The 57,671-nt window shown below is 53.3% G+C and carries 49 protein-coding genes and 1 riboswitch (2 of these 50 running past the window's edge); of the genes, 14 read left to right on the top strand and 35 right to left on the bottom strand.

All coding sequences use genetic code 11. From position 1 onward, the window contains the following. The 5 genes from lolD to ACZ5BW_RS01570 all read right to left on the bottom strand — a co-directional run. Nucleotides 1-225: the 5' end (the start) of a lipoprotein-releasing ABC transporter ATP-binding protein LolD gene (lolD, locus tag ACZ5BW_RS01590; protein WP_464541873.1), read on the bottom strand. Its footprint begins 453 nt before the window's first position; only the first 225 of its 678 coding nucleotides appear in the window; the start codon lies at nt 223-225; its stop codon lies beyond the left edge, outside the window. Next, nucleotides 218-1,462: a lipoprotein-releasing ABC transporter permease subunit gene (locus ACZ5BW_RS01585; RefSeq protein ID WP_464541871.1), complete on the bottom strand. Its 1,245-nt coding sequence runs from the start codon at nt 1,460-1,462 to the stop codon at nt 218-220. The genes lolD and ACZ5BW_RS01585 overlap by 8 nt, the downstream gene beginning before the upstream one ends. Nucleotides 1,463-1,627: 165 nt before the next feature. Then, nucleotides 1,628-3,619: a TonB-dependent receptor gene (locus ACZ5BW_RS01580; RefSeq protein WP_464541869.1), complete on the bottom strand. Its 1,992-nt coding sequence runs from the start codon at nt 3,617-3,619 to the stop codon at nt 1,628-1,630. 322 nt (nt 3,620-3,941) lie between these two features. Beyond that, the gene (locus tag ACZ5BW_RS01575) at nt 3,942-4,295 is read right to left on the bottom strand and encodes a hypothetical protein (RefSeq protein WP_464541867.1); all 354 of its coding nucleotides are present in this window, start codon (nt 4,293-4,295) and stop codon (nt 3,942-3,944) included. 78 nt (nt 4,296-4,373) lie between these two features. Continuing rightward, entirely contained in the window at nt 4,374-4,763 is a 390-nt protein-coding gene (locus tag ACZ5BW_RS01570; RefSeq protein ID WP_464541865.1) for a Fur family transcriptional regulator, read from the bottom strand. Nucleotides 4,764-4,938: 175 nt separating this feature from the next. On the opposite strand from ACZ5BW_RS01570, the gene ACZ5BW_RS01565 reads away from it, so the two are divergent. Both ACZ5BW_RS01565 and ACZ5BW_RS01560 read left to right on the top strand, forming a co-directional pair. After that, nucleotides 4,939-6,318 (top strand): hypothetical protein, encoded by a 1,380-nt coding sequence (locus ACZ5BW_RS01565; RefSeq protein ID WP_464541863.1) that lies wholly within the window; start codon nt 4,939-4,941, stop codon nt 6,316-6,318. 13 nt (nt 6,319-6,331) lie between these two features. Continuing rightward, on the top strand, nt 6,332-8,518 hold the full coding sequence (locus tag ACZ5BW_RS01560; protein ID WP_464541861.1) for a VanZ family protein: 2,187 nt from the start codon (nt 6,332-6,334) through the stop codon (nt 8,516-8,518). Nucleotides 8,519-8,585: 67 nt separating this feature from the next. Here the strand turns inward: ACZ5BW_RS01560 and ACZ5BW_RS01555 are convergent, their stop codons facing one another. From ACZ5BW_RS01555 to queG, 16 genes are all read right to left on the bottom strand, one after another. Continuing rightward, nucleotides 8,586-10,454, bottom strand: a complete 1,869-nt coding sequence (locus tag ACZ5BW_RS01555; protein ID WP_464541859.1) for an HAD-IIIC family phosphatase — start codon at nt 10,452-10,454, stop codon at nt 8,586-8,588. Nucleotides 10,455-10,499: 45 nt separating this feature from the next. Next, entirely contained in the window at nt 10,500-11,192 is a 693-nt protein-coding gene (locus tag ACZ5BW_RS01550; RefSeq protein ID WP_464541857.1) for a TylF/MycF/NovP-related O-methyltransferase, read from the bottom strand. A gap of 14 nt (nt 11,193-11,206) precedes the next feature. Beyond that, entirely contained in the window at nt 11,207-12,148 is a 942-nt protein-coding gene (locus ACZ5BW_RS01545) for a GNAT family N-acetyltransferase (protein WP_464541855.1), read from the bottom strand. Beyond that, nucleotides 12,145-13,107, bottom strand: coding sequence for a polysaccharide deacetylase family protein (locus ACZ5BW_RS01540; protein ID WP_464541853.1), 963 nt, complete (start codon nt 13,105-13,107; stop codon nt 12,145-12,147). Before ACZ5BW_RS01540 ends, ACZ5BW_RS01545 begins: the two co-directional genes overlap by 4 nt. Before the next feature lie 150 nt (nt 13,108-13,257). After that, nucleotides 13,258-15,201: an XrtA/PEP-CTERM system amidotransferase gene (locus tag ACZ5BW_RS01535; RefSeq protein WP_464541851.1), complete on the bottom strand. Its 1,944-nt coding sequence runs from the start codon at nt 15,199-15,201 to the stop codon at nt 13,258-13,260. Between the two features lie 20 nt (nt 15,202-15,221). Further along, entirely contained in the window at nt 15,222-16,427 is a 1,206-nt protein-coding gene (locus ACZ5BW_RS01530; RefSeq protein WP_464541849.1) for a TIGR03088 family PEP-CTERM/XrtA system glycosyltransferase, read from the bottom strand. Further along, nucleotides 16,411-18,030 (bottom strand): exosortase A, encoded by a 1,620-nt coding sequence (gene xrtA / locus ACZ5BW_RS01525; RefSeq protein WP_464541847.1) that lies wholly within the window; start codon nt 18,028-18,030, stop codon nt 16,411-16,413. The genes ACZ5BW_RS01530 and xrtA overlap by 17 nt, the downstream gene beginning before the upstream one ends. Before the next feature lie 54 nt (nt 18,031-18,084). Next, nucleotides 18,085-19,290, bottom strand: a complete 1,206-nt coding sequence (locus tag ACZ5BW_RS01520) for a TIGR03087 family PEP-CTERM/XrtA system glycosyltransferase (protein WP_464541845.1) — start codon at nt 19,288-19,290, stop codon at nt 18,085-18,087. A gap of 4 nt (nt 19,291-19,294) precedes the next feature. Next, nucleotides 19,295-20,380 carry a FemAB family XrtA/PEP-CTERM system-associated protein gene (locus tag ACZ5BW_RS01515; RefSeq protein ID WP_464541843.1) on the bottom strand — a complete coding sequence of 362 codons (1,086 nt, stop codon included), beginning with the start codon at nt 20,378-20,380 and terminating at the stop codon, nt 19,295-19,297. Further along, complete coding sequence (locus tag ACZ5BW_RS01510) at nt 20,377-21,195, bottom strand: XrtA system polysaccharide deacetylase (RefSeq protein WP_464541841.1); 819 nt, start codon at nt 21,193-21,195, stop codon at nt 20,377-20,379. Before ACZ5BW_RS01510 ends, ACZ5BW_RS01515 begins: the two co-directional genes overlap by 4 nt. Before the next feature lie 175 nt (nt 21,196-21,370). After that, nucleotides 21,371-22,375, bottom strand: a complete 1,005-nt coding sequence (locus tag ACZ5BW_RS01505) for an XrtA/PEP-CTERM system-associated ATPase (protein WP_464541839.1) — start codon at nt 22,373-22,375, stop codon at nt 21,371-21,373. Nucleotides 22,376-22,388: 13 nt separating this feature from the next. Continuing rightward, nucleotides 22,389-23,816, bottom strand: a complete 1,428-nt coding sequence (locus tag ACZ5BW_RS01500) for a TIGR03016 family PEP-CTERM system-associated outer membrane protein (protein WP_464541837.1) — start codon at nt 23,814-23,816, stop codon at nt 22,389-22,391. 124 nt (nt 23,817-23,940) lie between these two features. After that, nucleotides 23,941-24,834, bottom strand: a complete 894-nt coding sequence (locus tag ACZ5BW_RS01495) for an XrtA-associated tyrosine autokinase (protein WP_464541835.1) — start codon at nt 24,832-24,834, stop codon at nt 23,941-23,943. 306 nt (nt 24,835-25,140) lie between these two features. Next, a complete protein-coding gene (locus ACZ5BW_RS01490; protein WP_464541833.1) occupies nt 25,141-26,673 on the bottom strand; it encodes an XrtA system polysaccharide chain length determinant in 1,533 nt (510 codons plus the stop codon). 335 nt (nt 26,674-27,008) lie between these two features. Then, nucleotides 27,009-27,635, bottom strand: coding sequence for an XrtA/PEP-CTERM system exopolysaccharide export protein (locus ACZ5BW_RS01485; protein ID WP_464541831.1), 627 nt, complete (start codon nt 27,633-27,635; stop codon nt 27,009-27,011). Between the two features lie 353 nt (nt 27,636-27,988). Then, the gene (queG, locus tag ACZ5BW_RS01480) at nt 27,989-29,143 is read right to left on the bottom strand and encodes a tRNA epoxyqueuosine(34) reductase QueG (protein WP_464543745.1); all 1,155 of its coding nucleotides are present in this window, start codon (nt 29,141-29,143) and stop codon (nt 27,989-27,991) included. 60 nt (nt 29,144-29,203) lie between these two features. Here queG and tsaE point away from each other — a divergent pair, with 60 nt between their 5' ends. Together tsaE and ACZ5BW_RS01470 are read left to right on the top strand one after the other, a co-directional pair. Continuing rightward, entirely contained in the window at nt 29,204-29,692 is a 489-nt protein-coding gene (tsaE, locus tag ACZ5BW_RS01475; protein WP_464541829.1) for a tRNA (adenosine(37)-N6)-threonylcarbamoyltransferase complex ATPase subunit type 1 TsaE, read from the top strand. 77 nt (nt 29,693-29,769) lie between these two features. After that, entirely contained in the window at nt 29,770-31,059 is a 1,290-nt protein-coding gene (locus ACZ5BW_RS01470) for an N-acetylmuramoyl-L-alanine amidase (protein ID WP_464541827.1), read from the top strand. Nucleotides 31,060-31,242: 183 nt separating this feature from the next. On the opposite strand, the gene ACZ5BW_RS01465 is transcribed toward ACZ5BW_RS01470, so the two are convergent. Both ACZ5BW_RS01465 and ACZ5BW_RS01460 read right to left on the bottom strand, forming a co-directional pair. Next, a complete protein-coding gene (locus tag ACZ5BW_RS01465) occupies nt 31,243-31,782 on the bottom strand; it encodes an NUDIX hydrolase (RefSeq protein ID WP_464541825.1) in 540 nt (179 codons plus the stop codon). 128 nt (nt 31,783-31,910) lie between these two features. Beyond that, complete coding sequence (locus ACZ5BW_RS01460) at nt 31,911-33,056, bottom strand: GNAT family N-acetyltransferase (protein ID WP_464541823.1); 1,146 nt, start codon at nt 33,054-33,056, stop codon at nt 31,911-31,913. A 101-nt stretch (nt 33,057-33,157) separates the two neighbouring features. On the opposite strand from ACZ5BW_RS01460, the gene ACZ5BW_RS01455 reads away from it, so the two are divergent. The 4 genes from ACZ5BW_RS01455 to ACZ5BW_RS01440 all read left to right on the top strand — a co-directional run bounded on the left by ACZ5BW_RS01455 (nt 33,158) and on the right by ACZ5BW_RS01440 (nt 38,503). Continuing rightward, nucleotides 33,158-34,774, top strand: a complete 1,617-nt coding sequence (locus ACZ5BW_RS01455) for an NAD+ synthase (RefSeq protein WP_464541821.1) — start codon at nt 33,158-33,160, stop codon at nt 34,772-34,774. A 137-nt stretch (nt 34,775-34,911) separates the two neighbouring features. Next, nucleotides 34,912-35,250: a P-II family nitrogen regulator gene (locus tag ACZ5BW_RS01450; RefSeq protein WP_011381824.1), complete on the top strand. Its 339-nt coding sequence runs from the start codon at nt 34,912-34,914 to the stop codon at nt 35,248-35,250. A gap of 305 nt (nt 35,251-35,555) precedes the next feature. Further along, nucleotides 35,556-37,049, top strand: coding sequence for a M48 family metallopeptidase (locus tag ACZ5BW_RS01445; RefSeq protein ID WP_464541818.1), 1,494 nt, complete (start codon nt 35,556-35,558; stop codon nt 37,047-37,049). A 212-nt stretch (nt 37,050-37,261) separates the two neighbouring features. After that, nucleotides 37,262-38,503 carry a pyridoxal-phosphate-dependent aminotransferase family protein gene (locus ACZ5BW_RS01440; protein WP_464541816.1) on the top strand — a complete coding sequence of 414 codons (1,242 nt, stop codon included), beginning with the start codon at nt 37,262-37,264 and terminating at the stop codon, nt 38,501-38,503. 211 nt (nt 38,504-38,714) lie between these two features. On the opposite strand, the gene metF is transcribed toward ACZ5BW_RS01440, so the two are convergent. The 3 genes from metF to metK form a co-directional block, all read right to left on the bottom strand. After that, the gene (gene metF, locus ACZ5BW_RS01435) at nt 38,715-39,560 is read right to left on the bottom strand and encodes a methylenetetrahydrofolate reductase [NAD(P)H] (protein ID WP_464541814.1); all 846 of its coding nucleotides are present in this window, start codon (nt 39,558-39,560) and stop codon (nt 38,715-38,717) included. Between the two features lie 89 nt (nt 39,561-39,649). Next, on the bottom strand, nt 39,650-41,095 hold the full coding sequence (ahcY, locus tag ACZ5BW_RS01430) for an adenosylhomocysteinase (RefSeq protein ID WP_464541812.1): 1,446 nt from the start codon (nt 41,093-41,095) through the stop codon (nt 39,650-39,652). A 16-nt stretch (nt 41,096-41,111) separates the two neighbouring features. Further along, nucleotides 41,112-41,189: riboswitch (S-adenosyl-L-homocysteine riboswitch) on the bottom strand. A gap of 20 nt (nt 41,190-41,209) precedes the next feature. Beyond that, a complete protein-coding gene (metK, locus tag ACZ5BW_RS01425; RefSeq protein ID WP_464541810.1) occupies nt 41,210-42,409 on the bottom strand; it encodes a methionine adenosyltransferase in 1,200 nt (399 codons plus the stop codon). 149 nt (nt 42,410-42,558) lie between these two features. Between metK and dapF the strand changes: the two genes are divergently transcribed. The 5 genes from dapF (at nt 42,559) to hslU (ending at nt 47,122) form a co-directional block, all read left to right on the top strand. Further along, nucleotides 42,559-43,392, top strand: a complete 834-nt coding sequence (dapF, locus tag ACZ5BW_RS01420) for a diaminopimelate epimerase (protein ID WP_464541808.1) — start codon at nt 42,559-42,561, stop codon at nt 43,390-43,392. Nucleotides 43,393-43,406: 14 nt separating this feature from the next. Then, nucleotides 43,407-44,066 carry a DUF484 family protein gene (locus ACZ5BW_RS01415; RefSeq protein ID WP_133669491.1) on the top strand — a complete coding sequence of 220 codons (660 nt, stop codon included), beginning with the start codon at nt 43,407-43,409 and terminating at the stop codon, nt 44,064-44,066. Between the two features lie 57 nt (nt 44,067-44,123). Next, nucleotides 44,124-45,026 (top strand): tyrosine recombinase XerC, encoded by a 903-nt coding sequence (xerC, locus tag ACZ5BW_RS01410; protein ID WP_464541805.1) that lies wholly within the window; start codon nt 44,124-44,126, stop codon nt 45,024-45,026. A gap of 100 nt (nt 45,027-45,126) precedes the next feature. Next, a complete protein-coding gene (hslV, locus tag ACZ5BW_RS01405; RefSeq protein ID WP_464541803.1) occupies nt 45,127-45,663 on the top strand; it encodes an ATP-dependent protease subunit HslV in 537 nt (178 codons plus the stop codon). Between the two features lie 127 nt (nt 45,664-45,790). Further along, complete coding sequence (gene hslU / locus ACZ5BW_RS01400; RefSeq protein ID WP_464541801.1) at nt 45,791-47,122, top strand: ATP-dependent protease ATPase subunit HslU; 1,332 nt, start codon at nt 45,791-45,793, stop codon at nt 47,120-47,122. 106 nt (nt 47,123-47,228) lie between these two features. Here the strand turns inward: hslU and ACZ5BW_RS01395 are convergent, their stop codons facing one another. The 5 genes from ACZ5BW_RS01395 to ACZ5BW_RS01375 all read right to left on the bottom strand — a co-directional run bounded on the left by ACZ5BW_RS01395 (nt 47,229) and on the right by ACZ5BW_RS01375 (nt 51,206). After that, the gene (locus ACZ5BW_RS01395; protein ID WP_464541799.1) at nt 47,229-48,413 is read right to left on the bottom strand and encodes a BaiN/RdsA family NAD(P)/FAD-dependent oxidoreductase; all 1,185 of its coding nucleotides are present in this window, start codon (nt 48,411-48,413) and stop codon (nt 47,229-47,231) included. Nucleotides 48,414-48,447: 34 nt separating this feature from the next. Then, a complete protein-coding gene (locus ACZ5BW_RS01390) occupies nt 48,448-49,089 on the bottom strand; it encodes a class I SAM-dependent methyltransferase (protein ID WP_464541796.1) in 642 nt (213 codons plus the stop codon). Nucleotides 49,090-49,189: 100 nt separating this feature from the next. Beyond that, nucleotides 49,190-49,948 carry an HvfC family RiPP maturation protein gene (locus ACZ5BW_RS01385; protein ID WP_464541794.1) on the bottom strand — a complete coding sequence of 253 codons (759 nt, stop codon included), beginning with the start codon at nt 49,946-49,948 and terminating at the stop codon, nt 49,190-49,192. After that, nucleotides 49,929-50,783, bottom strand: coding sequence for an HvfB family MNIO-type RiPP peptide maturase (locus ACZ5BW_RS01380; protein ID WP_464541792.1), 855 nt, complete (start codon nt 50,781-50,783; stop codon nt 49,929-49,931). Before ACZ5BW_RS01380 ends, ACZ5BW_RS01385 begins: the two co-directional genes overlap by 20 nt. A gap of 6 nt (nt 50,784-50,789) precedes the next feature. Then, on the bottom strand, nt 50,790-51,206 hold the full coding sequence (locus tag ACZ5BW_RS01375) for an EF-hand domain-containing protein (RefSeq protein ID WP_464541790.1): 417 nt from the start codon (nt 51,204-51,206) through the stop codon (nt 50,790-50,792). Between the two features lie 448 nt (nt 51,207-51,654). Between ACZ5BW_RS01375 and dksA the strand changes: the two genes are divergently transcribed. Continuing rightward, nucleotides 51,655-52,077 (top strand): RNA polymerase-binding protein DksA, encoded by a 423-nt coding sequence (gene dksA / locus ACZ5BW_RS01370; protein WP_074975841.1) that lies wholly within the window; start codon nt 51,655-51,657, stop codon nt 52,075-52,077. A 240-nt stretch (nt 52,078-52,317) separates the two neighbouring features. Here dksA and pnp read toward each other — a convergent pair whose 3' ends face one another. From pnp to shc, 4 genes are all read right to left on the bottom strand, one after another. Beyond that, nucleotides 52,318-54,423, bottom strand: coding sequence for a polyribonucleotide nucleotidyltransferase (gene pnp, locus ACZ5BW_RS01365; RefSeq protein ID WP_464541788.1), 2,106 nt, complete (start codon nt 54,421-54,423; stop codon nt 52,318-52,320). Nucleotides 54,424-54,567: 144 nt separating this feature from the next. Next, a complete protein-coding gene (gene rpsO / locus ACZ5BW_RS01360; RefSeq protein WP_074975172.1) occupies nt 54,568-54,837 on the bottom strand; it encodes a 30S ribosomal protein S15 in 270 nt (89 codons plus the stop codon). Between the two features lie 167 nt (nt 54,838-55,004). Beyond that, nucleotides 55,005-55,751 (bottom strand): phosphorylase family protein, encoded by a 747-nt coding sequence (locus ACZ5BW_RS01355; protein ID WP_464541785.1) that lies wholly within the window; start codon nt 55,749-55,751, stop codon nt 55,005-55,007. Next, nucleotides 55,748-57,671, bottom strand: partial view of a squalene--hopene cyclase gene (gene shc, locus ACZ5BW_RS01350; RefSeq protein ID WP_464541783.1) — the 3' portion only. Its footprint extends 38 nt past the window's final position; 1,924 of the gene's 1,962 nt are visible here — the last part of the coding sequence; its start codon lies beyond the right edge, outside the window — the gene reads right to left on this strand; the stop codon is at nt 55,748-55,750. Before shc ends, ACZ5BW_RS01355 begins: the two co-directional genes overlap by 4 nt.

Genomic DNA, 57,671 nt, shown 5'->3' with positions numbered 1-57,671 from the left:
GTCAGCAATTTCCTGTCCCATGATGCGGATTTCGCCCCCGGTAGGAACATCGAGGCCCCCGAGCAGGTGCAGTAACGTGCTCTTTCCCGAGCCTGATGCGCCGACGATAGCGACGGTATCTCCCTTCCCTACCTTCAGGTCTATCCCCATCAGGACCGGCACTTCAATCTGGCCTTGATAATAGCTCTTTCGCAAGCTGCGGCAGGAAATGATATTGTCACTCATACCGCAGCGCCTCGGCCGGATTGATCCTCGAGCCGCGATAGCTCGGATAGAGCGTCGCCAGCAGTGTCAGCACGAAGGAAACGACAGCGACGGCGATCACGTCATCGAGCTGCAGATCGGAGGGAATTTCGCTGATATAGTAGACTTCCCTGGACAGGAACTGCACGCTGAACAAGCGCTCTATCATTGCAATGACCGCCTCCACATTGTAGGCAAGCAACACGCCGCCGATCACGCCCAATGTGGTACCGACCACTCCGATCCAGGTTCCCTGCACGATAAAGATTTTCATGATGCTGCGTGGACTCGCACCCAGCGTGCGCAATATCGCAATATCCGATTGCTTGTCCGTCACGGCCATCACCAGTGTGGAGACGATATTAAACGCGGCGACTGCAATGATCAGCGCGAGAATGAGCGAGAGCATGCGTTTCTCGATTTGTATGGCGCGAAAATAATTGGCGTGCTGACGCGTCCAGTCGCTGATATAAACGTCGCTGGAAATCAGCGGCACGAGCTCTTGCGCGACTTGCGGCGCCTTGAAAAGATCATGCAACTTGAGGCGAACGCCTGACACCTGATTTTCCATGCGATACAGCTTTTGTGCATCTGCCAGATGGATGAGCACCAGCCCGGAGTCGTATTCGAAATGTCCCGCCTCGAATACACCGGTAATGGTGAACTGTTTGAGGCGCGGTATGATGCCTGCGGGTGTCACCTGTCCCTGTGGCGAGATTAAAACGATCCTGTCACCCGTGAAAACCCCCAGCGCGCGCGCCAGCTCGCGGCCGATGACCATGCCGAACTCTCCCGGCGCGAGGTTTTCCAGTCTGCCGTCTATCATCATCCGTCCGAGATCCGCCACATGATCTTCCATGCCAGGCAGGATGCCTCGCACCGCAACGCCGCTCACGGACTGATCGAACGAAATCATTCCCTGTGCGCCGATGTAGGGTGCAGCAGCCTCCACCTCGGGATGCTTCAGTGCTTCTTCCGCAACTTTCCGCCAGTCCGTGAGCCTGCCGTCCACCCCGCTCACCTGGATATGCGCCGCGACACCGAGGATGCGGGAGCGGACTTCTTTCTGAAATCCGTTCATAACTGACATAACGGTAATGAGCGCTGTCATCCCGAGCGTAATGCCGAGCAACGAAATGAGGGAAATGAATGAGATGAAGTGATTGCGGCGCTTGGCGCGGGTGTAACGCAAACCGATGAAGAGTTCGTACGAAGACACGGATCGATATAGTCGAATAGGACGTAACCCCGAAGTTTGACATATTCTGGGCTAGGTTAACAGGAGAGCTTGAGTGTTGCGGTCAGAGACGCATCCGAGCGCCCCTACATTGCCACAGCACCAGTGCCCTGAAGGCTGATCACCCGGTCGAATTTGCTCTGCCTGCTAAAATTCCCCTCTCAGGCCAGCGACGAGCGCTCTGCCCGGCAACGGCGCGAAGTTCTTCAGGAAAGAGGTATGAACACGCATTTCTTCATCGAGCAGGTTTCTGCCCTGGAGGAAGATTCGAATGCCGTTGGAGCGCGTCTTCTTGATGCGGTAACTTACCTCCATGTTCACCATCGTATACCCGGGGGTGCTTGTCTCCAGTTCCGCCACATCGTTCTGGCGCATCACGCGGGTCGCACTTATATTCGACGTCCAGGGGCCGGTTCTATGATTGAATTCCAGACCGAAGCGTAACGGCGTGATGCGCGGCACATTGCCTCCGTTATTGAGTTTTCCCCGTACGTAATCCGCGAACAGGCGCAGATTGATTTCGTCCGGCTTCAACGTGAGAACGGTTTCTGCTTCGGCACCGTAAAATCTGGCTCCGCCCTGTGCAAAGTTCTGTACCAGAAACTCGCCCGCCAGGTCGAGCGTTCCTTCCGGGTCCACACGGTCAGGTACGCCATCTCCATTCGTATCCGCACTTCGGACGAAAATATAATTGCCGATCCAGTTATGGAATATATTGATCTTCCACGTCACCATACCGCTGGTCTTGCGCAACGCCAGATCAACATTGTTTGTGGTCTCGCTTCTCAATCCATTATTTCCGTTCTGGAAGGTGGCGGTTCCACGGTGCGCGCCATGGATATACAGTTCCTCTGTCGCGGGCGCGCGCTGACCACGAACTCCGGTCAATGACAATCCGTAGCCATCCAGGAATTTCCATAAAATCCCGGCGGAGACATTGTAGAGACCAAAGGAACGTGACGGATGACTGTCTTTGGGATTCTGGGCGGCGTACTCGCCGCGACCGCCGAGTTCCAGACGCCATCGATTCCAATTGCGTTCTTCCACCAGGAACACGCCTATCGAGTGTGAGTTGGTAACGGGTACCACGGTCTCTTCGCCCAAGGCGGAAAAATGTCGATCACGAAACTGCACGCCGAATACGCCTTTCCAGTTTGCCACAGCAGAATGCGAGAGCTCGGCGCGGCTCTCCAGCCCCCGGTTCTTGAAATGGGTCGCAACTTCGCCGGTGCTTTCGATTTCATTGTGCTTGTAGTCATTGTAACCCATGCGCACCTTGAGCTTCTCGAAACCGGCCATGGGTTTGTCCAGCTCACCCGCCAAATCATAGCGCGTCTGTTTGAGATCGATCTTCGAGCCTTCCGGGCTGGGTATGCCGTATTCGTTGTCCATTCGGGAGATTGAGCCGCCTACAAAACCTCTTTCCCCGACGTAGGAACCGCCTCCTGACAGGCCGCCGGAATTGATGGCGCTGTTCTCGACAATTCCTTTCCGGCTTCCGGGATCACTCTCATTTGCACGTCCCGGGATATGGTAATCGTCGGTTTTGCGCTTGAAACCGCCCACACTCCAGGACGCTTGGCCGATGCTGCCGCTTGCATTGAAGGCGCCGGCGCGTTCCTCGGTAGCTGTGTTGCCACGCGCTTCGATGTTGCCTTTTATCGACTTGAACAGTTGTTTTGGAATGAGCCCATTCACGACATTGACCACGCCACCCGACGCGCCGCTGCCATAGAGCAGGGTTGATGGACCACGGAGGATTTCGATCTGCGACGCGTTGAGCGATTCGGCAGTAACGGCGTGGTCCGGACTGATCGAAGAGATATCGAGCGTACCGATACCATTTTCAAGCACCCGGACGCGTGGCCCATCGAGGCCGCGAATAATGGGACGCCCGGCGCCTGGTCCGAAAAAACTCGATGTCACGCCCAGCTCATGCGAGAGGGTATCCCCCAGGCTGGCTTCGCGTTTCCTCCGCAAATCATCACCCTTCAATATAGAGACAGGCTGGGCTATATCCAGCTCAGTGCGGTCCTCAAAAGGTGTTGCGGTGACAACTACGGGATTGAGCACCTCAATTTTCTCCGCTTCTTGAGCCTGAACGGAGGCTGCATCGAGCGCAAGCAGCAACGTTGCCATTGCTAACGCAGCGTATGACCTCGGTCCTCCATGTGCACGGAGAACAGGTGCACACGCAAAATCACAATCTGTACAACTCATGTTGATTACCTGAACCTGCAGAGAAACTGGTAATCAGAGTGACGCGACTTTACCGCCGCAAAGAGGCGGCAGATATGGTCGGACGCTGATCACCCTGGATAAATATCGATTTACTGGATTACTGGATTACTGGATTACTGGATATCTGCCCGATCGATCACAAACACCTGACGATCTCGGTCAGAATCTCCTGGCGGAATACCGCCAATACCGCCGTATGGCCTTGTATAGCCTATAGGCGCTATGCTTGCGCGGGGGGGCCGCGCGTGAAGTAGGGAGTATAAGAATTGAAGAAAAGAGGCTGTGGTTTTCGATAAAGACGCGCCTGGCGTCTTGTCTGACTCGAAAATACAATTACAAGGATAGAGAAAATAACGCTGAAACCTGTCAGCGCAAGGCAGTCGAGACAAAGCCGGTCATTGTCCGCCTCGCCATCCACCTCGTCAGCCACAGGAGGGATTACACTTTCGATTGCGGCGCCCTCCACCGTTTCCAGTTCGGAAACGATGTGGCTGGAGGTGATTTCCCCGACGTGAGTCAGCGCATGCGCCGCCTGAAGGACGGGCACCCATGCTAGCGCGAGCGCCAGAACCAAGAATAATTGCTTACGCAACATTATCGACCAACCGCTATTCATCCGGCGTCTTTACTGCACCAGCAAACGATTCATCGATCAGGTACATTCGGCACACAAGCCTTTAACGGTCAGATCAACTTCCCGGGAGCGGTAACCTGCCGGCAGCTCAAAGTCATGCACAGCCTCGAAGTCATCGAGACAGACTACCTTTGTGCAACGCAAGCATTCAAAATGAGCATGTGGCTGGGAATGTTCATGAATGTTGGCACGAAAACGCCAGACTCTATCCGCACTCACCAACCGATGCACAAAACCTTTCTCATTCAGCCACTCCAGCACACGATAGAGCGTGACCCGATCAAATCGGTGTTCGCCCTTCAATCGCTCTTCAATTTCGTGATGCGTGACAGCCCGCCGTTCCGACAGTAGCATGGCAAGAATATGAATCCGTCCGGGGGTGATACGCTCCCCGCGGTGACGGATCATCTCTTCGGCTTTTTTCTGAAGATTAACCAAAAAAATGGATTTGTGGATTTGCAACAGAGTTGCATTTACTATAGCTGAAAAGGCAAGCATTTGCAATCTCGCGCGACGAAGCCGGCATGCATCATCGCATTGCCTTCACAGTGCATTGATGGCAGGACAGTTGTAACAAATAACGATGGAACCAGGACGCGTTCTTTTTTTACTGCTTGCGAGCATGCTCGCCCACATCGTTTCTGGATGTGCACCCGCTTCTGCGGTCACGACGTATAGGGGAACGCCCTCCAATTATCGGAAGCTACTGAAGGGACTCAAGCCGGGCGACCACCTGCAACTCGCGCCAGGGGATTATAAGGAGGGGTTGCCAGTCCACCATCTTCATGGAACCCCGGATGCGCGCATCACGATTAGCGGATCCAACGAAAAAAACCGGCCAGTCTTCCTGGCGCGACCGGATCACAACACCCTCAGCATCCTCAATTCCGATTATATTGTCATTCGCGATCTGGACATCGAGGGCAATAACTTACCGGTGGACGGGGTAAGATGCGAGGGGCATGCCGACTGGGCACATCACATTACCCTCGAGGGGTTACGCGTGCGCGGCCATGGCAATAATCAGCAGACCGTTGCCATCTCCACCAAATGCCCTGCCTGGAACTGGATAATACGCAACAATATCATCGAAGGCGCCGGCACGGGAATCTACCTCGGCAATTCAGATGGTCAAGCGCCGTTTGTGACAGGCTTGATCGAGCACAATCTGATCATTGGCACAATTGGCTACAACTTGCAGATCAAGCATCAAGCGCCTCGTCCAGTGCTGCCGGGAATACCGCACGGACGTAACACAACGATTATTCGCCATAATGTTTTCAGCAAGGCTAACGGCGTATCCGGGGAGTCGGCACGCCCCAACGTACTGGTCGGGCATTGGCCTCTTACCGGTCCCGGGTCAAATGATCTTTATCTCATCTATGGCAATTTCTTTTATCAGAATCCGCACGAATCATTGTTCCAGGGCGAAGGTAACATTGCCCTGTACAATAACGTGTTTGTAAATCATATGGGTGATGCAGTTCGCATCCAGCCTCACAATGACACGCCTCGATCGGTCAGCGTTTTCCACAACACCGTGTTAGCGAAGGGAGCGGGCATCAGGCTGGTCCATCGCGGATTAGGCTCAGGGTATCCCCAATTTGTCGTTTCAAATATCGTTTTCGCAGAATCGCCCGTAAACAGCGAATTCACGGGAAGCAATCTGGTTGGCAAATTCGACGAGGCCCCGAGCTATCTTGCTCGCCCGTTTGCGCCACTGGGAGAGATGAACCTCAGTCCCTTGGCGGCTGCCCTGCCCAAGGTAACAAGGAACCCGGAAGATATTCCTCGTTTTACCGTCTATCCGGACGCCGATCGGGATTTCGATGGCAGTTCATACGACATGAAAAGAATGGGCGCATACGCCCCCGAAAAAAAAGCGCCTCGGTGGCTCCCTGTACTGGAAATCAAGCCTGTACCCGCAACCCATGAGAAATCATCAACCCTTCTCTTCGACTGAACAACATTCCGGAATGCGAATCCTCGCGATCATCCTGTTACTGATTGCTTACGGATCACTATACCCCGGCAATTTTTCCGCCCCTCCCGCAGGCAGTGTTCAAAGATTTCTTACTGACTTCCACTGGTTCACTTCCCCGGGGGATGTAGTAGGCAATATCGCGCTGTTTTTTCCACTGGGCATGGCCGGTGTTATCTTTCCGCATTCCAGAACGAGCGGCAGGAACCGCGCCACCATTCTGGTTTTTCTGGCGTTCGTGTACGCATTCGCTCTTCAGTTTGCACAGATTTGGCTGCCATCCCGATCTGCAGCGTTAACCGATGTGGTGTGGAATATGGTGGGCACGATCTCAGGCATGTGGGCCGCTCACCTTGTCGGGGCACATTTCAGGAAGAATAAAGAGAAAGCAGCGTCATTCGATTATTCCTCTCTCCTTCCATTATCGATATTGGCGCTGTGGCTGCTCAGCCAATTGATACCTCTGGTCCCCTCTCTGGATTGGCAAAAATTCAAGGACGCGCTGAAGCCGCTTTTCCTCGATTTCAGCTTCTCCTTCCCGGAATTCCTTATGCAGGCAGCCGGTGTGTTTGCTGTTGCCAGCGCAATACTGGCGTTGAGCCGCCCGCTAGCCTTGTGGTTGACAGGTACGCTCACGCTGATCCTGATAGGAAAAATTGTCATCGTGAATCTGACCTTGAATGCATCGACTGCGGTCGGAATGATGACAGGTTACGCCGGGTGCCTGATAGCGCTGCGGTTTGGCCGCGCGAGGATAATCATTGAAACAGCCTTCCTGGCACTCCTCATCGCTTGGACTATTATCGGAATAACACCTTTCTCTCCCAGTCCGGGTGGCAGTTTCAATGGGATTCCGTTTGCCACCATGCTCCAGGGATCAATGGAAATTGCCGCCCGAGGATTGGCGCAATCTCTGTTTATTTATACTTCTCTGCTTTGGCTGGCGCAGAAACTGGAAATCGACCACCGCAAAGCCGTAGCCGGCCTCGTCATATGGTCGTTTCTGATCGAACTCATGCAGATGGGCCTGCTGGGCCGGACGGCAGATATTACCGAGCCTGTATTGGTGCTGCTGGTGGGCTTTGTATTGCACCTAATACAAGGAGCGAGCGCTGAACGCGAACGAGAGGCTGGAGAAATAGCTTCTTCACAGCCACTCGCCCCTGCTATTCCGAGAAAACCGGGTACAGAAATGAGTGGAGAAATAAGCGTAGAACCGAGCAATAGGAGTTTGCTTGCCCGAATCGCAGCAGGGATTGTCATATGGGTAGCGATTGCCTGGGTAATCACAAAATCTCCTTTGACCCCCTATAATGTCAGGGAATTGGTATATGAAGGACACCCTTTCCGATCCCTGCTGCTGCTAGGCCTGCTGCTGTACTGGACACTGGGTTTTCCGGTGCTGATCTTGCAATGGCTGATGCGAGGGGAGCGATATCTGCTCGCTTTTGTGCCGCTGGTCTTGCTGCACGGTCTAATCGCATGGCTGCTGGTATGGTCTGCCGTACCCACGGAGAGCATCCACGACGTGGTTGGGTCAGCTGTTCTAGGCTGGCCTTGGGAGTGGGAATTGTTGGGACGTTTCGTGGCATTGTTCAGCATATGGACTGTGGCAGCGACAGCGGGCAGTCTCATAGGTGCCTGGCGTTTTCTTCCGAATGCGAGGACAGTACTATTCGGATGGACGGCGGGCGCCTGCCTGATTATGCCTGTTGCGTATTATGTGGTCGTTCACGAAGCATCGACGGATAATCTGGTTGAGCTTATGGCAGGTAATGGCAGCATAAGCGCCTTTTGCCTGATCAGCCTGGCTATAACGATAATCACATTCGCTGGAACGAAAGCAGGGCTGGCCTTCGTTTTACGAAGGGCGGACATGATAAGGGTAGCGATATGCGTTCTCGTACCCGGCATTCTGGTCTACCTCACGCTCTACTTTGGCCTTGAACAGGTAATTGTCAAGTACGGGCAGGTTTTTTCCGCAATGCAGTTTTTGCTGAGCATGGATCGCACTCAGCTTGCAGGTCCAGGTGAGTTATTGTTTCGATACGCCGTGGTCTACTTTGGCATAGTTGTCGCAATCGCGATGGTGCAGAATCCGATATGGCAGTGGTTTACCCAGCTATTGTCTCGATCGATCAGGACTGGCGATATCATTCCTGCGGAGGGCCGCTCAGCTTGAACTCCCTGCCCCGTCTCCATTCCCGAGCGAACTGCTCACGCCTGGCAAAGTTGAGGAGCGTAGATTCTTAATGAGCCGCAGTGGCGAGATGAGCCTGTGCACCGTTATCATTTTGAAGCGAGGATTGCACGGAGATGAAGCTACACTCGAGCGACTGCGTGGTGAGATCGACCCGTAGCCCGTCACCCGGTGAGCATGGAACGAAGTTCAGACTTTCGAGCACCTGCTGGGCAGGAATATTGCGCCCCGTGGGTTTGAAATTAACCCACAAACTCTGTGGCTTTTGCCCGCGGGGCATATTTGCCAGATAATTGAAGAAAGCCTGCTCGATTAACCTCCCCTGCACCCGGCAGGAGAGCATGAAGTCTTCAACGCGTATCTCGCTCTCTTCGGTCCGCACGATACAGAATCCTACAGCGCCATAAGAACCATAGTTATCCGCGCAACGCAATACATATTTTTCTATTTCCTGGTTTGCCAGAATAGGCAGGATTTCGCTCCTCTGATACTTGCGCCCCGAGAAATTCAGTTGATTCGTGCGCTGCACGAGTTCGGACACGCGCTCCAGATCGTCATCCGTATAAAGATCGACGAAGAGCTTTATTTCGCATGCTGCCAGGAATCCGAGATAATCTGAACCAAACTGTGTCGCACTTTTCCTGCGTACGAATTCTTCGCGATAAAACCGGCTGCGTTTCCTCGCATCCTCATTGGTCGACCCCTGATAGCGCGGATTCGAAAAAAGATCGGCGATTTTCTCTGCGTTCACGCAGGTGACACCCTTCAGAGCTCGTGATACTTCTTCTAGTTCGAATGGATTGTCGTCGATGAAAGCAAAGGTATCGAGTCCTATATTGAGTTGCTCTGCTATTGCCTTGATATTTTCGCTTTTGGGAAGCCAGTTGATCTGAGGATATAGAAAATAATCCGCCATGCCCAATTCTTCCAGCCGACGCCAAGCGCTGGATTCGTCATTCTTGCTTGCGATACTGAGCAGGATTCCCCGTTCGTCGAAGAAGCGCAGCAACTCGGGTACCTTTGGCCGCAAATCAACCCCTTCATTCTCCAGCAATATCCCATCCCACATGGTATTGTCGAGATCCCACACCACGCACTTGATTTTTGGTTGACTGGAACTCTCTGCTTTTACCGTTTCAGAGCGAACAACAAAATCAGCAGTGAGAAACACGAGGCGTGCAGAGCCTTCCCCATCGGGGATAATGGCGATGTCAAACGGAAGTTCGCATTCCGTAATTCTCGAGAATTGTTCGCGCTGGAACTCATGCCGTGAATAGCCGGTCGGCAATATCACCGAAGCCCGGAACGGAGGAGGAAGCTGGCCCGAAGAAAGCTTGCTCACTCCGCTTGCAACTGACATGCTCAATTGCATCCGCACGGGAACGTTCATCGGATTGTATACTTCCAGCAGGAAAAGATTCGGCTGTTGCCTGGAATTGGAATCAGTCTTTCGATGCAGCCACCGCCCGAGACGCTCGAGGAGCGTATGCTCCAGGTAGGACCAGCGAGGATCGCGCGTGATGCGGTGGACAAAGGCACCGACGGCATTGAGCAGCGGTGCAGACAAATCGATCGTGCGTTCGGTCCACAGGGCTACACGGGAGGACAGCAGTAGTGTATTACCGCGGGCCTCGATTTTGCCCCATTTTTTGAATGAAACCTCCGCGCCGTAACCCCGCGCCGATGGAAAACGGGGATTGCGATACATCCCGTACGTCAGCCGTCGGCACCGTGTATCAGGCCGGCTCTGATAAAGATCGCAACTCGAGAAACAGCTCGGGGCTGCGCATTCCACGCAATGCTCCCCCCACATGAGCAGGGACATTTTCTCGATATCACGAACCGCTTCGTAAGACGATTGTGGCGCCAGTTTGCGATCCTCGTGCAACTGCTTTTCGTATTTATCGAATTCGAACATAACGTCTTGCTATCGAACCGGAGGCATATCCCTGAATAATCAAAATCATTTCCGGCGACAGATGAATGACTTTCCCAAGGGGGCGTATGCCATATAAGGAATGAAGGATATGTCCCTTTCCTTCTGCAAAAAGTCCGAAAGGGCTTTCTGCTCGCCCTGTTCCGGATCAGCCTTGTAGTTATAGAAGTCGTCGAAGCAGACGATGGAGCCATTTACAAGGTACGGTTGGATAAAATCGAGTACCTCGACCGTGGAATCATAAAGGTCGCAATCGATATAAACGATCGCAGCTTTGCGTCCCGCGAGCCGTCGGTGCGCAGTGTCATTCAGACTCTCGCTGTAAAAACCCTCAACCAACTCGTACTCGCAAGAGTGAACTCCCCGTGATTCTAGAATCGACTCGAATTCTGGACGGCTGCAGGCAAACTGTCCTTTGTACCAGATGTTATCGGAATGGGCTCCCGTGTCAGGCAATCCCTGAAAGGAGTCAAAGCCCCATAATTTCATGTCATGCCTGCGATAGCGATGCTTCATCCTGTGCGCGTACCCGAAGGTCTTTCCCTTCCATAACCCAAATTCTAGATAGTCTCCGCAGACTTCATTGATCTTGATGAATTCAAATGCCTGGCTCAGCATTCCAAGCTCAGTCATACGATTGTCAGATCGGTGATCCAGCACTTCCATCATGCGAGCGAACCACTCGGTATCTATAAGTCTTTTTACGATGTTTCTCATCATAATATGAATAAAAGCTACCCTCCCGATCGTATCAGTCGTTTTAGGGACGCCTTGATACCTAGTCGTTCCAACCTATCACCTGTAAATTTACTGAGACTGTCGACTGCTCTTTGCATCTGGAGCAGGCACATGTTGTGCAGGGTGTCCCGGACAAAAAAGACATTGGCACACTGAACACTGCCAGTGGCAAACAGCTTTTTATGCTCTGACTGCCCCTCGGTGAAATCAAATAAGCGGAAAATTTTTTCGTCGAACAGATACTCCAGGGCAAGCCATTGCAGAATGGTGCCTACCGAAAAATTCATGTAGTCCGGATGGTATCCGAGATATGCGTAGAGTACGACTTCATTTGATATCGGGCAGTAAAGATATGAGACGGGCCTATCCTGATGGAAAAGAAGAAACGCGCGAACGCGACCCTGTTGAGCCAGCCGTTCCATCTGCTCGCAGAATTCTGCGGAATCAGGCAGTCCCGCGTCGAGCAATCTTTCCTGGTAAGTTGTCCTGGACACAGTGCGGGCCAGCCGAAAGAAATCTGCCATTTCACCGGGGCACCTGTAGACCTTCCATGAGATACTGCCACCGCAGTACTCCGCGTACTTCCGCACTTTACGGCTGATAGTCGAGCGTGTCTTGGAGGAAAACTTGCCCTTGTATTCCGCAAACGACTGCTGCATATCGATGTAATAGCGAGGATACTGGATAGGTACATAACACAAATAAGCTCCCTGCCGCCGTAACACGGGCTGTGGTCCAGCAATGCGCAGTGATCTGAGCAGGAAACCCTGGCTGTCTTCATGTAGGGAATCAGCAGGCGCTATTGGCTGAGCTACGGGGAGTGCTCCATCATCAAGTCCCGCTTCCCGTACTTGCAACCATAACCTTGGGGCTAACAAGGTCTTGTCACCCAGTTGTATCTTTATCGGCACCTGTTGATAGTGCCATGACTGGCTCAACGAAGCCTCCTGAGCAAACCCTGCTCGAGGATTCTGAATCCCGTTTTCCAGACCGGTGAGGTAAGCGGAGCGGGTTGCAGGGGAACAGACACAGGCATCAGGCCATGAAAGCCACGTACGCGAAAACAATCCCGATGCCGGTCAAGGAAAGAACAAAGTTTATGAAAACGCTCTATTACAATCTCGTCCGGACGGTCCATCGCCGGGTTAAGCAATTCGAAATTATGCGACAGGATGACAAAAGCTTTACGTTCGGACTCCAGCGACTGCCAGAGCAGGCCCTCCATCTCCTGATACGAACATGCAGTCAGTTGGGCATGCCGCAACCCGCCCAAGCCTCCGTTGAAGACCGTCATCGGATATTCGTACACACCTTCGCATTCGATAGGCTCCACCAGTGGCATTTCAGGACTGACACCGCTATCCTGTCCGAGCATGCTCGCGTTGTAGCTGCTATCGAAAGTGATCTGGTTTGCATTCAGGGCACACAACGTGTCCCGGTTGAAGCCAAAACCTCCCGCACGAAACGCGTTTACACGCGGTGCTCCTGCTGACTCGATCAACTGCACTCCTGCCTGTATCAGAATTGTTTGTTCTTCCAGTGAAAAATAGCGCAGATACTGTCTTTTGCAGCTCACATTGTCGAGCAATGGCCGGTTTGATTCATCTACCCATTCGGTATGGAGATGAAGCTGTATTTCATGATCTTCTTCCCGAATGAGGCCAAGAATTTCCGCCAGCGGCTCAGGGCCAAACCGCGTCGAGAACAGGGGTTCAACAAAAAATACCCCGGTCAATCCGTAGTCCCGCAACTGGCGCAACTGGTATGGCAGACCATAATCCCCTTTAGGGGTAGAACCATAGACATATCTCCGGAACGCTCCCGGGAATTTGGCGTCGAGATCCTCCCAGCCATCGCACCATATCTCGACGTCAACAGTAAGAAATACATCCAGCATCGGGCCACTCGCGGAATTTAACGGCTATCGAATATCGAACAAGCAGATCAGGATGAGCCGGCGCACGAAAAGACCAGGAACGCTTGCCTGTCACAGGGTTTCCCCTTCCGCCCCCATCTGTCCGCGAATCTCGATTCCGCCAGGGGCTGCTCACGCAAAATGAACCAGCCTCAACCCTTGCCTGGAAGTGTGCACTTGCTCAGCATTAAGCACGTGGCGCAGAAACGATTCGAACATCAACAACGACCATAGGGAAGCGCTATAGTCGCGCCGCCCCGACTGGTGTTGGTCCAGCATTTCTCTCAGAAATGCGCGACTGAAGAACCCCGTATCCGCCAGAACCGGTCCGAGCAACGCATCATTTATCCGCTGGCGCAGGGGACCGCGAAACCAGCTTGCGAGCGGAACCGAGAATCCCATCTTGTCGCGATAAAGAATGTCGTTTGACAGGTAAGATTCCAGGGCCTTCTTGAATACATATTTGCCCTCATGCCCGCGCAGTTTAATGGATACAGGGAGTCCCGATATCCATTCGACCAGCTCGTGATCCAGCAGAGGCACGCGTACTTCCAGGGAATGCGCCATGCTTGCACGATCTACCTTGGTAAGAATATCACCCACCAGGTATGTTTTCATATCCAGGTATTGAACACGGGAAAGAGGATCTGCCACCGGACATTTATCCGCATGCCTGCGCAGGATCTCCACGGCTCCATACCCCTGAAGCTCGCGCCTGAAGGATTCGCTGAACAACCGGCGCCTCATGCCGTCTTTCATGATCGAAACACTGTGAAAATAGCCTTCCACGGAATCTCTCGCGAGAGCTTCAAGGGTGGATTTTGCACGCAAAACTTTCGGCGCCCAATCCGCTTTGGGATACAGGTTCCCGAGCAGGCCGAACAGGGGTTTGCGAAGCCCCAGCGGCAGAGTGGATCGCATTCTCTCCTCATAGAGGTGCCAGCGGTAACGACGATAGCCCGCAAGATTTTCGTCACCCCCATCCCCGGATAAGACAACAGTGACCCGTTTCCTGGCCAGTTGGCAAACCCGGTAGGTAGGCATGGCCGAACTATCCGCGAAGGGCTCGTCATACAGTGAAGCCAACCGGTCTATCAGGTCGAAATCGTCCTGATCAACCTGACCTACCTGATGATGCGTATGATAGCGGTCCGCCACCTTTTGCGCATATTGAGATTCGTTGAAAGCAGGATCGCCAAAAGAAATGGAGCAGGTATTGACGGGTTCGTTCATGAGGCCCGCCATCATTGCCACCACCGCGCTCGAATCCACGCCTCCGGACAGAAAAGCGCCCAAGGGTACTTCGGTCATCAAATGTACCCTTACCGACTCACGCAGTCGAGCAATCAGCTCTTCCCGGGCTTCCTCCAGACTCAGGGGAGGATGTACCGTAAACGGAACATCCCAGTAGGATTGAGGTTGAGGTACGGTTCTTGCCCGGCTGAGCTTCAGAGTGTGCGCCGGTGGAAGCTTATATGCCTGCTTGAATATGGTTTTTGGCTCGGGCACATACCCATAGGCAAAATAATCTTCAATGGCATGAGCGTCCATATCCCGGATAAAGCCGGGATGAGCAAGAATTCCCTTGAGTTCTGATGCAAAAACGAAAGTGCCATCACTCAGCAGGCTGTAGTAGAGCGGCTTGATGCCAAGCCGGTCTCGCGCGAGAAACAAGATTTCCTGATTCCGGTCCCACAAGGCGAAGGCGAACATGCCGCGGAAGCGATTCACGCAGCGTTCACCCCACTCTTCCCAGGCATGAACAATGACCTCGGTATCACAATGTGTCCGGAAGGTGTGACCCAGGCTGGAGAGTTCTTTGGCAAGCGTCTCGAAGTTGTAGATTTCACCGTTGAAAACCACCACCACGCTACCGTCTTCATTGAAAAGTGGCTGCTGTCCACTGGAAACATCCATAATCGAAAGACGACGATGACCAAAACCCAGCCCCGGCTCGATGTGAACTTCTCCTTCATCAGGACCACGGTGTGCCTGAACCTGATTCATTCCCAGAAGCAGTTGCCGGTCGATTGGTCTTTTGCCGCGAGTATCGAACAGGCCGACAATTCCGCACATGTTATTTTTCCTTCCGCCTGTTATGCCCGATCCAAAACTTTGTCATAGACTTCAAGATATCCGGACATCATGGCTTCCATACTGAACCTTGCTTCGACCTGCTTTCGGGCGGCGCGGCCGTGTTCTACCAACAGATCCGGATTCCTGTAATATTCCTGCATGGCTCCTGCCAGCGCAGTTGCCGATCCTGACGGAACCAGCATTCCTGTCATGCCTTCCTCAACCAGTTCCGCATTTCCTCCCACCCTGGTCGCGACGACGGGCAAACCGGTGGACATAGCCTCGAGAATGGTATTGGAAATGCCCTCTCCGAGCGAAGGAAGCACAAACAGATCCATGCTGCGCATGAGTTCAGGGATATCGTTCCGTTCACCGGGAAACCAGGTAAGTCCTTCGACCCCCGCTTCACGCACCCTTTCAATACAACGCTGCCGGGTACTTCCCGCCCCGACAATCAATAACCGAAGCCTTTCATGAGCGGCGGGCATTTCCTTCAGCAAAAGTAAAAACGCTTCTATCAGGCCGAGGTAATTCTTCACGTCTGCCATGCGGCCGACACTGCCAATGACAAATGTATTTTCCCTGAAAAATCCCGGGACCGCTCCCTGAACCATATTGTTCTCCCAGCGTCTGCTTTTACGCGGATAAAAGCGTCGGCTGTCTACGCCATTGTAGATTTGATTGATGCGATGCGGCGCTGCCCGTACCGTATCGACAAGCCAGCTTTCGAGATCCCTGCTGACGGTAATGAAATGATCTACAAACGGACGAATGGCTTTTCTCAATAAATTATATTTGCGGTTTTTGCCATGCAGGTCGAACATATCCCGCCCGTGTTCGCCATGCACTCTTGCCCGCGCTCCCACAAGGGCTGCAATCACTTGGCCTTCCATGGCGGCCAGATTACGCGTATGCACGATGTCGGGCTTCAGGCGCCTGAGTGCTCTGAAAAGATCGATATAAAATTTGAAATCATGTCCATCGCGCTTGTTCAACGCGATAACCTCCACGTCCTCGCTGACAATCCTACTCCTGAAGTCTGAATACCCCTTCAGGCAAACTATGGCATGCCGGTAGCGATCCGCCGGAATATGATTGATGAGATTGACCACGCCATTTTCCAACCCCCCCACCCCCAGATGATAAATCACGTGAGCAATGAGAGGGGGTTGCTTGACGTGTTCCGCCGGATTCGAGCGCAACTGGCCGCTAACGATTTGCTGCATTTCGAAGCGCACCCGTTATTGCGGGCATCCTATCCATAATAAAATCCTGGAGCACTGAAGCTGCTTCATCGACGCTGTCCTCGTATCGTGTTGCCACAATGAGCTCAGCCGCATCGTCGCCTCTTCCCAGAAGCTTATTCCTGGCCAGCATAAACTTGGCCCAATACGGATTTGCAGTCTCCTCACCCCCTATCCAATACCATCGCCACACAAGCAGCGATGTCGAAGAGGAGCGCAGCCGATTCTGCCTGACGATTTCTTCCTGGGAACCAAGGAAGATCCTGCGCATATCTTCGCCAGCCTCATGCCATTTTGATCCCTTTTCCGGCACAAGAACATTTTCGGAATTGATCAATTCAGCACCCTGCTTCTGGTCGCGGTAATAACTGATGTAAAGGTCCACCGACTGTCCGTTACTCCGGTAATTTCTCAGGAACTGAGCAGTCGAACCTATGTATATTGGTTTCCAGTCGGAAAGGAGTTCTGGACTACCTTGCCATTTGCCGGCCGTATCGAAGATATGGATTTCCACTTCTTCCGTCCCGTAGGAAATCTTCCTCTCCAGCCACTCCCCGTATATCGGCCAGATGATGGCTATGGTTAAAACCGCGACAGCAGTGGTGAAAATTGTCCTTATCAAGGGGGAATCGCCCTCTATGGAATCACTCTCTGGACCGCGGTTATTTCCCGTCGGGACCTGCGCTGTGAAGCGGACGCTCTCAAACCTGTTCTCATCTTCACCATCTTCACGCCAGAAAGATCCGATCCAGAATAGCACCAGCATCACAAAGCCAAAGAATATCCATCCGTAAATCAGGTGGTCGATGCCCACAGCGAGTTGCATATCGCTCAGGTGGCCCGTCATTACAATCAGATAGGCGCGGATACCGTTGGCAAGGATCGGTACGAGCAGAGACAGGGCAACAAATATCAGCCGACGAGTGAGACTCCGATAGGTCAGGTATGCGTACAGGGTTCCCAGCGTAAAGGATGCAATCAGGTAGCGCAGACCGCTACAGGCTTCAACCACGGACCAATTGCCGCTTGGAATGGTAAAAAAATTGCCTTCGCGATAGACGGGAATTCCGGTCAGCTGAAGCGCTGTTACGGTAAAGTCCGCGGTAAAGTTTATCAGCGGCGGTATGAATGCATCGCCAAAAGGTACGGCGAGCAGGAGATAGGCTAATGGAAAGGCCAGCGCCCATGCTATCTGATTTCCCAGGATTGCCCAGACAGCGGCGGAAATCATCGCTATCACCATGAATTGAGCAAATACCTGGGCACTCGCCAGTGTTCCCAGAAGCCAGCTGAAACCGAGAATCACAAGCACGAACAGAACTTTGGGGTTGGGGCGCGCAAAAAGAGTGGCGAGATGCTTGCGCTGCCCCCAGATCAGATAGCCGCTGAACGGAAAGATCAGAAACCCATGAGCAAACGTATCCGACCTGGCCCAGGTGGAAATCATGGACCAGGTAGTTTCATGATAAGCAACGAGAATTGCCGCAATGACACCGAGCGTAAGCAGAGCGCCTGCTTTCACCCCCTCATGCTCCAGTGTCAATGAGGGGTCCGGGACGATGCCCTGGCGGACTCCTGCATTCATATGCATCGCTCCACTCGAAATTGTTTATGCCAATGGTAGTACAAGGAATTCTGCCTAAACTGCCTGGGGTTGTGACAGGAGCCTGTCGATACGTCCCAAACCATTTTTCCAGCTGTAATCTTCCAGTACGCGCACTCTGGCAGCTCGACAAATTCCAGGATGCACGTCGTTCTGGAGAAAGGAGATGACTCGCTGGGCAAAGTCCTGTTCATCAAGGGCAACCACCAGTTCCTCCTCCCTTCGCGCACGAATGCCTTCCGCAGCTGACGGAGAAGCTATGACGATTTTCTCCATAGCCATTGCTTCCAGGACCTTGTTCTGTATTCCACGCGCAATGCGCAACGGTGCAACCACCAGCGAGGCATGCGCCAGATAGGGCCGGACGTCGGACACGAATCCCGTTACCCTGATGCCTGGAAATGTCGCGAGAGCTGCTACGGCATCGGAGGGACGCGCTCCGACAATATAGAACTCGACTTCCGGCAGTTTCGCGCGGATCGCCGGAAAAACAGACCGTGCAAACCAGATAACTGCGTCAACATTGGCCCGATAATCCATCGCGCCAGTGAACACAAGAATGCGCTTCCCCTCCGGATACGGATTGGGATAGCTATTTTGTGGTGAAAAATAATTGGCATCGACGCCGTTATTGAAGTGAGTCACTTTTGCAGCAGCTTCGGGTAGCAATTGATGAAACAGATCCGCTTCTGTCTCGGAGACGAAAGTGGCGCTGTCGAACGCGCGCGCGATCTCCTTTTCATAGCCCAGCAGCAATCTCGATTCTCTTCGGTATATCCAGTTCATCGGCCAGCCTGCTGACGTCGAATATTGCATCCACTTGTCCGAATCGATATCGACAAAATCGATAATCCGGCGGATATGACGCACACGACTTACATATTGCGCCATTCCAGAGGAAAAGATCAGAATATTCTCAACAGGTCTTGCGCCAAGGACATGATTTACCCATGCTTGCAGACGCGGGTTCCAGTAGTAGGGAAGGGTAAGAGGTTTCCCGCAAAGCAATCCCGAAAGGCTTCGCACTTTGGCCATCCCTGGATGGATGTTGATGAAACAGGTTTCCCCGCAGAGGCTTCTTACTTTCTCGATATATTTCCGGTCCCCCTCATCATCGATAAAGGTGCCAAGATGGATGCGGTGGTGCTGTGCCAGATGCTCCAGCAGATGATAGGAACGGATCTTGTCTCCCTTATTCGGGGGATAAGGAATTCGATGGACCAGATAAAGCAATTCGCGCATGAATCTAGCCCAGATTTCTTACGATGTGGGGACCGACGAAGTTTGCCAGCCCCAGTGGCAGTTTCTGCCAGGCTTTGATGAAGAACTGATACCTGGGATTGAGGGGATTATGATTCGGTACTTCCTTTGCCTGATAGAGCTGATACTCATAGTGCAAGGGCTGCGGTTCAAATCCCCAGTTCTTCTTGAAATCGAAAGAGCCTGATCCGCGTTTGCTGCGTCCGAAATCAAAAATCTTGTACCCCTTTTCGCACGCCCGGCGCATCAGTTCCCAATACATGAAATCATTTCCCGCCACTTCACGCGCTTCCCCGGTACCGCCTCCATAGTAGGGCAAGACTTCGTCCCGAAAATAAAAGCTCATTACCGCGGAGATGGTACGGTTATCCTTTACGATTATCATCAGTTCGCAATCTTCCGCAAACACTTCTTTGAGCAGACGGAAATACTTCCTCGAAAAAACCGGGGTACCAAGGCGATGCACGCTGGTCGAATAAGCTGAAAAAAAGCGTTCTATATCCTGATCAACGACACTTTCCAGTTCTGCCTTGATACCTTTTCGCACCATTGCCCGCTGCTTGCGTGGAATGGCGTTCATGTTCTGTTCGACTTCGGACGCTATCTCCTTGCGAAAGGTGACATAAAGGTCCTTTCCGTGCCAGTCGGCGTGATATGGTCGCAGATTTCTGTATTCGAGATAGTCTACCTGCAACTCCTGGGCCAGTTTCTGCGCAGACCTGTCCAGCGCATCCTGGGCAGCTTGCGAATTGGCAGCAATTCCCCCATACACGCAAAAGGGCAGGGAACTCAGTGAATGACCAAACAAGCGGCTATTGATCTCTGCCAGGGGAAGCACGCCCTGAATTTCCCCTCCGGATTCTGCGTAAAGGAACCAGGTTTTATGACCAAAAGCACGTTCGATGACAGTTTGCCAACCTGCCCGATGAAAGAAGGTCGCTTCCCGACAGTACGATACGAAATCATCCCATCGCCTAACTTCCTTCCCGGAAAGCAGGTTTACCGACAAAGCGCCAGTTGGACGCGGAGACTCAAAATTCACATTTGCAACTGAATACGCCTGGGAGCTCATGCACCTTCCAGAAAAATTCTATCCATCCGATCCCATCTGAAGTCGCGAACCAACGCCCTGAGCCGGTCTTCCATCCGATGGAGGTTGTGATAGTGGCGAAAGCGCGTTTTCATGCTGATCCCCTTCTGGCGCGGTTGCTGATGGTCTATTTCCCATGGATGGAAATAGAAGATCGCAGGGCGCTCCTCGAAATGATTCAGCCTCTGGAGAAACCAGCGGGAGACAGGGTAAGGCCATAACCGGAAGTAGCCCCCGCCACCCGCCGGCAGGTTTCTCTGGAACAGCCTTACCGTTGTAATCGGGACTTCCAGCAGCGTGTTATTGCGGGGGTAATAGGCGAACCGCGGAGCATCGGGGACTCCATAGTGATCATGCCGGATCGGATAGATGCTGGAGCTGTAACGGTAGCCCGCATCCCCGAGCAGGTCCAGGGCCCATACATTCTGATGTCCTATGGAGAAACTCGGCGCCCGATAACCGAGTACGGGTTGCCCGGAAATATCTTCCAGGAGTGCCTTGCTGCGGACGATATCCTCTCTGAATTCATCAGGGTCCAGTTCCCAAACCCTATGATGACCCCACCCGTGACTCGCCACCTCATGGCCCTCTGCAACCAGCCGCATCACCATTGCGGGATAACGCTCCGCAATCCAGCCCAAGGTAAAGAACGTTGCTTTTACCCCTCTCTCGTCCAGCAATGAAAGAATGCGATCGATATTATTTTCTACACGACAGGAGATGGAATTCCATGAATCTCTTGGAATATGAGCTGCAAAGGCGGACACCTGAAAATAGTCCTCTACGTCGACCGTCATTGCATTTCGTATCGATTCAGGGTTCATTTGAAAAGTCTCGTATAACTCAAAGTAGCAATACCCGCTCCTGCGGCGAATGCCCAGCCTCCTCGTAATCTCGCCCTCATGCTCATCGGCATTTCTTGATCGGCCATGTTGGATCGCGCAGTTAGACCGTACATAGGCAGACTTGCCTCTAGCGAAGCCGCTTGTTCACGTCAGCCAGCGAAAGTATCTGCTTGAGCAGGTCCATCAGGGAAACAACGGTTTCCTCCAGCTTGGCAACCCGGTTGCTCATCTCCTCCAGGCCAGTAACGAACTGCTCTTCCTTCAAGGCGGAATTTTTATCTCCTGAGAATAATCCGGTCGCGACTTCAACCGTGTCAAACTCCTGCTGGATGTCCCGGATCACCTCGTTCACTTCCGATACTCCGAAATGCTGCAGCTTTTCGAGATAGCCCATCAGCAGGAGGCGATCGCACAACGCATTGATCCTCCTCGGAATACCTCCGGCATAGTGATGTATGGCGTCAAAAGCATCCTCATCAAACCCGGGATTTCCGCTCCAGCCTACAGTCTTCAATCTGTGTTCAATATAGGATTTCGTTTCCGCCAGGTCCATGGGGCCGAGGTGATAGGTTGCAGTGATTCTTTGCCGCAACTGCTGCATATCATTACCAAGCAGGGTTTTCCTGAACTCTGGCTGCCCGAGAAGAAATGTTTGCAGCAGAGACTTGTTATCTCCCTGAAAATTGGAAAGCATCCTCAGTTCTTCCACAGTATGGGGGGAGAGATTTTGCGCCTCGTCCACCACTAAAAGCGCGCGCTTACCCTGTTGCTCGCATTGCCGGAAGAATTTCTCGAGTGCGACGAGCACAGGTGTCTTCCCCGGGTTCCCCTGCGTCAGGGGTAACCCAAACGCCGCCGCGACCATCCTCAATGTGTCATCAGAATCCAGATTGGTATTGACAATTTGAGCAGCAACGATCTTTTCCGGCTCCAGTTGTCGAAACAGATTACGGACCAACGTGGTTTTCCCCGCGCCCACTTCTCCCGTAACGACAATGAATCCCTCCGCTTGCGCCAACCCATATTCAAGGTAGGCCATCGCGCGGTTATGCCCTTTGCTGCCGAAAAAGAAATTTGGATCCGGGCTCAGTTGAAATGGCTTGGCTTTGAACCCATAGAACGATGTATACACTTCTTCTCTTCTGCTAAAAACTCATGTTCACGTAGGCTATTGCGGCGTTCTCGCGATAATTGCCCCCCTGATTGGAATCCCTCTCATTACGCCGGTACTCGATCGTGCCGTTCAAGTTGGGCAATATCTGCGGGAATCGCCGTGTCAGGCTGACTCTGATAAGCCTGAGATCATCTTCTCTGTCCGTATTGAGAAAAGTGAACCGTGTGTATGCGAAAGTGAGATTGGCGCTCGTGAACTGGGAAACCCGGTGACTCCACAACGCATTGCCACCTGTTTGCACTGTATGATTGAGAAGCGCCGCATTTGCCGCACCGATGATGTCGGCATCCACACCTTCAGGTGAGTAGGCCTTGCGTGTCATATTGAATCCTCTCAATACCACAGTATTCCTGACACCATTGAAGGCAACAGAGGCCTGCAGTTGCTTCTGGAGAAAGAGCCGGTTTGTAAAAAAATTGGTGGGACCAAGAAAAGAACCGGAGAAATTGGGACCTAGTAAGATGCCGGTATTTTGTTGAATAGTTTCCGGAGGAAGATTGGGAAACTGCGCTCCAATCAACTGGTTCAGCGAGTCCGTAATGCCCGCGCCACCAAGCAGGGACTGCTGATTGAAGGTAGTAATATCTTGGATATAGCTGAAATTCCATGTTGTCAGGCGGGTTCGATGGCTCGCTTGGGCAAAATAAGTATCTCCGAAGAATCTTTTTCCGGCGTTCGCCACTATGTTTGTTCTTTCGCTTGGCGTCCATACAAAACCTGCCGTCCAGGTAGGGCTGGAAGGACTTCCCCGGATTGATAGAAAACTGTTCCTTTCGTAACCACCTGTCCCTGTCAGACCGAACCTTGGGGTAAACATGTAACGAAGACTGCCAATAGAACGCTCCAATTCGACAGTTCGGTCAGATCTGTCGAAATGAATCATGTTGTGACTATAGCTCAAACCCCAGTGAAGCTTGCCGAAATCGGTGCCGCTATTCACGCGAGCAGAAAAGCTGTCGGCTTGACTGCTTCGAAGCAAGTTTGCGTTTGAGCTGACTATGTTGTGAGCATAGCGTAATTCAGTTGAAGCAAAATTCTTGAAACGGTGGCGAATATAGGGACTGACATTAAATGTTCTGACATTGGCCCTGTTGCCTGTGACATTCACGTTATCGATTGCCTGGGGTCCAAACAACGATATGTTCTGCTGAGCAATAGCGGCAGTCCCATCCACGAAAAAAAAATCTTCCATCAACTCCGCGGTTCCCCTCGCATTTAGCTGCTGCCTCATTCTTGTCAGACTGGAGTTCTCCGCATAGATGAGATTATTCATTGTGTAGTTGGCGGTCAGGCGGAAGCGTGGACCAGTGCCGTTCAGCAAAATACCTGGGTTGATTTGAGTAATGAAATCACTCCCCCCTGAACTCAGTCTCAGATTATCGCTATACGTCTCTATCAAGTTCAGCTGCGGAACAACTTTCCATTCCGCCGCATTCGAGCAAGAAGAATAAGACGAAAGCAATAGAATGATCCCGGCTACAGCGCAAGCTGGCGAAAACAAGATGCCATGCTGGCACTTATTCTCAGGCACTTTCATGGTAATAGTAGCCGTAGTATTCCCCGCCAGAAAATGTCCTGGTCTTGTTGTAGATCAGGTTTACGACGTCACACGACTCAATTTGCCGCAGCGTTTCCTTGACGGCCTGCTGAGACGTCGTTTCCGCCTCAACCACCAGGACAATCTGCCCCATCTGGGTTGCCAGTACACGTGCCTCGCTTGTCAGCAACAAGGGGGGAGAATCAAAAATAACGACGCGATCAGCATAACGTTCTGCAAGCTCCTTCAATAATTCACCCATATTCCGGCTTGCTAGAAGTTCTGTGGAGTGTGAATGCCGCCTCCCTGCGGTAAGGAGCGTGAGTTTCTCAATATCGGTCTTGATCAGAACATCCGACAGGCTGAGATTTTCATCCACAAGAATATCCAGCAAGCCTCTTTCTGTCCCCACACCCAGGATTTTTGGTATCGAGGGTCGCGCAACATCCGCGTCAACCAGCAAAACCGTACGGTCCATCTCCATCGCAATGCTCATCGCGAGGTTGACGGTACAAAAACTTTTTCCTTCGCCAGCGAGTGCGCTGGTAACCATGATGAGATTGCCGTTCTTGATCATGCCCGGCCCTTTATTGAAGGCATTGGTCAGCAACGGCCGCTTGATCACGCGAAACTGCTCCGCTATTTGCGTTCTCCCCTGATCGGGCGTGACAATTCCGTACTGACGCATTTTGACCAGGTCAAGGTTTACCCGATTTGGTGTGAGAACCGTATTTGACGGAACTTTTTGTTCAACCCCTTTTGTCTCAGTAACATCGCTACTGAGCTTCTGATCAGGATTTACCGAAACCGATGGGGGTACTTGTGCGCTCGCCAGTACCCCTTTTTCCAATTTTCCTACAGCCTTTTCAATTATGCTCACATGCTCTCCCGTTCTGTTCCGAGGTCCCCTGCGCTCTGGTTTTATAGAATCACTGCACCTAACCGGGGAATTGTGACAGGAATGGTGGTTAAAGAGATATTAATTAAATGATTCTGCCACACTGCTGAACTCTGGAATTGATTCAGTCGCCGGCCTGAAGTATTAATGAAAAAAATTGGGCTGGAGCAATACAAACTTCATCAAAATAGATTTCAAGACAACAATCAGAGATATGACGACTTTGCGCGGAACAGGTTTCCGTCATCAAAACTTCCAGCACCGACTCGATGTCTTTCAGAGTACGAATCACGCCATCTTCAGCATAAGGACGCCGTACAAACCTAACAGGGACAGCAGGGATAAGCCGAATGCATAGAGGCGCTTTCTGCGCTTTACCTTTTCCGCATCGGTCCAGATCATCGGAATTGAACCCAGTATCGGCTTGCCCGAAATTTCCCGCAGACTGATCTGGCTGTGGAAGGTAGGTCTAACCTGGCTGATAACGAAGGCTATCCCGATTCCCGCCAACAAAGAACCCAGGAAAACGATGGAGAAGAATTTTCTCCGATCCGGGCCAACGGGCCTGTCAGAAACTGTCGGAGGATCAATGACACGGAACGACACCAGGTCTGTGGTGGAACCCAGATCTCCCGAGATTTTGGCCGATTCGCGCCGCTCGAGAAGTTTTTCGTAGTTTGCCTTGTTTACCTGGTAATCCCGGTTGAGCTGCGTCAGTTCAGCTTCAACCTGCGGCACGGCATTGCTCAAGGACTTGAGGCGCTCGTACCGAGCGTTGTATTCTTCCACCCGGGCATTCATGGATGCCACGTCAGCTTCCGCATCCGCCAGCGCCACATTGAGTTGCTGCAACATCGGACTATAGTTTTTGCCCGGATCCGAGCCAACCCTCGTCAGTTTGGCCTCTTCGATCTTGCGTTCCTCAAGCTGGGCAATGAGCCGTTTCGCTGCAATGATATCTGGGTGCAACTCCGTGTAGTTTAGCCTGAGTGCGTCGAGATTCTTGTTCAAAGCCTGAATTCGGGAATCAAGTTCCACATTGACTATCGATGAAGCCGATCCGCTCTCGCCCTGATCCACGAGGAGAACAGGTTCATCACCCGTGATCTGCCGTTTGATCGCATCTCTCGCCTGCTGCGCCTCGCGCAGCTCCAGCCTGGTTTTATTGAGATCGTCCATCGCCTGCGACAACTGCGAATAGTAGTCATTGCCTTGTTGCGGCATTATTCCAATGTTCTTCTGTTTGAATGCCTTGAGATTATTTTCCCCTGCGATCAGCTTCTCCTCATAAGATTTAATTTGCTCATCAATGAAGCGAATGGCCGATGAAGAATCCTGGCCCTTGTTTCCAAGCCCCCCTTCAACAAAAAGGGTCAGTAAGGATTGGACAATGTCTTTGGCAAGCTCTGGATTCTGATTGTTGTAGGCAATAGTGAAGAGGTTATCCCGTCCCGTAGTCCCCAGTTTGATCTTATCCATGAGCTCCTTCACGAGCCCTTCCTGATCCCTGGTGTCTTTTGCCTTGATATCGAGATCCACCATGCGGATGACTCTCTCCACATTGGGACGGCTGATCAGGGTACGGCTCATGATGGAGATCTGTTGCTGTGTGTCTGGCGAAACCGTCATGCCCTGCAACAACGGCTTCAACACATTTTGCGTATCGACATAAATCCTGGCGGAAGCCTGGTAATCATCAGGGAGTTTATAGACAATGATCCAACCGACGACTGCGACGATCCAGGCTGCCGCCACTGCGACCCAGCGATACTTCCATACCCCTTTCAGATAAACCAGCAGTTGGGTTGTCAGCTCCTCCATATTGTCAAATGGTCCTTAGAAATGCGGTCAATAATGGGGAGGGTAAACGCACTCCCCTTGTCTTGGAATAGTTTCTAACCAGGATTTTCATATCTCTGGCATTATCTCTTGCTGCTTCATGGGAGCTGAAAAATATATGACGTTTATAGAATAGGACGAATGTCTTGTCTCATGGTAACCGATGGAGGAATAAAAATCCGGGTGGAATCAACCGCTATTTCTATCCCTGTTCCTGGAATGATTTTTTTCATTTCAACTTATCGGTAATGAAAACCTTATACCTTATCGAAATGCCGTTACAGGAGGATTAAGTCGTCGCAGTGGAATTTCACAGATCAGAAATAACTTTCCGGTATGACAAGTACATCTCCCTGCTTCATGGGTACGTTGGCCGTCACATCCCCATCCCGGATCAGGTCGTCCAACCGCACGCTGAACTGATGTTGCTTCCCGTCCACGTTACGTACTATCCTGGCGCGATTACCCGCGGCAAAGTCGGTCATGCCGCCTACCGCAATCAGGACATCCATCAGCGTCATTTCCTCCCGATAGGGCAATGCCTGAGGTTCGGCTGCTTCCCCTATCACCCGGATCTGCTCGGCGTATGGGCCTACAAATTCTGTCACTACAACGGTCACGACCGGCTGCTGGATGTACTTCGACAATGCCTCCTCGATATCTCGGGCAAGCTGCGTCGAGGTCTTTCCGCTTGCCGGCAGATCCTCTACCAGGGGGGTGGTAATCTTGCCATCGGGCCGAACCGGCACTGCCATGGAAACTTCAGGGTTACGCCAGACAATGATATCGACATTATCTCCCGGACCGATCAGGTAATCGTGTGCAATGGGTTTCTCATCTGGATTCAGGGATGGATATGTTTTGCAACCACCAAGGGAAAGAAGGGGAAGTACAACAGCAAAACAAGAGAACCATGTCACGGTACGGATACGAAGGGCGTTCACTGAATTTCCTTTTTTGTTGATTAGAAAATGCCTGAGTCGGAGAGGGATTATTGACCTTTAATGTAAAATAAAGATGCTATAAGTCAATACACCTGTCAAGACAGTATTCATGTGCCCGCAAACAGCAATATAACTGTGCATCGTACCGTATTTCAGCAACGCCGGAGCCCTTAAGAAAGCCTGCAATATCGGTGGCCGACGACCCAAACTTCTCGATTCAGCCGTTGCAACATCCCTCGGTTCATCCATACGCCGGAACATGTCGCGTATCCTATCAACTTGATGAGCAGGAGCGAATTGGACTTTAGTACACCCTTACGGCACAGTATGTTAAATTCCGTACAAAACTCAAATTATTTTTTCGGGATCGACGCATCTTCGATAAAAAGCGACAGGGGGCGCTCCTGCTGATGCAACGCCCAGCGTACGTGTTCGCGTATCAGAGACGAAGCGTCATCGAGGCGCGCTCGCAGTGCCTGAATGACAGATTGGGAGAATGGCGCATTCCCCAGGCCGACAGCCAGATTGCGCAGCCATTGCTCATGTCCGATGCGCCGAATCGGACTTCCGGCAAGCCGTGCCTCAAACTCCTCTCTGCTCCATCCGAACAACTCGATCAGAGACGCGCTATCCAGGCCGTTTCGTACGGAAAAATCATCTTCATTGGTAATTGCCGCAAATTTGTTCCAGGGGCAGACGAGCTGGCAATCATCGCAGCCATATACCCGATTACCGATCAAAGGCCGCAAGGGCTCGGGAATACTGCCCTTATGTTCGATAGTAAGATAAGAAATACAACGTCGCGCATCCAGCCGATAGGGCGCTATGATCGCTTGCGTCGGGCAGATATCGATGCACTTCGTGCAACTCCCGCAGTAATTGCCTACAGGGTTGTCCACGGGCAGCGGCAGATCCGTAAACAATTCGCCCAGAAAGAACAGGGATCCCGCGTCACGGGAAAGCAGCAGCGTATGCTTTCCGCGCCAGCCAAGGCCCGATTTTTGCGCCCATTCAACTTCCATTACCGGCGCGCTGTCGCTGAATACACGGTAATTCAGGCGTCCTGTTTCCGCTTCGATTTTTTCCGCAAGTTTTTGCAAGCGTCCGCGCAACACCTTGTGATAATCCCGACCCAGAGCATAGCGCGATATGAACGCGCGAGTGCCATCCTGGATGACCTGCCAGCTGTCCTTTGCAACCGGCGTATAATCCATGCGCACGGAGATCACCCGCAGTGTCCCGGGAACGAGCTCGGCAGGACGAGTACGCCGGGTGCCGTGCCGTGCCATATAATCCATCTCTCCGTGACAACCCTGGTCCAGCCATTCCAACAGCCCTGTCTCCGCCTGCCTCATGTCCGCGCTCGCATCGGCAATGGAAATCTTCTGAAAACCGAGCTTCTTCCCCCATTCCTTGATGGATCTGGCGAGTTGTGGAAGATCGACAGTAGAATCAGGAAGATCTTGCAAAGGTTCCGGGGATAGTTCGGTGTATGGGTCTTTACGCATATTCACATCCTGCCGGACTCTGATATTCACATCATACCGGCTCTGCCGCCATTCATCACCTTGATAGCTCTTCATCAGACCTGCCATCTCGCCGATGAAACCGCTACCCTGGCACTCGGAACTGCAATAGCTCCGGCGTTGCGTCCGGGCCTTGTTGTATTCCTGCAAGGCGAACTGGGAGCAGGCAAAACTACATTTACGCGCGGCATATTACGCGGACTTGGTTATCTTGGAAAAGTGAAAAGTCCCACCTATAATTTGATTGAACTTTATAAAATTTCTAGGTTATACTTGTATCATTTTGATTTCTATCGTTTCAACAACCCAAACGAATGGGAAGAAGCGGGCTTCCGGGACTACTTCAATGCAGACTCGATCTGTCTCGTGGAATGGCCGGAAAAGGCAGACGGACTATTGCCCCAAGCCGATTTGAAATTTATATTCAAGGTCGCAGAAGGGCGTAATGTTGAAATTCAGGCGGACACGGAGGCCGGCAAACTGTGCGTGAAACGATGGCAAATCTCATCGAGGAACAATACGCTGCGTTGAAGGGGTGGCGCCCACAGTCTGCTCCTTCAGTCTCACAACCCTTGAACTCAATCCGTTTCTCCTCTATTCGAAACCGTTTGGCAGCTGGCGCATGCCTGTCAATCACCGCACTCCTGTTATCGTCATCTGCCAGTTCTGTCTGTGCTGAAGAAAAGATACGCATCAGTTCCGCCCGTATCTGGCCATCCGAGGAATACACCCGTCTTACGCTTGAATCCGCTTCCGCCATTCGCTACACCCTCACTACGGTAAAAGATCCGGATCGCGTCGTCGTTGACCTTGAGGATGTCTCACTGACACCGGAACTGAAAAAGCTGATAGACAAGATAGATCCCGCGGACCCCCACATTCACGCCGTGCGCTTCGGCCGCTTCAAACCAGACATATTGCGGCTGGTACTTGACCTGAAAACCGAAGTCGAACCCCAGGCATTTGTCATTCAACCCGTTGGAACCTACGGACATCGACTTGTCCTGGACATCTACCCTGCTATCCCCCCTGATCCGCTGATGGCCTTTCTGAACAACAAGGACAAAGCAGGATACATACTCCGGGACGAGCTAAACATTGGCAGCAATGTCAGTTCAAGGACCGAAATCGAGACTGCCCGGAGCAGTGAAGCGGCAAGAAAAAACAGGCCGGAAATGATTCGTCTCGTCACTGTCGTTATTGATCCCGGGCACGGTGGGGAGGATCCGGGCGCGATAAGCCGGCGCGGTACCAGGGAGAAGAGCATCACTCTGGCCATCGCCAGGAAACTGAAAGAAAAGATAGACAGGGAGCCGAATATGCGCGCGGCCCTCACCCGTGATGGAGATTATTATATTTCACTGTCGCAGCGGCTGGTAAAAGCCCGCAAACTGAATGCAGACTTATTCGTATCGGTGCACGCGGATGCCTTCAACAAACCGCACGCCCGCGGCTCGTCGGTGTTTGCTCTTTCAGAACGGGGCGCCACTTCGGCGGCTGCGGGGTGGCTGGCAAGAAAAGAAAACGAGGCGGACCTGGTCGGCGGCGTCAACCTCAATATCCAAGACCCCATTCTCAAGCAGACTTTGCTGGATTTGTCCCAGACAGCAACGATCAACGACAGCCTCAAACTTGGCAAAGCAGTCCTCTCCAAGATAGGCAACATCAACCATCTGCACAAGGCGGAAGTCGAACAGGCAGGCTTTGCCGTCCTCAAGTCTCCCGACATTCCCTCCATCCTGGTCGAGACGGCATTCATCAGCAACCCGGATGAGGAAAGGAAACTGAGAGACCACCGCTATCAGGACAAGCTGGCCTCCGCTATACTCGCGGGTATCAAACACTACTTCGCCGACAATCCTCCCCTCGCGCGTTCGAGACTGGTTTCCCTCGATTAGCCTCCGCTTTTTCTTTCCAGGGGCCTCCTGCAGCCTCTCCTGCTGCTGCCTGCTCCGCTTCTTGCTTCTGACTCATGATCAGCATTTGATTGTCCAGAATGTGGGTCAGGATGTTAAAGCTGAATGATTGGAAATAAAGGAAAATAAAACGACAATTCCAGAAGCGGCAGCTCATTTAGCAGATCATTTGGGAACGTCTTCTATGGTTCCCAAATGAAACCCGAGTTGCCCGCGACGCCGTTCCTCGAAATAACGGTTCAGCGGTTCGCGTATCACGCGGAATGCGAGTGTGTCCCAGGGAATTTCTGCCTCCTGAAAAAGTTTGACGTCGAGACTCTCGATTCCCGGTTTGAAGTCAAGATCCAGGAGTCGCGCCCGAAACAGCACGTGCACCTGGTTGATATGCGGCAAGCTATAAATCGAATATAGTTCGCCCATCTCCACCCGCGCGTTTGCCTCTTCCCGAGTCTCACGCTCGGCTCCCTGAACCAGCGACTCGGAATTTTCCATGAAGCCGCCGGGCAATGTCCATAAGCCGTGCCGCGGTTCAATGGCGCGCCGGCAGAGCAGTATCTTATCCTCCCATTCCGGAATACAACCTACCACAATCTTCGGGTTCTCGTAGTGAATAATACTGCAAGTGGAACAAACATGACGCGGCAGCGTGTCACCTTCAGGGATACGCAATTGCACACGCATGCCACAGTTACTGCAGTATTTCATCAACGCTGATTTTAGCTAACCTGTTCAGGAAACGTTACTTTCAAAGGACAATTTTGCATCTGAATGAGATAAAGATGCAATCCATTGCAGAATATATCTGCTTCCTTCCGCACCTGCCCGCATTATCCCTACCTCGCATCTTTTCTGAATGGGACGCTATCCTCCAGCGCGTGGATGTAGCGATCGATGTCCCGCGTTTCCCGCTCCAGGTAGCTTCCTATTGCAGTAGCAAATTCAGGATGAGCCAGCCAATGGGCCGACCAGGTTCGCACCGGCAGAAATCCGCGGGCAAGCTTATGCTCGCCCTGCGCGCCGCCCTCAAATAAAGAGAGGCCATTTACGATGCAGTACTGGATGGCTTGATAATAGCAGGTTTCGAAATGCAGCCCTGGCACGAATTCCCTCGCGCCCCAGTAGCGTCCGTACAACGTGTGCGAGTTATGGATATTGAAAGCAACGCCGATCGGCTGCCCGCTCCGCAACGCCAGAATCAACAGGATGTTTTCCGGCATGCTTTTGCCGAGCCGGATGAAGAATTCCAGATTCAGGTAGGGTCTGGAGTGGTGCTCACGGTATGTATTGTTGTAGCAATCGATAAAGAAGTTCCAGCGCTCCTCGTCCATATCGTTTCCTGACAGCCATTCGAAGTGGATACCCAGGTCCTGTACCTTGCGCCGTTCCTGCCGGATCTTCTTGCGTTTGCTGTAACTCATTCCTTCCAGAAAATCCTCGAAATTTTCATAACCTCCTCCCGGCCGGTTCTTCCAGTGAAACTGGACGCCACATCGCAATATCATCCCCGCTCTCTCCATTTCCCGTGCCTCATGCTCCAGGGGAAACAGGCAATGTAACGATGACACCTCTGCTCCGGCATTTCCGTTTCGCGCCATCGCAAGAGCGGCTGAAACGAGCAATGCGCGCTGTTCGGGAGCTTGGGCAAGCAGCCGCTTTCCGGTGACGGGACTGAACGGTATGGCGCTCAGGAGCTTGGGGTAATAGTCATGACCGGTGCGTTCATAAGCGTTTGCCCACGCCCAGTCGAACACATACTCTCCATAGGAATGGTTCTTGAGATACAGTGGCATCACACCCTGCAAAATGCCTCCCTCCCAGAGAGTAATGAACCGGGGTGACCATCCCGTTCTTCTTGAAGCGCATCCAGCTTCGTGCAACGCGGAAAAAAATTCATGCCGCAGGAACGGGTCGTCGCCCGCCAGCGCATTCCACGCGGGAGCAGATATATGCTCGGGAGAATCCGTTACTTTTATTTCCAATTTGCCAATTCCGGGCCGCTTTTCCCGCGTGGGACACGTGCCCGGAGTTCGTTCTGGTATCATGTAAGCATAAAGACAGAATAGCTCAATCGACCGTCCAAATGAAGCTCGCCATTGCTCAGATCAATTGTACAGTCGGCGACCTTGGCGGCAATACCCGAAAGATCCTCGATTATGCCAATCAGGCAAAAAACGCAGGAGCCAGACTAGTCGTAACCCCTGAACTCGCCTTGTCCGGATACCCCCCCGAGGACCTGCTATTGCGCGACGGATTCCGGCATGCATGCCAGAAGGCGCTTACAGAGTTAGCTGGCCAGATAAGCGATATCACCGTTGTAGTCGGACATCCCCATCTCGCCGCGGATAAACTGTACAACGCTGCATCGGTAATATGCAACGGTAAAATCATCGCTACATACCTGAAGAATCTTTTGCCCAACGATACCGTGTTCGATGAGCGACGTTACTTCGAACCGGGCTTCCGACCCTGCGTGTTCGAGCTGGATGGAATCAGATTCGGCATCAACATTTGCCAGGACATCTGGCAGGAAGGTTCAGCTACACGTGCAAGAGAAGCCGGTGCAGAAGTGCTGCTGGTGCTGAATGCTTCTCCTTATCACATGAACAAACAGGCATTGCGCTACGATCTGGTCCGGAAGCGCATCGATGAAACGGGACTCTCGATTGTATATGCCAATCTTATCGGGGGCCAGGATGAACTGATATTCGATGGTGCATCTTTCGCCATGAACGCCAGAGGCGACGTGACTCATCAGTTCGATGCGCTCGTGGAAACACTCGGGGTGCTCGAATTGAAGGAAGCCGCGCCCGTAACAACAGAAATCGCACCGCTTGAAAGTCTGGAAGCGAACGTTTATAAAGCGCTTTGTCTCGGAGTAAAGGACTACACAGGAAAAAACCGCATTCCTGGCGTATTGCTGGGGCTATCAGGCGGCGTGGATTCGGCGCTCACCATGACGATTGCGGTGGACGCACTGGGTGCGGACAAAGTAAAAGCAGTGATGATGCCCTCACAGTTCACCGCCGACATAAGCTTGCTGGACGCCCGCGCTATGGCGCAAACATTGGGGGTGCCCTATACCGAGTTTCCCATCGAACCGGTATTTGGAGAATTCAAGGATACGCTTGCCAGAGAGTTTGCCGCATTGCCCCCTTCTGGCGTCCCGGACCTTACCGAGGAAAATCTGCAAGCCCGGATACGCGGAACTTTGCTGATGGCGCTATCCAATAAATCCGGCTTCATCGTACTCATCACGGGCAATAAATCCGAAACGGCGGTGGGCTACTCCACTCTATACGGGGATATGGCAGGTGGTTTTGCCGTCTTGAAAGATGTCACCAAAACGATGGTATACAGGTTATGCCAGTACCGTAACAGGTCTGGAAAAGTGATTCCGGACCGCGTTCTCAGCCGCGCACCTTCAGCGGAATTGCGTCCAGATCAGACTGACCAGGATAGCCTTCCGCCTTATGCAATTCTGGATGCTATTCTGGAAGAATACGTGGAACATGATACAGCGCTTGAGGAAATTCTACGCATGGGCTATGACGAAAGGGATGTGCGTCGCGTCGTACATCTGATCCGGCAGAATGAATACAAGCGGCGGCAGTCTCCGCCTGGCATTCGCGTGACCTCCCGCGGATTCGGCAAGGACTGGCGTTATCCTATAACAGCGCGGTATCAAGACCAGTTTTAGGAACGATCTAGAAGAAGTGCGCAAAAGGCAGGTCACCGGATTAAAATGGCGGTATGCGGCGGCCACCGGGGAAGCCGCGAAGAAAAGGCCTCTTATGATGGCTTTATGATCAACATGATGAGTAAAAGGAACGCTTCATGAAAAAAATCGAGGCTATCATCAAACCTTTCAAACTGGACGAGGTATGCGAAGCGCTCAATGAAATCGGGATAAGCGGACTGACAGTTACCGAAGTGAAAGGATTTGGAAGGCAAAAAGGCCATACCGAGCTATACCGGGGTGCGGAATATGTAGTGGATTTTCTGCCCAAAATAAAGATCGAAATTGTAGTGCTCGCGAAACAGGTTGACAGTGTTATTGAGACCATTATCAGTAGCGCGCGCACCGGAAAAATCGGCGATGGCAAGATTTTTGTCACCGATATCGAACAAGTCGTAAGAATACGCACGGGCGAAACGGACGAAACCGCCGTCTAGACCAATCTCTGCTCATGATGGTTCGCTTGAAGATCGAGAGTGGCCCGCTGGTTCAGCGAACCGGGAAGGCAAACGGCTGTATTCTGTACTCAGCAGGAGAGAAATCGGTGGTCACATAACTGAAGCCAGCATAGGCCAGTTCCATTCATCCAGAGGATTGAATCCACCCTTGCACTCTCCCTGATTCCTACTCCCGCCCGATCCTGCTCCTTCCATTGCGTCCCGGGATACCTCGCCCTCGCCCTTGTCACGTGGAACTTCACGCGAGAAGCGATATCTTATCGACCATGAAATTGCGCCACATAATGTTTTTTTTGCCGGCACTATTCACGGTGAATGTCCATGCCGAAGGTCTGCCTGACCTTGGCGATGTATCTCAAGCATCCATATCTCCAAGAGAAGAACGGGAGCTCGGGCTGAAAATAATGTCCGAGATCCGTTCGGACCCCAGCTACTTGAACGACGCGGAAATTGACGGCTACCTCACCCATCTCGGCAGTCGTCTGATTTCCGGCTCCCGTGAGGCGCGTCCCGAGCAGGAGTTCGAGTTTTTTGCCCTCCAGGATCCGGCTCTCAATGCATTTGCATTACCGGGAGGTTTCATGGGATTCAATAGCGGCCTGATTCTCGCAGCGCAGTCGGAGTCCGAATTGGCAGGGGTGATGGCGCACGAAATCGCGCATGTCACGCAGAAGCACCTGGCGCGCATGATCGCCGGGCAAAAGTACAGCATGCTGACTTCCCTCGCCTCGATGGCGATAGCTATCCTCGCTTCTCGCGCCAATCCCCAGGCGGGTCAGGCTATTCTCGTGGCCTCGCAGGCAGGCCAGATTCAGAAACAATTGAACTTCACCCGGGAACATGAAAAAGAGGCGGACAGAATCGGCCTGAGTATATTGACCGGGGCAGGACTTGATCCACGGGGTATGGCCGATTTTTTCGAGCGCATGCAGAGGGCAACCCGCTTTCTTGAAAACGGCGCTCCTTCATATCTGCGCACTCATCCCGTTACATTCGAACGCATCGCTGATATCGAAGGCCGCACGCATGGCTTGCCCTACCGGCAGGTACCGGACAGCCTGGATTTCCAGTTGGTGAGGGCCAAGTTGCGGGCATCCATAGAAAAACCCGCCGACGCAGTGAAGTATTTCGAATCGATTTTGCGTGAAAAACGATACACCAATGAGACGGTGGAACGGTACGGACTCGTAACAGCCCTGCTGCGGAGCAGGGAGTACGAGCGCGCGGACAAGGAACTGGGGCGCCTGTATGACAGCTTGCAGCCCGAGGGCGCTGGGGAGGCGCTCCAGGATCATCAACTCGGGACCTCCATTCGGATTCAACGCAGAATGGCCCCCTCCAGTCCCATGATAGAAACCCTGGCAGCCCGTGTCAAACTCGCAGCCGGGCAGACTACCGAAGCGCTGGATATCTATCAAGCCGCACTATCGATATTCCCGCAGCACCGCGCATTAATCTACGATTACACCGAGGCGCTCCTGAGCAAAGACAGCGCTCAGGAAGCACTCGACTTCATCGACCGGCAACTGCAACTCGCCCCCAATGACGTGCGCCTCTATAGATTGCAGGCGCAAAGCCATGAAGCGCTGGGGAATATCCTGCTGCAACATCAGGCGCTGGCGGAAGTTTATTCACGCCAGGGTAATTATCCTGCAGCAATCGAGCAGTTGCAGATCGCGCTTAAAACAGATGATGGCGACTTCTACCAGATGTCGAGCGTGGAAGCACGTCTCAGGGAATTGCGTGAACTGGCCGCCAGCGAGTCCAAAAAAAAATAGAACTCGCCAGGTTCGATTCTACTGGCCGGAAATAGATATCCGCCCGCCCTTGCCTGCCGCTGCCTGCCTGCCTGCCTTTAGAGGATGCACTGGCAGTTTAGGGGATGCTCCTGCAGAAAGGAATTCGCGGATAGCCAAACCTCCGCTCCCTTGATAAAATCGAATTCTTCCCACGCATAATCCATGGATCATCATCAAACTCAGGAACAACCATGACAAGACATTTTGGCCCAACTAAAAACATTGGCACCTTCTATCCACCGCAACGCATTCTGATGGGTCCGGGACCTTCCGACACACATCCCCGGGTTCTCGCGGCAATGGCCCGTCCCACGCTGGGCCATCTTGACCCGGTATTCACGGACATGATGGAAGAGTTGAAAAGCTTGCTGCGATATGCCTTTCAGACTTCCAATCTCCTGACCTTCCCGGTTTCAGGCCCGGGCTCGGTCGGCATGGAAATGTGCTTCGTCAATATGGTGAGCCCTGGCGACAAGGTGATCGTATGCCGCAATGGGGTGTTTGGGGGACGCATGATCGAGAACGTTCAGCGTTGCGGAGGCATCGCCGTAGTGGTAGAAGACAAGTGGGGCGCCCCGGTCGATCCACAGAAGGTGGAAGATGCCTTGAAGCAGAATCCGGATGCAAAGATTGTCGCTTTCGTTCACGCGGAGACCTCCACCGGGGCTCTGTCGGATGCCAGAACACTTTGCGAAATCGCCCATCGCCATAATTGCCTCACTATCGTCGACACGGTCACCTCCCTTGGCGGCTCTCCGGTAAAGGTGGACGAGTGGAAGATTGATGCCATCTACTCCGGGAGCCAGAAATGTCTGTCATGCCCCCCCGGCCTGTCTCCCATCAGTTTCTCGGAACGCGTGGTTGATCTCGTCAAAAGCCGCAAAACCAAGGTGCAAAGCTGGTTCATGGACCTGAACCTCCTGTTCGGCTACTGGGGAAGCACGCGCACTTACCACCATACCGCCCCTACCAATGCGCTCTATGCCTTGCACGAATCACTGCTGATGTTGTATGAGGAAGGGCTGGAGCATTCCTGGGCCCGTCATCAGCGTAACCATGAAGCACTCAAGGCAGGGTTTGAAACACTCGGGATGGAATATCTCGTGGAGGAAAACTCTCGTCTGCCGCAGCTTAATTCGGTCCACGTGCCGCCCGGAATCGATGAGAAAGAGGTGCGCCGCAGATTGCTCGTTGACTACAGTCTCGAAATCGGCGCGGGCCTCGGCGATTTTGCAGGCAAGATCTGGCGTTTCGGCCTCATGGGCTATTCAAGCCGGATGGAAAACGTCATGCTGTGCCTGGGTGCTTTGGAAGCGGTATTGTCCGATATGGGTATGAAAATCGAACACGGAGCAGCGGAAGCAGCAGCACATCAGGCTTATGCCGCTCATCCGTTGCCGGTGGAAAGTAAAAAGACCGCCAAGGCAGCGTGATTGCAGGATAGGTGGAGCGAAGCGCGGCCCATCCCGGATTGAGGATGGGACCGCGCCAGATTTCCATCAATGCTACTACCAATTTACTCCATTTCCAGATCAGTCCCTACTTGATCGCCATTTTCGCTCCCACCATCACTGTGCTCTCCACACCGCCTTCGTTGCTCGCTCATCAGCTTCTCGTGATCATTCGATCTGAAAATGGGGTGAACTACAGCCCCAGTCGCTGCCACACAGTCGTCGTTAGTCCTGCCGAGTTCAACGTGTAGAAGTGCAATCCGGGTGCGCCTGCATTCAGCAGTCGAGCGCACAGATCGGTAACGACATCCAGGCCGAAGGCGCGTATGGAAGCAGAATCATCTCCATAACCTTCCAGCCGCTTTCTGATCCACCGCGGTATTTCCGCCCCACAGGTATCTGAGAATCTGGCAAGCTGGGAAAATTTATTGATCGGCATGATGCCGGGAACCACCGGAATATTGATGCCCATCGCCTCACACGAATCGACAAAGTCAAAGTAGGCGTCCGCATTGTAGAAATACTGGGTAATGGCCGAGTCTGCGCCGGCTTCGATCTTGCGCTTGAAATTCCTCAAGTCTTCCTGAGCATTTCTGGCTTGTGGATGGTACTCCGGGTAGGATGCTACATCGATATGAAAGGCGTTGCCGTACTCGCGGCGAATAAAGGCTACCAGTTCGTTGGCATAGCGGAATTCTCCTCCTTGCGCCATTCCCGAAGGCAGATCCCCCCGCAGCGCAATCAGATGGCGAATACCGCTGCTGCGGTATTGCTCCAGCATGGCGCGGATATTTTCCCGGGTTGCACCAATACAGGAAAGATGGGGTGCAGCGACCAAGCCTTCTGCCTGAATTTCGAGCACGGTTTCCAGGGTACGATCGCGTGTCGATCCTCCCGCGCCGAAGGTTACCGAGAAGAATTTCGGCTTGAGTTGCGCAAGTTGCTTGCGCGTAGCGCGCAGCTTCTCTATTCCTTCCGCAGTCTGCGGCGGAAAAAATTCGAAGCTGAATGTGGGAATAAATTTTTTCTGTGATTCCATGGCGAAGCGGAAAAGCGCAGGGAGGGTAAAAAGGCGGTGATCTAACCACCTTTTTCCTTCACCGCGCTAAAATCCAAACCTGAAAAAAATCAATAACGGTACATTGCCGGCTTGTAGGGTCCGTCAATGTCCATATTCAGGTAGCTCGCCTGTTCCTCCGTCAGTCTCGTGAGTTTGGCGCCCAGCTTTTTGATGTGTAATCGCGCTACTTTTTCATCCAGATGCTTGGGTAACACGTAGACGTTTTTCTGGTAACTGGCGCCATTCTGCCAAAGTTCCATTTGTGCCAGAACCTGGTTGGTGAATGAAGTCGACATGACAAAGGAAGGGTGTCCTGTTGCACAGCCAAGATTCACCAGTCGTCCCTTTGCCAGCACAATGATGCGGCGGCCGGTAGGAAAAATGACGTGATCGACCTGCGGCTTGATATTCTCCCATGGGTACTTCTGAACCGAGGCAATATCGATTTCAGAATCGAAATGGCCGATATTACATACGATTGCCTGGTCTTTCATTCGCACCATATGATCATGGGTAATGACGCGCAGATTGCCGGTGGCAGTCACGAAAATGTCCGCCTGATCGCAGGCTTCATCCAGGGTGACGACGCGATAACCTTCCATTGCCGCTTGCAGTGCGCAAATGGGGTCGATTTCCGTTATCCATACGGTGGCTCCAAGACCGCGCAGGGATTGCGCACAGCCTTTGCCGACATCACCGTAACCACACACTATCGCGATCTTTCCGGCAATCATGACATCGGTCGCCCGCTTGATCCCGTCCACCAGGGACTCCCGGCAACCGTACAGATTGTCGAATTTGGATTTGGTGACGGAATCATTCACGTTGAATGCCGGAAACGGCAGTTCGCCTTTCTTTTGCATTTCATACAGACGGTGGACGCCGGTAGTGGTTTCCTCCGTCACACCCCTGATATTGGCGCGCCGGGTGGAATACCAGTTCGGGCTGACGCTCAGGCGTTTGCGAATGGCGGCAAACAAGGCCTGCTCTTCTTCATTGGCTGGACTGGCGATGACAGATGGATCTTGTTCCGCCCTGCTGCCAAGGAGGATGAGCAAGGTGGCGTCGCCGCCATCGTCCAGAATCATATTGGGACTGCCATCACCTTGTGAGGTATCCCCTCGCCATTCAAAAATACGATGGGTATATTCCCAATACTCATCCAGAGATTCGCCCTTATGGGCAAATACGGGAATGCCTTCCGCTGCAATGGCGGCCGCGGCATGGTCCTGAGTCGAGAAAATGTTGCACGAAGCCCATCGTACTTGAGCGCCTAGCTTGGTAAGCGTTTCGATCAGTACCGCAGTCTGAATGGTCATGTGCAGAGAACCGGCAATGCGTGCCCCTGCAAGAGGCCTGGCACCGGCATGCTCTTCCCGTAGCGCCATCAGACCTGGCATCTCCGTCTCGGCAATGGCGATTTCCTTGCGCCCCCATTCCGCCAGGGACATATCGGCAACTTTATAGTCGGTGAAGCCGGCGGACGCAGAAGCAGGACTGAGCACAGCGTTCATAAGATTTTCTCCTGAAAATGAACGAGCGCCGTTGTAGCGATCCTTCCCTGCCGAGCCTCGCGGGACAATGCCCGTTGCAGCGCTCCTCGGTCTGGAAGGGTTGGTGATGTAATCTTAAGCCTGAAGACTGACCGGTTCGGTTTCCGCGGATTCGATTCCTGCTTCCTCGCGCAACTGTGCAGCCTTATCCGTGGATTCCCAGGTGAATTCCGGTTCATCCCGGCCAAAATGGCCATAGGCGGCGGTCTTTTCGTAGATGGGACGCAGCAGATCGAGGCCGTGGATGATGCCACGCGGACGCAGATCGAAGTGCCGCTCAATCAGTTCGACGATTTTATCGTCGGGAATTTTTCCGGTTCCATAAGTGTCGACCATCAGCGAAACGGGTCGCGCAACCCCGATCGCATAAGCCATCTGTACCTCGCATCTGCTGGCGATGCCGGCCGCGACAAGATTCTTTGCCACATATCGTCCGGCATAAGCAGCGGAACGGTCCACTTTGGACGGATCCTTGCCGGAGAAGGCGCCACCGCCATGGTGCGCGGTCCCCCCATAGCTGTCCACGATAATCTTCCGACCGGTCAGTCCGCAATCTCCCATCGGTCCGCCCACCACGAAACGTCCTGTCGGGTTGATCAGGTACCGGGTTTCGCCATTCAGCATTTTTTTTGGAAGCACGGGCTTGATGACTTCCTCAATAATGGCTTCACTCAAATCCGTGTGACTGATATCCGGGTGATGCTGCGTGGAAATGACAACGGTCTCGATTCGCTGCGGCGTGCCATTCAGGTAACGTACTGAAACCTGTGACTTTGCATCCGGACGCAGCCACGGGAGGCGTCCATCTTTTCGCAGTTCCGCCTGGCGCTCCATCAGTCGGTGGGCATAGTAGATCGGCATGGGCATCAATTGCGGCGTCTCATCGCAGGCATAGCCGAACATGAGACCCTGGTCACCCGCCCCCTGGTCCATTTCCTCTTCCTTGGTGCGGTTGACCCCGCGCGCGATATCGGGGGATTGTTTGTTGAAAGCAGTCAGCACTGCGCAGGTATTATAGTCAAAGCCGATATCGGAACTGTTGTAACCGATGCGCTTGACCGCCGCGCGCGCGACTTGCATGTAGTCTACATTGGCCTGGGTAGTGATTTCGCCCGACATGACGATCAGACCGGTACTGCATAGTGTTTCGCAGGCTACCCGCGCATTGGGATCCTGAGCCAGGATTGCATCGAGGATGGAATCGGAAATTTGGTCGGCCACCTTATCGGGATGACCTTCAGACACGGATTCGGAGGTAAAAAGATATTCGCTCATTTTGTCCAGCCGCTTAATCGTAAAAGGTCTGTAGAATACCAAATTACGCGCTTATTAAGAAGATAAGAAGATGGATAATACAATACGGCCTGGCATGCCGATGTTTCCATACCTCGTGCTGTAATTCCTGTTCTTGCAACTCTCGATGAATGAAACTCAAGTTCACCAAAATGCATGGCCTCGGCAACGATTTCGTTGTCATTGACGCGATGAATCAGCAGATTTCGCTCTCACCGGAACAATTGCGGCGACTTGCCGACCGCCACCTGGGAATAGGCTGCGACCAGATTCTGCTGATCGAAAAGGCGGAAGGCGATGCTGATTTCCGCTATCGCATTTTTAATGCCGACGGGGGAGAAGTGGAACAATGCGGCAATGGGGCGCGCTGCTTCGTTCGCTACGTGCATGACCATGGTATGACAGGCAAGAAGGAAGTACGGATTGAGACGCTAAGCGGGGTGGTTATTCCGAAGCTTGAAGCGGACGGGGAAGTAACGGTCAACATGGGTGTGCCGAAATTTGAGCCGCGCGAGATTCCTTTTATCGCCGAACAGCGAGCGCCCACTTACCCACTCCGTCTGGATGACAAACAGGTGGAAATCAGCGCTGTGTCGATGGGCAATCCTCACGCCGTCCAGGTAATATCGGACCTGGATGACGCGCCGGTCTTGACGGAGGGTCCACTTATCGAAAAGCATTCACGTTTTCCTCAGCGAGTAAATGCCGGATATATGCAAGTTATCGATCCTCATCATATCCGGCTGAGAGTCTACGAGCGGGGCGCGGGTGAAACCCTGGCTTGCGGCACGGGTGCCTGTGCGGCGGCGGTTGCGGGAATTCAGCGGGGGCTGCTCGAATCGCCCGTCAGGGTAAGCTTTTCCACTGGAGATCTGTTCATACGATGGGAAGGGGGAAATCAACCCGTCTGGATGACCGGTCCTGCCGTCGCCGTTTTTGACGGGCAAATCGAGTTGCAGTTTTAAAAAACAGAAAAGACATGAAATCAAGTTTCGAAGAGATAGCAGAGTATCTGCGTGCGCATCCGGAGTTCTTTGAAGCATATGCCAGCATGCTGGCAGACATTCAGGTGCCTAATCCCCATGACGGGAGGGCGATTTCCTTGAGCGAGCGTCAAATCCTGGCATTGCGGGGTAAAAACCAGATTTTGCGGGATAAGCTGGAGGAATTGATCCTGTTCGGCAAGGAGAATGACGCTATTGCGGAAAAAATGCACCAATTGGCAGTCTCGCTCCTCACCTTCAGACGTTTGCCCGATCTTCTGGATGGGCTCGCTTTTGCGCTGCGTGAAAACTTCTCGGTGCCTCACAGCGCGCTTCGTATCTGGAATATTGGTGTTGACGAACCCCTGCCACCGGAATTTGTACCCGTCAGCAGCGAGATTCATGCGATGGCGGAAAATTTGCTGCACCCTTATTGCGGCCCTCATGTTCCGGATGAGATCAGAAGCTGGTTCGGCGAACAGGCCGAGCATTTGCGTTCATTTGCGATGACAGCATTGCATGGAGATCAAACCATCGGCTTACTGGTAATGGGCAGTGAAGAGCCGCAACGGTTCTATCCGGAAATGGGAACAGTTTACCTCGCACGGCTCGGTGAACTTGCCAGCGCGTCATTGAGACGTTTTCGCACCGCCTGAGAAATGGGAAAAAGGCGACACCCGGAATTCTTAACCGGTCTGAAGGGTTCCAGCAAGATGTCTGGAAAGGGCCAGGCCGAACTTGCCTCCGCCTATCTCGCTTACCTCGCCGGGACGCGGCGACTGTCGCCCCTCACCTGCGAAAATTATGGCCGCGATCTCGAGATACTGATGAATTTCTCCCGAGGAATCGAACTGGAGCATTTGCAAATCCACCATATCCGGCGTTTTCTTGCTCAGTTGCATGCAAACGGATTTTCCGGCAGGAGCCTGGCGAGAATGCTGTCTGCATGGCGCGGACTCTACAATTACCTGGCGCGGCATCATGGTTATGCTTGTAACCCCTGCGCCGGGGTGCGAGCGCCGAAGTCACCCAAGGCCCTGCCTCGCACCCTGTCGCCTGATGAGGCCTTGAAGCTGCTGGAGTTTGATACTCCTGATCTGATTACCTTACGCGATAAAGCCATGTTCGAGCTCTGCTATTCTTCCGGATTGCGGCTGGCGGAACTCGCGAGCCTGAAGCCCGAGGATTTAAGTCTGGCGGACGGGATCGTGCGCGTTACCGGCAAAGGGAATAAAACCCGCGATGTGCCGGTAGGAAGCAAAGCCGTGCAAGTAGTGGGGGAATGGATGAAACAACGCGATGCGCTCGCCAGGCCGGGGGAAACGGCGCTATTCCTGTCCCGGCACGGGAGGAACATCAGCCGCCGGTCGATTGATCAGCGCCTGAAAATTCAGGCAGTAAAGCAAGGAATCAGCGGGCGCATCCACCCGCACGTGCTGCGGCATTCATTTGCATCACACGTGCTGCAATCCAGCGGCGACCTGAGAGCGGTGCAGGAGATGCTGGGGCATGCCAGCATCAGCACCACGCAGGTATATACCCATCTCGACTTCCAGCATCTATCGAAGGTCTATGATGCAACACACCCGCGCGCACGAAAAAAGAACGAGCCTTGAACCGCAGGGATGAGCCGGACTACGGATTGGCGCAAACACTGTTTGCATTCTTCTCGTGAATCGGCGTTATAATCTCCGCTCTCCAATTACCGGGCTAGACATGGCAGAATACCACGGCACAACCATACTTTCCGCCCGTCGGGGGAACCACGTTGCGCTGGGCGGCGATGGCCAGGTGACACTGGGAGCGGTGGTGGCAAAAGCCAGCGCGCGCAAGGTGCGGCGGCTGTACCATGACAGGCTCCTGGCCGGATTTGCCGGAGGAACGGCGGATGCCTTTACCTTGTTCGAACGTTTTGAAGGCAAGCTGGAAAAACATCAGGGACACCTCATGCGCTCGGCAGTGGAGCTGGCAAAAGACTGGCGCACCGACCGGATTCTGCGCAGACTCGAGGCCATGCTCGTCGTCGCCGATCAGGCCGCCACCCTCATTATTACCGGAGCGGGAGACGTAATAGAACCCGAACTCGGGCTGGCGGCAATCGGCAGCGGCGGCTCCTATGCGCATTCAGCGGCACGCGCGCTTCTGGAAAACACTGATCTTACACCGCCGGAAATCGTCAAGAAGGCACTTACCATAGCCGGGGATCTGTGTATCTACACCAATCAGAACCACGTAATCGAGGTTCTGGAGTAGCAGCCGGAGAAAATGAATCCGGACAAGATAGGACTGACCCCTCTATTCCGGTATAACCTTATGCTTTGTATTGTTCGTACTGTTGCTTTGATTTCTCTCACCTTTTGCCTTTATCGCTGACCTGACCATGTCTCAACTGACTCCCCGGGAAATCGTCCACGAGCTTGACAAGCACATCATAGGTCAGGATGCCGCCAAGCATTCGGTTGCCATCGCGCTCAGGAATCGCTGGCGCAGGCAGCAGGTACAGGATCCACTGCGCCAGGAGATTACGCCCAAGAATATTTTGATGATCGGTCCGACGGGTGTTGGCAAGACGGAAATAGCGCGCCGGCTCGCGAAACTTGCGGATGCGCCGTTCATCAAGGTCGAGGCGACCAAATTTACCGAGGTAGGGTATGTTGGACGTGACGTGGATTCGATCATCCGTGATCTCGTGGAAGCTGCGGTCAAGCAGTCGCGGGAGCGTGAAACGCAAAAGATGCGCGCACGCGCGGAAGACCATGCTGAGGAACGCATACTCGATGTGCTATTGCCTTCTGCCCGAGAAACAGGTCTGCAGATGGAATCCATCGAGGCGGAAAGTGCTACCCGCCAGAAATTTCGAAAGAAGCTGCGCGAGGGAGAGCTCAACGATAAGGAGATCGAAATCGAGCTGGCGACCCCGCATACCCACATGGAAATCTTTGCTCCCCCTGGAATGGAAGAGCTGACGACGCAGATTCAAGGCATGTTCCAGAATCTGGGTGCGGAAAGAAAAAAGACGCGAAAGCTGAAAATCCGCGAAGCGATGAAGCTCCTTGTCGATGAGGAAGCCTCGAAGCTGGTTAATGATGAGGAATTGAAGCTGCGCGCAGTACAGAATGTCGAGCAGAACGGCATCGTGTTTCTGGATGAAATCGACAAGATCACGAGCCGTTCCGAGACTTCGGGAGCGGATGTATCGCGCCAGGGGGTTCAGCGGGACCTGCTGCCTCTGGTGGAGGGCACCACGATTTCCACCAAATATGGCATGATCAAGACCGATCATATTCTGTTTATCGCCAGCGGGGCATTTCACCTCGCCAAACCTTCCGATCTGATTCCCGAGATGCAGGGCCGGTTTCCAATTCGGGTTGAGCTCACCAGCCTCAGCGCCGACGATTTTGTACAAATCCTCACCAATACGGATGCCTGTTTGACACGTCAATATGAGGCGCTGCTTGAAACCGAAGGGGTCAGACTGGAATTTACTCCCGATGCGGTCAAGCGTCTGGCGGAGATCGCCTTTGCAGTCAACGAGAAAACAGAGAATATTGGAGCACGGCGTCTTTATACCGCCATGGAAAAACTGCTGGAGGATGTTTCGTTCAATGCCGAGAAACACCATGGAGACGCAGTTGTCATTGATGCCGCCTATGTGGATAAACGACTCAGCGACCTGGCGCAGAGCGAGGATCTGGCCCGCTACGTACTGTAAAAAATCGCTGAAGGCTTCCCATTCTTCAGGCAATCTATCATTCCCATAAGAAAGAAAGATTATCTCTTCGCGATACAGACGCCCGCACTTCCGATAGAAGCTGCGGTTACACTGATTGCCCTGCCACATAACCCGATGACCAGGCCCACTGGAAGTTGAAACCACCCAGTTGGCCCGTGACATCGACGACTTCCCCCACGAAATAAAGTCCGGATACTTTTTTCGATTCCATCGTTCTGGAAGAAAGCTCGGCAGTATCGATGCCTCCCAGTGTTACTTCCGCCTTTTTGTAGCCTGCGGTGCCGTCCGGGAAAACCTGCCAAGCATGCAATTGAGAGGCCAGTTGCTTCAAGCTCTTGTTGCCATACTGGTTTACAGGCATTTCCGGGGGCGTACTCCTCATTGCGCTCAGCCACGCTTCTGCAAACCGTCGGGGCAGATGCTGCGCCAACAGATTGGACAGCAGCGCGCCGCTGTGCCTGCGATCGAGCAACCAGTCAGGTGCATCCAGCTCAGGTAGCAGGTTGATATGGATCGGATCTCCCGGTCGCCAGTATGAGGAAATCTGGAGGATTGCAGGACCGCTCAGACCCCGATGCGTGATCAGCAGATTTTCTCGAAAATGCGCGCCGTTACAGCTCACTATTGTGTCGAGTGCAATGCCCGAGAGCCCTGAAAAAACGGACAACTGTTCCGGCGCAAAGGTCAGCGGTACCAGGGCGGGACGTAGCGGCGTAACGTTTATGCCGAACTGCTCTGCGATGCGATAGCCGAAAGGACTGGCGCCGATTTGTGGAATGGAAAGACCTCCGGTCGCGACTACCAGCGCATCTGTCATCACCTTGCCACAGCTGGTTTCCAATATGAATCCAGTATCGCCGAAACCCCGGTCTATGCGGCTTACCTCGCAGGGCATTTGAAAGATGACTCCAGCGGCCTCACATTCATTGTGCAGCATGTCAATGATTTGCCGCGAAGCCTCATCGCAGAATAGCTGTCCCAGCTTTTTTTCGTGATAACGGATGCAATGCTTTTCCACCAGTTCTATGAAGTGGCAAGGAGTGAAGCGTGCCAGCGCGGATCGGCAGAAATGCGGATTCTGCGACAGAAAATTTTCCGGGACAGTGTGACGATTCGTGAAATTACATCGGCCGCCTCCCGAGATACGGATTTTTTCCGCCAGCTTGGTGGCATGATCCAGCAGCAGCACACTCCGTCCACGCTTTCCCGCTTCCATTGCACACATCATGCCGGCTGCGCCAGCGCCTATTACGACGACATCTTTCTTCAATTGCGATGCTTGCGGGGAAATGAGCCTTGTGGGTTTACTCGCATTCTGTTGCAGCCTTGCGCCATACGCTGGCCAGCCAGGGTTGCTGCTCGCGTGGAAGGCCTGCCGGGCGATAGTAATGGGCAAGCTCGATGAAACCCGCATTGGCCATGTAGCGCCTCCAGCCGTCAATATCGTGATATACGCAATAACGCCCGTGATTCCAGCCCTCTTCGTTACTTCCGCGCGGATTGGAGCTGAACAGCACACCGCCCGGTTTCAGCGTTGACCGCAGTTCTTTCAGCACTCGAGGCAGCTCAACACTCGGAACATGAAACAGGGAGGCATTCGCAAATATGCCATCAAAGTATTCTTCAGGCAGATCGAGCCGGAGGAAGTCCTGCTGCCATATCTCGCAACCACTATGGTTAGCCGCCATTTCGACAAACCGCGTTGCCCCTTCCAGCCCGATCGCCACATGACCGAGATCGGCAAAAGACTTCAGGTCACGTCCGGGGCCACAGCCGAGATCCAGTATCTTGAAGGGCGGAGGACTTTCGATGTAGCGCAGCAATGCAGCGACATTTTGGCTGACATCATGGTCTTTCGTACCCTCCCAGAACGCTTCGGCTCTTTCGTTGTAACTGTTCAGTGTAAGATGGGAGAGTTTTCCAAGATCCAATGAATCGGTTTTCACGGCAGCTTACACAAATAGGGTAAAAATCAGGCGGGCATTCTGCCCGTCTCGCGTGAGTCGAATGAAAAGAGTCGAATGAAAAGAGTCGAACGAAAAGCACTTACTCTCTGGCAATACCCAGCAATGCGCCGCGAGCCTGAAGATCAGTCATGATTTTCAAGCCGCCTTGCATCACGACTTCAGGCGAGGGATGTCTGCTTTCAGTCGTGATGATTTCAAGAGCAGCACGCCCCGTGTGCTCTTCCAGCACAAGCAGATCTATCAGACGCGCAGTAAAGGCGTTGATTTCTGAAAATTGAATCTCGTCATCCGCGTCACGAAACAGCAGCAGGTAAGATTCTGCCTGGGCGATGCGAGCGCGTGGACGGATGTGATGGACGGGCCAGTGATAGCAAAGATTGGCAAGCACCGGATTCAAAAGAGGCCGTCCCTCGAGCAGATTACCGGTGGCATCGATCGTCTTCCAATCGGGCATGCCCGTCGATGTGGACAATGCCAGTTCCACCCATTCGTAGTGCGCGAGCTCCAGGAGGAACTCCGGGTAGTTTTCAGGAATGGCGCCTTCACTTGCCAGAAATTCGATAAACTCACCGGCTATCTGATGAAAAAGGGGAGAACGGCTACGGTGCGCAATGAGAAAGGCGCGCACCAGCCTCGACCATCGACGCGAGCCCAGCACATCTCGGGTCACCGGGAAGCATCTGAGAAGAAAGCCGTCGAGATTCTCGTAAACCAGTCTGCTGTATATGCGCATTCGCCGCACGTCGATTCCGGGTGGAACAGGCTTTCCCCCGGGATTGCGAAGGTGCGCAGTAAAGGCGTACTGGAAGCGCTGGAATTCAGGAAGCTGAACAGACATCGCCTGAATGCGCATGCCGCGCCTGGATCAGCGCGATGCGTTGCACTTCCCGCATCAACTGATCGAGCGGAGGAATATTGAAGTCACGCTCGAGCAGAGTCGGCGCAACACCGTGCATGTCGTAGGTTTGATCCAGCAGCGACCATACCGGATCGATTACATCGGCGCCGTGAGTGTCGATGATCAGATTCTCCGCCTCCTTATGATGTCCGGCCATGTGCATATACACGATGCGATCGGAAGGCAGGGCACGGATGAAGTCCACCGGATCGTAGTCGTGGTTAATGCTGTTGACGTAAACGTTATTGACATCGAGATGAAGATCACAATCCGCCTCCAGCAACACAGCCTGGATAAAGTCCAATTCACTCATATCGGTGATAGGCGAAGCAACATAAAACGATGCATTTTCCAATGCGATACGCCGCTCGAGAATATCCTGTGTACGGCGAACGCGTTCAGCGACATATTTTACCGCTTCCTCCGTAAAAGGGATCGGGAGCAGATCGTACAGGTGACCGTCGTCAGAGCAGTAGGAAAGATGTTCCGTATAAAGAAGTATCCGGTGCTGATTGAGGAAGTGGCGAATCTTTTGCAACAGCACTTCATCCAGCGGAGCAGGACCGCCAATTGAAAGGGAAAGGCCATGGCAGACAAAAGGATGGCGCTCAGTAAAAAAACGCAGATCCCGTGCCGCGCTTCCGCCAAGGTCGATCCAGTTCTCGGGAGCGATCTCGAAAAAATCGATGGCGTCGGGGACACCGCTTTTCAGCGCAGGAATGAGCTCCCGCCGGAAGCCCAGCCCCACGCGGGCGAGGCGTGGGAACTGTTGCATGTCCAGTTATTTCTTCATCTGGCCATGAGGTGCTGCTGTTCCGCCACCGGACCTGCTTTTTGCAAAGCTGTCCGCTTCCGCCGGGTCGACGGCTCCATCCTTATTTGCGTCAATCTTGTCGAAGATGCCTTCGTGATGCTTGATAAATTCTTCCTTGGTCACTTTATTGTCTTTGTTCTTGTCCGCCAGCGACATGCCGCAATTTCCCTCTGCCGCTTTTGCGCCCGCCCCATATTTGCTGGGATCTACCCTGTCGGCGTAAGCCACTACATAGCGCTCGTTTAACGACTGCATGACGAAGGGATTGCTTGCCTTGCTGTCCGCCTCACTACTGTCGCTCGCGAAAACAATGGGAGAGGCGCTGAGGCCGGTAGCAAGGACCGACCCTATGACCGCGGAAATCCTGGATTTTTTGTCTTGCACAGTTGGTTCTCCTTGAATCTGGAAAAAATATTATGTCACAGTTTGACAGGAACGGGAGCCGATTCCGCTGATCCTGCAGCGCGATCGGGAACAAGGAATTCTCCCGGAGAGGCTTGCAGCAAAATAATGCATTTATTTCTTGCGGGGGTATTCAAGGACTGAAAATTCTGCAAGAATTCGTGCTGCCCCATGTGTCCCCCTATATGTTCCACAGGGAGTTGAACGTGAAGAGGCTGCGGTTTTGTCATGAACAGGAGGATGAGAGCCTGGTTCTTAAGCTAAATTGTGGGATTTCCGTTCCTGGCGAAACCTTGACAAGTTTCTGCCAACTGTATTGCTCTCAGAGCGCATCAACTGAACCGGAGATGAGTTATCTGTATAATGGGTTGTTTTTAAATAGCAGTTGCATTGTTACACGTCACCCAGCAATGGAAAGGAAATACTGACTATGCCGCAAGAAATGTATAAACAAGCCACTCCCTACATACCCTCGAAGGGAGAAAGCTACATGAGTTCCAAGCAGCTTATGCATTTCCGCAATATTCTGGAAGGCATCAAGTTTGAATTGGGACAGGATATCGATCGCACGGTTCACACTATGCAGGACGAAGCCACAATATTTGCTGATCCTAACGACCGCGCCAGCCAGGAGTCGGACATGGCGCTCGAATTAAGAAATCGTGACCGCGAACGCAAGCTGATCAAGAAGATAGATGAAACGATCTCAAAAATAGATACTGGAGATTACGGCTATTGCGAAAGCTGCGGTGTCGAAATCGGTTTAAAGCGCCTTGAAGCCCGCCCTACCGCCACACTCTGCATCGACTGCAAGACCTTGGATGAAATAAGGGAAAAGCAAGTCGCGAAATAAACATCTGCCTGCTTTTCACTTAGGTTCTGCAGGTAACGAAGTACTTCATTGCCTTTCCGGAATAAAAGCCCCATCGACAGGAGGCTCTTATTCCGGGAAGTCAGCTGATAACTGAGCTGACTTCAAAAAACGGAAGATACGGGAGACAGGAGATAGGGCAGGGATAAGAGGACAAGGAACCGCATCGAGAAAGTGGCGTGGCTCTGCTCCTTGTGGAAAATTCTTCTCTCTGTTCTGCCATCAGGTGGTCGCGTTGTCCGCCACATCGGTGGCAACCGCTTTCATGCTGAGACGCAACCTTCCCTTGTCGTCAGCTTCCAGGACCTTCACCCGAACCACTTGTCCTTCCTTGAGGTGGTCACCAACATTGTTGACGCGCTCATTGGCGATTTGCGAGATATGCAGCAGGCCGTCCTTGCCCGGAAGTACGCTGACAATGGCACCAAAATCTAGAAGCTTCAGCACTGTTCCGTCGTATACCCGCCCCACCTCAACCTCGGCCGTGATGTCTTCGATGCGCTTTCTCGCCAGCTCACCACCCTCGGCGTTAACACACGCGATCATAACATTGCCATCGTCCGTAATATCGATGGTGGTGCCCGTCTCTTCAGTAAGCGCACGGATCACTGCGCCCCCTTTTCCTATGACGTCACGTATTTTCTCGGGGTTGATTCTGATCTTGATGATACGGGGAGCATGTTCCGAGATATCCTCGCGCCTGGCCGGCAACGCCTGCTTCATGATCGCGAGAATATGTATTCGCCCTTCCCTTGCCTGTACCAGGGCAGCGTGCAGGATCTCTTTGGTGATCCCCTGAATCTTGATATCCATCTGCAGGGCGGTAATGCCATTTTCGGTGCCCGCCACCTTGAAATCCATGTCGCCCAAATGATCTTCATCACCTAGAATATCACTGAGCACGGCAAACCGGTTTCCTTCCTTGATGAGCCCCATGGCAATACCCGCCACATGCCCCTTCAGGGGTACGCCGGCATCCATCAATGCCAGGCAGCCGCCGCAAACGGATGCCATGGAACTGGAACCATTGGATTCGGTAATTTCAGAAACCACACGAAGCGAATAGCCAAACTCTTCCGGAGAAGGCAGAATTGCAATCAAAGCTCGTTTTGCCAGCCGTCCGTGCCCGATTTCACGCCGCTTGGGTGTTCCAACCCGTCCCGTCTCTCCGGTGGCATAGGGAGGCATGTTGTAGTGAAGCATGAAACGCTCGGAGTAATCTCCCTGGAGAGCATCGATTTTCTGCTCATCGCGACCGGTCCCCAGCGTTGCAACTACCAGGGCCTGGGTTTCTCCGCGGGTAAATAATGCCGAACCGTGGGTCCGCGGCAGGAGGCCGGTACGGATCGTTATTGGCCGGACGGTACGGGTGTCGCGCCCATCGATGCGCGGTTCGCCGTCCAGAATCTGCGAGCGCACGATTCTCGATTCCAGTGCAAAACAAGCCTCCTTCACCGCCTGGGCATCAGGACCTTCCTCGTTCTCGACGCCGAGTTCGGTAAAGACTCTTGTCCAGATGCTGTCTATGGTCTCGGACCTTACCTGCTTCTGCTTCTGGCGGAAAGCGGCACGCAAATCATTCTCCGCCAGTTCCGCAATTTTAATGGCCAGTGCAGGGTCTCTTGCAGGCGGTTCCCAATCCCATGCGGTCACGCCCGCCTCATCCGCCAGTTCATTGATGGCATCGATGGCCACCTGCATTTGCTGATGACCATAAACGATGGCGCCCAGCATGACATCCTCCGACAACTCCATCGCATCGGATTCCACCATCAGCACGGCCTGCCGTGTGCCAGCCACGACCAGATTCAGCTGTGTCTGCTTCAGGGCGCTGGTATCGGGATTCAGTACATATTCGCCATTGATGTAGCCAATCCGCGCGGCGCCAATAGGCCCGTTGAACGGAATGCCTGAGAGCACCAGCGCGGCAGACGCGCCCAGCATGGCGGGAATATCGGCATCTACTTCGTTATCGGAAGACAGGACGGTGGCTACCACCTGCACTTCGTTGTAGAAATTTTCAGGAAAAAGGGGACGGATCGGGCGATCGATCAGACGGGAGGTAAGAATTTCCTTTTCGGAGGGACGGCCTTCACGTTTGAAAAAACTGCCGGGTATTCGGCCAGCCGCGTAGCTCCTTTCCTGATAGTCCACCGTCAGGGGAAAGAAATCCTGCCCCTGCTTGGCGCTTTTTGCACCTACCACGGTAACCAGGACGACGGTATCGCCCATGCTGACCATAATGGCGGCATGTGCTTGCCTTGCTATTTCTCCAGTTTCGAATGTTAGTTGATGAGACCCGTACGTAACACTTTTCTTGATTTTCAATTAACTGCCCTTTTCGATTAAATCATTCCGGTTTCGCTTCCAGGCACCATAGCCGCGGTCGCGCAACCGATACAAGCGGAATTCATTCCGACGCTCAAGGAAGCAATAGGTTATTCCGCTGCTATCTCAATCGGGGATTTACTTTTATTTACGCAGGCCGAGCCGTTCTATCAGCGCCCGATAGCTCTCCACACTGTTCTGCTTCAAATAATCGAGCAGCTTGCGCCGGCGGCTTACCATCCGCAGCAAACCGCGGCGGGAGTGATGATCCTTGACATGCGCTTTGAAATGACCGGCCAGATCGTTGATACGGGCGGTCAGTAACGCCACCTGCACTTCGGGAGAACCCGTATCTCCCGCAGCCCGTTGATAATCGCGCACCACCTGTGCTTTTTGATCGGTTGTAACTGCCATGCTACTCTCCATTACGCCTGATGCGAAAGGGCGACATTTTACTCTTTAACAGGGTGAATTCTCAAGACATTATTGGATTTCCAGTGCACCGGCAGGCGTTGCACATCCCCTGCGGGAAGTTTGCACGCTGATCACACACCTCAAGAGCGATCAGAGCCAACGGCTTGCTACCGCGCGATACATCCGCCAAGCGAGGATGCAGGCGAACGAATGGCACGCATTTCCGCATCAGCATAACGTACCACCGTCGATAAGGTAGAGCGCGCGGCACGCGCATCCGATGCCAACCGCAGCAGTGTGCCGAGAGTCAGCGAGCGCTTCAGTAACAGCCCCAGCAAGCGAACCAGGTGAGGACTTCCGTCCGGTCGTACCGCCTCAAGCAGAACACCGGGGGGTGAGAAGTCGAGGGGATCTGAAATAGCGCGTACCGCCATGAATGGCAAGCTAGCATTCGTGGCAACTTCGGCAACTGCGCCGCTTTCCATATCTACTGCATTCGCGCCGGTGGATTCGGCCAGGTCGCGTTTTGCAGAAGTGGAGGTAAGCACCCTGCTGCTGGCAGCCAGGATTCCGCCTGCCACATTCAGGTGATCGGGCAGGCATCGCTGCAAGCGAGCGCGCCAATTCAAATCAACTGGCAGGAGACAGTCGCCCGTATGGATCGACTCAGGCAGCATCAGCGCTCCAGAATTCAGGCCGGAATGCAATGCACCCGCAAAACCGAAACTCATCAGTGCAGTGGCTCCTGCTGTCCTCAGTCCGGTTGCGGCTGCGCCGGCTGCCTCTGCCCCCACCCCACAAAGCCAGACAGCAGCGCCATTCCCGAGATCTGTCCTTTGATTGAAGAAAAGGCGCAATGGCGTTATGCAACGCGCCTCCACCCGCATGGCGACAATGATGCCGACCCCCGTCACGCAGGGAGCTTCCGGTTCAATGCATGAAATCGGGTCAATGCCCATACCGGGAAATATTTCGTATACCCGTAGTACTTGAGGTAGAAAACCCGCGGGAAGCCGGGAGCGGTGAACCAGGGCTCATGCCAGAGCCCGTCGCTGTCCTGTTCCCGCAACAGATACGCAATTCCCCGGTAAACCTCATGACTGCGCCATTCACCGGCCCCCATCAGTGCGAGCAGTGCCCACGCGGTATGAAAAGAAGTACTGGTATGAAACTGGCCTGCCTCCTGGGGGGAAAGGTAGCTGTCGTTACTTTCTCCCCATCCGCCATCCTCCCGCTGCACGGATTTGAGCCAGTGCACCGCGCGCCGGATGGCAGGATGACCGATATCTATCCCCGCCAGACGGAAGGCCTCCAGCACGGACCACGTTCCATAGATGTAATTGCTGCCCCAGCGGCCGAACCAGGCACCACTGGCCTCCTGTTCATTGAAGAGGTATGCCAGGCTCCGTTCCAGCGCCTGTTTATGCCTGGATTGGCCGTACAAGGCGAGAAAACCTGCACAGCGGGCGGAAACATCACTGGTCGGAGGATCAAGGAGCGCTCCATGATCGGCAAACGGAATCTCGTTGAGATAGTAATACGTATTGTCGCTGTCGAAAGCCGCAAACCCGCCATTGCTGGACTGCATTCCTGCCAGCCAGTCGGCAGCCCGGCTGATGCTTTCCTGATAAGCCTTGGGGTCGGCCTGGTACAGCGCCCAGGCCACCGCAGCCGTGTCGTCGAGATCGGGATAGTGAGGATTCGTGTACTGGAAAGCCCAGCCACCTCCTGGCAATTCGGGATGATCTTCCTGCCAGTCCGCCGGCGCATCGAGCACCTGGCAGGGAACCAGCCAGTCGAGCGCTTTCCGGATGGGCTTCTGATCGACCTCCGTATCCTCCTGAAAGGCGAGACAGGTCAGGACGGTATCCCATACCGGGGAAACACAGGGTTGGCACCAGGTACGCTCGCCTTCATCCACCAGCAGCAGGCGCAGCGCCTTGCGGCATTGCACCCGTGCGGGATGATCATACGGGTATCCAAGCAATGCCAGAGCTTCGCTGGCATTCACCATGGCAGGAAAGATCGCCCCCAGACCTGAGTCGCCGTTCAGCCTTTCCACGATCCAGCTTTCCGCCCGCCGCAGCGCTAATCTGCGCACCCCTTTGGGTATGAATGGTTCGAGCAGGGAGAGAGTGCGCTCGATCAGCAGAAACACGCGATTGAGCGCAGTACGTACCGGAAAATAATTCCGCTCCTCCTCCGGGGGTACCGTGAACAATTCACGGATGCCGACTTTGCGCGGATTCGCCGCGCGCGCCCTCAGGCTGCAAAGGATAGACAGCGGCACCATTACTGTCCGCGACCAGTACGCGACCTTGCTGGTATGGAATGGGAACCACTTGGGGAACAGTATGATTTCCACCGGCACAAATGGCACCCCCCGCCAGGGAAGCTGGTCATACATGGCAAGTAGCAGACGTGTAAATACGTTTGCTCTCGCTGCGCCGCCATGCTTCAGAATTGCTGCACGCGCGCGCACCATGTGGGGCGCGTCGGGTGAGTCACCTGCAATCTTCAGAGCATAATAGGCCTTGACCGAACAGCTCAAGTCGAACTCACCGCCGTAGTAGAGCGGCCAGCCTCCGTGCGCTGCATCCTGTTTTTCACGAATAAAGCGGGCAATCCTGACCTCCAGGTCCGGATCCACTTCATCCATGAAGTGCATCATCAGTATATACTCGGCGGGAATCGTGCAATCGGCCTCCAATGGAAAGCACCAGTGGCCATCCTCCCTCTGCTGAGCCAGCAGCGCATCGCGTGCCGCTTTCAGCCCCGCTTTCAGCGTTTTTTCATCCATTGCGGGAGTATTGTTTGAGTTCGAGGATTGAGCT

Source organism: Nitrosospira sp. TNL300, assembly GCF_055385915.1.
The sequence above is the reverse complement of the archived record's forward strand: the minus strand, read 5'-3'. Positions and strand labels throughout refer to the sequence as shown.

Coding starts and splice junctions, on each gene's coding strand:
- ACZ5BW_RS01580 (WP_464541869.1), bottom strand. CDS start 3,619: ATGGCAACGTTGCTGCTTGCGCTCGATGCAGCCTCCGTTCAGGCTCAA.
- ACZ5BW_RS01570 (WP_464541865.1), bottom strand. CDS start 4,763: ATGATCCGTCACCGCGGGGAGCGTATCACCCCCGGACGGATTCATATT.
- ACZ5BW_RS01565 (WP_464541863.1), top strand. CDS start 4,939: ATGGAACCAGGACGCGTTCTTTTTTTACTGCTTGCGAGCATGCTCGCC.
- ACZ5BW_RS01560 (WP_464541861.1), top strand. CDS start 6,332: ATGCGAATCCTCGCGATCATCCTGTTACTGATTGCTTACGGATCACTA.
- ACZ5BW_RS01555 (WP_464541859.1), bottom strand. CDS start 10,454: ATGTTCGAATTCGATAAATACGAAAAGCAGTTGCACGAGGATCGCAAA.
- ACZ5BW_RS01550 (WP_464541857.1), bottom strand. CDS start 11,192: ATGATGAGAAACATCGTAAAAAGACTTATAGATACCGAGTGGTTCGCT.
- ACZ5BW_RS01540 (WP_464541853.1), bottom strand. CDS start 13,107: ATGCTGGATGTATTTCTTACTGTTGACGTCGAGATATGGTGCGATGGC.
- ACZ5BW_RS01535 (WP_464541851.1), bottom strand. CDS start 15,201: ATGTGCGGAATTGTCGGCCTGTTCGATACTCGCGGCAAAAGACCAATC.
- ACZ5BW_RS01530 (WP_464541849.1), bottom strand. CDS start 16,427: ATGCAGCAAATCGTTAGCGGCCAGTTGCGCTCGAATCCGGCGGAACAC.
- xrtA (WP_464541847.1), bottom strand. CDS start 18,030: ATGAATGCAGGAGTCCGCCAGGGCATCGTCCCGGACCCCTCATTGACA.
- ACZ5BW_RS01520 (WP_464541845.1), bottom strand. CDS start 19,290: ATGCGCGAATTGCTTTATCTGGTCCATCGAATTCCTTATCCCCCGAAT.
- ACZ5BW_RS01515 (WP_464541843.1), bottom strand. CDS start 20,380: ATGAGCTCCCAGGCGTATTCAGTTGCAAATGTGAATTTTGAGTCTCCG.
- ACZ5BW_RS01510 (WP_464541841.1), bottom strand. CDS start 21,195: ATGACGGTCGACGTAGAGGACTATTTTCAGGTGTCCGCCTTTGCAGCT.
- ACZ5BW_RS01490 (WP_464541833.1), bottom strand. CDS start 26,673: ATGGAGGAGCTGACAACCCAACTGCTGGTTTATCTGAAAGGGGTATGG.
- queG (WP_464543745.1), bottom strand. CDS start 29,143: ATGCGTAAAGACCCATACACCGAACTATCCCCGGAACCTTTGCAAGAT.
- ACZ5BW_RS01465 (WP_464541825.1), bottom strand. CDS start 31,782: ATGAAATACTGCAGTAACTGTGGCATGCGTGTGCAATTGCGTATCCCT.
- ACZ5BW_RS01455 (WP_464541821.1), top strand. CDS start 33,158: ATGAAGCTCGCCATTGCTCAGATCAATTGTACAGTCGGCGACCTTGGC.
- ACZ5BW_RS01450 (WP_011381824.1), top strand. CDS start 34,912: ATGAAAAAAATCGAGGCTATCATCAAACCTTTCAAACTGGACGAGGTA.
- ACZ5BW_RS01445 (WP_464541818.1), top strand. CDS start 35,556: ATGTTTTTTTTGCCGGCACTATTCACGGTGAATGTCCATGCCGAAGGT.
- ACZ5BW_RS01440 (WP_464541816.1), top strand. CDS start 37,262: ATGACAAGACATTTTGGCCCAACTAAAAACATTGGCACCTTCTATCCA.
- metF (WP_464541814.1), bottom strand. CDS start 39,560: ATGGAATCACAGAAAAAATTTATTCCCACATTCAGCTTCGAATTTTTT.
- ahcY (WP_464541812.1), bottom strand. CDS start 41,095: ATGAACGCTGTGCTCAGTCCTGCTTCTGCGTCCGCCGGCTTCACCGAC.
- metK (WP_464541810.1), bottom strand. CDS start 42,409: ATGAGCGAATATCTTTTTACCTCCGAATCCGTGTCTGAAGGTCATCCC.
- dapF (WP_464541808.1), top strand. CDS start 42,559: ATGAAACTCAAGTTCACCAAAATGCATGGCCTCGGCAACGATTTCGTT.
- ACZ5BW_RS01415 (WP_133669491.1), top strand. CDS start 43,407: ATGAAATCAAGTTTCGAAGAGATAGCAGAGTATCTGCGTGCGCATCCG.
- xerC (WP_464541805.1), top strand. CDS start 44,124: ATGTCTGGAAAGGGCCAGGCCGAACTTGCCTCCGCCTATCTCGCTTAC.
- hslV (WP_464541803.1), top strand. CDS start 45,127: ATGGCAGAATACCACGGCACAACCATACTTTCCGCCCGTCGGGGGAAC.
- hslU (WP_464541801.1), top strand. CDS start 45,791: ATGTCTCAACTGACTCCCCGGGAAATCGTCCACGAGCTTGACAAGCAC.
- ACZ5BW_RS01385 (WP_464541794.1), bottom strand. CDS start 49,948: ATGTCTGTTCAGCTTCCTGAATTCCAGCGCTTCCAGTACGCCTTTACT.
- ACZ5BW_RS01380 (WP_464541792.1), bottom strand. CDS start 50,783: ATGCAACAGTTCCCACGCCTCGCCCGCGTGGGGCTGGGCTTCCGGCGG.
- dksA (WP_074975841.1), top strand. CDS start 51,655: ATGCCGCAAGAAATGTATAAACAAGCCACTCCCTACATACCCTCGAAG.
- rpsO (WP_074975172.1), bottom strand. CDS start 54,837: ATGGCAGTTACAACCGATCAAAAAGCACAGGTGGTGCGCGATTATCAA.